48 protein-coding genes (1 of these 48 only partly in view) are annotated in these 57,671 nt (G+C 61.1%); 32 read left to right on the top strand and 16 right to left on the bottom strand.

Going from position 1 to position 57,671, the window contains the following annotated elements; genetic code table 11:
* The 12 genes from rlmB to AC19YS_RS04115 all read left to right on the top strand — a co-directional run.
* A protein-coding gene (gene rlmB, locus AC19YS_RS04170; protein ID WP_010213600.1) for a 23S rRNA (guanosine(2251)-2'-O)-methyltransferase RlmB crosses the window boundary here: on the top strand, positions 1 to 460 show its 3' portion. The gene continues 296 nt to the left of window position 1, outside the view; 460 of the gene's 756 nt are visible here — the last part of the coding sequence; its start codon lies beyond the left edge, outside the window; it ends in the stop codon at positions 458 to 460.
* Between the two features lie 314 nt (positions 461 to 774).
* Complete coding sequence (gene rpsF, locus AC19YS_RS04165; protein ID WP_003217491.1) at positions 775 to 1,197, top strand: 30S ribosomal protein S6; 423 nt, start codon at positions 775 to 777, stop codon at positions 1,195 to 1,197.
* Positions 1,198 to 1,225: 28 nt separating this feature from the next.
* Complete coding sequence (gene rpsR / locus AC19YS_RS04160; protein ID WP_002551829.1) at positions 1,226 to 1,456, top strand: 30S ribosomal protein S18; 231 nt, start codon at positions 1,226 to 1,228, stop codon at positions 1,454 to 1,456.
* 36 nt (positions 1,457 to 1,492) lie between these two features.
* A complete protein-coding gene (locus AC19YS_RS04155; RefSeq protein ID WP_500601006.1) occupies positions 1,493 to 2,386 on the top strand; it encodes a hypothetical protein in 894 nt (297 codons plus the stop codon).
* 18 nt (positions 2,387 to 2,404) lie between these two features.
* The gene (gene rplI, locus AC19YS_RS04150; protein ID WP_003171376.1) at positions 2,405 to 2,851 is read left to right on the top strand and encodes a 50S ribosomal protein L9; all 447 of its coding nucleotides are present in this window, start codon (positions 2,405 to 2,407) and stop codon (positions 2,849 to 2,851) included.
* A 110-nt stretch (positions 2,852 to 2,961) separates the two neighbouring features.
* Positions 2,962 to 4,359, top strand: a complete 1,398-nt coding sequence (gene dnaB / locus AC19YS_RS04145) for a replicative DNA helicase (protein ID WP_017526410.1) — start codon at positions 2,962 to 2,964, stop codon at positions 4,357 to 4,359.
* A 191-nt stretch (positions 4,360 to 4,550) separates the two neighbouring features.
* Positions 4,551 to 6,854 carry a YgiQ family radical SAM protein gene (locus AC19YS_RS04140; protein ID WP_367242294.1) on the top strand — a complete coding sequence of 768 codons (2,304 nt, stop codon included), beginning with the start codon at positions 4,551 to 4,553 and terminating at the stop codon, positions 6,852 to 6,854.
* A gap of 223 nt (positions 6,855 to 7,077) precedes the next feature.
* Positions 7,078 to 8,004: an Ssp4 family T6SS effector gene (gene ssp4, locus AC19YS_RS04135; protein ID WP_106577635.1), complete on the top strand. Its 927-nt coding sequence runs from the start codon at positions 7,078 to 7,080 to the stop codon at positions 8,002 to 8,004.
* Complete coding sequence (locus tag AC19YS_RS04130; protein ID WP_200624036.1) at positions 8,004 to 8,441, top strand: hypothetical protein; 438 nt, start codon at positions 8,004 to 8,006, stop codon at positions 8,439 to 8,441. Before ssp4 ends, AC19YS_RS04130 begins: the two co-directional genes overlap by 1 nt.
* Before the next feature lie 188 nt (positions 8,442 to 8,629).
* Positions 8,630 to 11,920 carry a transglutaminase family protein gene (locus tag AC19YS_RS04125; protein ID WP_500601004.1) on the top strand — a complete coding sequence of 1,097 codons (3,291 nt, stop codon included), beginning with the start codon at positions 8,630 to 8,632 and terminating at the stop codon, positions 11,918 to 11,920.
* A 157-nt stretch (positions 11,921 to 12,077) separates the two neighbouring features.
* Complete coding sequence (locus AC19YS_RS04120) at positions 12,078 to 14,564, top strand: circularly permuted type 2 ATP-grasp protein (protein ID WP_500601003.1); 2,487 nt, start codon at positions 12,078 to 12,080, stop codon at positions 14,562 to 14,564.
* Entirely contained in the window at positions 14,564 to 15,454 is an 891-nt protein-coding gene (locus AC19YS_RS04115; RefSeq protein WP_119737897.1) for a transglutaminase family protein, read from the top strand. The genes AC19YS_RS04120 and AC19YS_RS04115 overlap by 1 nt, the downstream gene beginning before the upstream one ends.
* A 46-nt stretch (positions 15,455 to 15,500) precedes the next feature.
* Here the strand turns inward: AC19YS_RS04115 and AC19YS_RS04110 are convergent, their stop codons facing one another.
* On the bottom strand, positions 15,501 to 15,683 hold the full coding sequence (locus AC19YS_RS04110; protein ID WP_106577640.1) for a hypothetical protein: 183 nt from the start codon (positions 15,681 to 15,683) through the stop codon (positions 15,501 to 15,503).
* 331 nt (positions 15,684 to 16,014) lie between these two features.
* Here AC19YS_RS04110 and azu point away from each other — a divergent pair, with 331 nt between their 5' ends.
* On the top strand, positions 16,015 to 16,461 hold the full coding sequence (azu, locus tag AC19YS_RS04105) for an azurin (protein WP_119737895.1): 447 nt from the start codon (positions 16,015 to 16,017) through the stop codon (positions 16,459 to 16,461).
* A 194-nt stretch (positions 16,462 to 16,655) separates the two neighbouring features.
* Here the strand turns inward: azu and nadE are convergent, their stop codons facing one another.
* The 3 genes from nadE to AC19YS_RS04090 form a co-directional block, all read right to left on the bottom strand.
* Positions 16,656 to 17,483: an NAD(+) synthase gene (nadE, locus tag AC19YS_RS04100; RefSeq protein WP_106577642.1), complete on the bottom strand. Its 828-nt coding sequence runs from the start codon at positions 17,481 to 17,483 to the stop codon at positions 16,656 to 16,658.
* Between the two features lie 3 nt (positions 17,484 to 17,486).
* Entirely contained in the window at positions 17,487 to 18,701 is a 1,215-nt protein-coding gene (gene pncB, locus AC19YS_RS04095) for a nicotinate phosphoribosyltransferase (protein WP_065900159.1), read from the bottom strand.
* Between the two features lie 226 nt (positions 18,702 to 18,927).
* Positions 18,928 to 19,824, bottom strand: a complete 897-nt coding sequence (locus tag AC19YS_RS04090; protein WP_106577643.1) for a LysR family transcriptional regulator — start codon at positions 19,822 to 19,824, stop codon at positions 18,928 to 18,930.
* A gap of 153 nt (positions 19,825 to 19,977) precedes the next feature.
* Between AC19YS_RS04090 and amaB the strand changes: the two genes are divergently transcribed.
* The 9 genes from amaB to AC19YS_RS04045 all read left to right on the top strand — a co-directional run bounded on the left by amaB (position 19,978) and on the right by AC19YS_RS04045 (position 31,148).
* Positions 19,978 to 21,468 carry an L-piperidine-6-carboxylate dehydrogenase gene (gene amaB, locus AC19YS_RS04085; RefSeq protein ID WP_500601000.1) on the top strand — a complete coding sequence of 497 codons (1,491 nt, stop codon included), beginning with the start codon at positions 19,978 to 19,980 and terminating at the stop codon, positions 21,466 to 21,468.
* 171 nt (positions 21,469 to 21,639) lie between these two features.
* Entirely contained in the window at positions 21,640 to 22,923 is a 1,284-nt protein-coding gene (gene amaA / locus AC19YS_RS04080; protein WP_500600998.1) for an L-pipecolate oxidase, read from the top strand.
* A gap of 386 nt (positions 22,924 to 23,309) precedes the next feature.
* Positions 23,310 to 24,446: a branched-chain amino acid ABC transporter substrate-binding protein gene (locus AC19YS_RS04075; RefSeq protein WP_106577646.1), complete on the top strand. Its 1,137-nt coding sequence runs from the start codon at positions 23,310 to 23,312 to the stop codon at positions 24,444 to 24,446.
* 232 nt (positions 24,447 to 24,678) lie between these two features.
* Complete coding sequence (locus tag AC19YS_RS04070) at positions 24,679 to 25,593, top strand: ABC transporter permease subunit (protein ID WP_053254074.1); 915 nt, start codon at positions 24,679 to 24,681, stop codon at positions 25,591 to 25,593.
* 2 nt (positions 25,594 to 25,595) lie between these two features.
* Positions 25,596 to 26,873 carry a high-affinity branched-chain amino acid ABC transporter permease LivM gene (gene livM / locus AC19YS_RS04065; RefSeq protein WP_106577647.1) on the top strand — a complete coding sequence of 426 codons (1,278 nt, stop codon included), beginning with the start codon at positions 25,596 to 25,598 and terminating at the stop codon, positions 26,871 to 26,873.
* Positions 26,870 to 27,745, top strand: coding sequence for an ABC transporter ATP-binding protein (locus AC19YS_RS04060; RefSeq protein WP_119737880.1), 876 nt, complete (start codon positions 26,870 to 26,872; stop codon positions 27,743 to 27,745). The genes livM and AC19YS_RS04060 overlap by 4 nt, the downstream gene beginning before the upstream one ends.
* On the top strand, positions 27,742 to 28,458 hold the full coding sequence (locus tag AC19YS_RS04055) for an ABC transporter ATP-binding protein (RefSeq protein ID WP_069786861.1): 717 nt from the start codon (positions 27,742 to 27,744) through the stop codon (positions 28,456 to 28,458). The genes AC19YS_RS04060 and AC19YS_RS04055 overlap by 4 nt, the downstream gene beginning before the upstream one ends.
* An 822-nt stretch (positions 28,459 to 29,280) precedes the next feature.
* A complete protein-coding gene (locus tag AC19YS_RS04050; protein ID WP_200624039.1) occupies positions 29,281 to 30,045 on the top strand; it encodes an SDR family oxidoreductase in 765 nt (254 codons plus the stop codon).
* A 197-nt stretch (positions 30,046 to 30,242) separates the two neighbouring features.
* Positions 30,243 to 31,148, top strand: coding sequence for a cation diffusion facilitator family transporter (locus AC19YS_RS04045; protein ID WP_106577649.1), 906 nt, complete (start codon positions 30,243 to 30,245; stop codon positions 31,146 to 31,148).
* Between the two features lie 120 nt (positions 31,149 to 31,268).
* Here AC19YS_RS04045 and AC19YS_RS04040 read toward each other — a convergent pair whose 3' ends face one another.
* The 5 genes from AC19YS_RS04040 to ureE form a co-directional block, all read right to left on the bottom strand.
* The gene (locus AC19YS_RS04040) at positions 31,269 to 32,390 is read right to left on the bottom strand and encodes an AGE family epimerase/isomerase (RefSeq protein WP_500600997.1); all 1,122 of its coding nucleotides are present in this window, start codon (positions 32,388 to 32,390) and stop codon (positions 31,269 to 31,271) included.
* 181 nt (positions 32,391 to 32,571) lie between these two features.
* Positions 32,572 to 33,144, bottom strand: a complete 573-nt coding sequence (locus AC19YS_RS04035; RefSeq protein WP_119737876.1) for a HupE/UreJ family protein — start codon at positions 33,142 to 33,144, stop codon at positions 32,572 to 32,574.
* Between the two features lie 24 nt (positions 33,145 to 33,168).
* Complete coding sequence (ureG, locus tag AC19YS_RS04030) at positions 33,169 to 33,783, bottom strand: urease accessory protein UreG (RefSeq protein WP_017849719.1); 615 nt, start codon at positions 33,781 to 33,783, stop codon at positions 33,169 to 33,171.
* 26 nt (positions 33,784 to 33,809) lie between these two features.
* Positions 33,810 to 34,484 (bottom strand): urease accessory protein UreF, encoded by a 675-nt coding sequence (locus AC19YS_RS04025; protein ID WP_200624041.1) that lies wholly within the window; start codon positions 34,482 to 34,484, stop codon positions 33,810 to 33,812.
* Positions 34,481 to 34,981 carry an urease accessory protein UreE gene (gene ureE, locus AC19YS_RS04020; protein WP_119737872.1) on the bottom strand — a complete coding sequence of 167 codons (501 nt, stop codon included), beginning with the start codon at positions 34,979 to 34,981 and terminating at the stop codon, positions 34,481 to 34,483. The genes AC19YS_RS04025 and ureE overlap by 4 nt, the downstream gene beginning before the upstream one ends.
* A 339-nt stretch (positions 34,982 to 35,320) precedes the next feature.
* On the opposite strand from ureE, the gene AC19YS_RS04015 reads away from it, so the two are divergent.
* Positions 35,321 to 35,791 carry a C40 family peptidase gene (locus tag AC19YS_RS04015; protein ID WP_200624042.1) on the top strand — a complete coding sequence of 157 codons (471 nt, stop codon included), beginning with the start codon at positions 35,321 to 35,323 and terminating at the stop codon, positions 35,789 to 35,791.
* Between the two features lie 5 nt (positions 35,792 to 35,796).
* Here AC19YS_RS04015 and AC19YS_RS04010 read toward each other — a convergent pair whose 3' ends face one another.
* Positions 35,797 to 36,429, bottom strand: a complete 633-nt coding sequence (locus AC19YS_RS04010) for a TetR family transcriptional regulator (RefSeq protein WP_053254084.1) — start codon at positions 36,427 to 36,429, stop codon at positions 35,797 to 35,799.
* 151 nt (positions 36,430 to 36,580) lie between these two features.
* On the bottom strand, positions 36,581 to 36,952 hold the full coding sequence (locus tag AC19YS_RS04005; protein WP_106577655.1) for a hypothetical protein: 372 nt from the start codon (positions 36,950 to 36,952) through the stop codon (positions 36,581 to 36,583).
* A 368-nt stretch (positions 36,953 to 37,320) separates the two neighbouring features.
* Here AC19YS_RS04005 and AC19YS_RS04000 point away from each other — a divergent pair, with 368 nt between their 5' ends.
* On the top strand, positions 37,321 to 39,387 hold the full coding sequence (locus tag AC19YS_RS04000; RefSeq protein WP_200624043.1) for an AsmA family protein: 2,067 nt from the start codon (positions 37,321 to 37,323) through the stop codon (positions 39,385 to 39,387).
* A gap of 1,258 nt (positions 39,388 to 40,645) precedes the next feature.
* On the opposite strand, the gene AC19YS_RS03995 is transcribed toward AC19YS_RS04000, so the two are convergent.
* On the bottom strand, positions 40,646 to 41,176 hold the full coding sequence (locus tag AC19YS_RS03995) for a ferritin-like domain-containing protein (RefSeq protein WP_106577657.1): 531 nt from the start codon (positions 41,174 to 41,176) through the stop codon (positions 40,646 to 40,648).
* Between the two features lie 98 nt (positions 41,177 to 41,274).
* Complete coding sequence (locus AC19YS_RS03990) at positions 41,275 to 42,186, bottom strand: LysR substrate-binding domain-containing protein (RefSeq protein ID WP_200624044.1); 912 nt, start codon at positions 42,184 to 42,186, stop codon at positions 41,275 to 41,277.
* Positions 42,187 to 42,312: 126 nt separating this feature from the next.
* Here AC19YS_RS03990 and AC19YS_RS03985 point away from each other — a divergent pair, with 126 nt between their 5' ends.
* Both AC19YS_RS03985 and AC19YS_RS03980 read left to right on the top strand, forming a co-directional pair.
* Positions 42,313 to 42,954, top strand: coding sequence for an FMN-dependent NADH-azoreductase (locus tag AC19YS_RS03985; RefSeq protein ID WP_200624045.1), 642 nt, complete (start codon positions 42,313 to 42,315; stop codon positions 42,952 to 42,954).
* 78 nt (positions 42,955 to 43,032) lie between these two features.
* Positions 43,033 to 43,923 (top strand): esterase/lipase family protein, encoded by an 891-nt coding sequence (locus tag AC19YS_RS03980; protein ID WP_500600995.1) that lies wholly within the window; start codon positions 43,033 to 43,035, stop codon positions 43,921 to 43,923.
* A gap of 114 nt (positions 43,924 to 44,037) precedes the next feature.
* On the opposite strand, the gene AC19YS_RS03975 is transcribed toward AC19YS_RS03980, so the two are convergent.
* Positions 44,038 to 44,925, bottom strand: coding sequence for a DMT family transporter (locus AC19YS_RS03975; RefSeq protein WP_214248080.1), 888 nt, complete (start codon positions 44,923 to 44,925; stop codon positions 44,038 to 44,040).
* Between the two features lie 97 nt (positions 44,926 to 45,022).
* On the opposite strand from AC19YS_RS03975, the gene AC19YS_RS03970 reads away from it, so the two are divergent.
* From AC19YS_RS03970 to AC19YS_RS03955, 4 genes are all read left to right on the top strand, one after another.
* Positions 45,023 to 45,811, top strand: coding sequence for an AraC family transcriptional regulator (locus AC19YS_RS03970; RefSeq protein ID WP_119737859.1), 789 nt, complete (start codon positions 45,023 to 45,025; stop codon positions 45,809 to 45,811).
* 72 nt (positions 45,812 to 45,883) lie between these two features.
* Positions 45,884 to 46,195, top strand: coding sequence for a PsiF family protein (locus AC19YS_RS03965; protein ID WP_106577661.1), 312 nt, complete (start codon positions 45,884 to 45,886; stop codon positions 46,193 to 46,195).
* A 206-nt stretch (positions 46,196 to 46,401) separates the two neighbouring features.
* Positions 46,402 to 47,415 (top strand): AI-2E family transporter, encoded by a 1,014-nt coding sequence (locus tag AC19YS_RS03960; protein WP_106577662.1) that lies wholly within the window; start codon positions 46,402 to 46,404, stop codon positions 47,413 to 47,415.
* Between the two features lie 43 nt (positions 47,416 to 47,458).
* Positions 47,459 to 48,037 (top strand): hypothetical protein, encoded by a 579-nt coding sequence (locus tag AC19YS_RS03955; protein WP_500600994.1) that lies wholly within the window; start codon positions 47,459 to 47,461, stop codon positions 48,035 to 48,037.
* Between the two features lie 147 nt (positions 48,038 to 48,184).
* Here AC19YS_RS03955 and AC19YS_RS03950 read toward each other — a convergent pair whose 3' ends face one another.
* Positions 48,185 to 49,453, bottom strand: a complete 1,269-nt coding sequence (locus tag AC19YS_RS03950) for an Hsp70 family protein (RefSeq protein ID WP_012721959.1) — start codon at positions 49,451 to 49,453, stop codon at positions 48,185 to 48,187.
* Between the two features lie 237 nt (positions 49,454 to 49,690).
* Here AC19YS_RS03950 and AC19YS_RS03945 point away from each other — a divergent pair, with 237 nt between their 5' ends.
* Both AC19YS_RS03945 and AC19YS_RS03940 read left to right on the top strand, forming a co-directional pair.
* Positions 49,691 to 50,635 (top strand): DnaJ C-terminal domain-containing protein, encoded by a 945-nt coding sequence (locus AC19YS_RS03945; RefSeq protein WP_200624048.1) that lies wholly within the window; start codon positions 49,691 to 49,693, stop codon positions 50,633 to 50,635.
* A gap of 119 nt (positions 50,636 to 50,754) precedes the next feature.
* Positions 50,755 to 55,917, top strand: a complete 5,163-nt coding sequence (locus AC19YS_RS03940) for a dermonecrotic toxin domain-containing protein (protein ID WP_500600992.1) — start codon at positions 50,755 to 50,757, stop codon at positions 55,915 to 55,917.
* A 16-nt stretch (positions 55,918 to 55,933) separates the two neighbouring features.
* On the opposite strand, the gene ureC is transcribed toward AC19YS_RS03940, so the two are convergent.
* Positions 55,934 to 57,634, bottom strand: a complete 1,701-nt coding sequence (gene ureC, locus AC19YS_RS03935; RefSeq protein WP_106577666.1) for an urease subunit alpha — start codon at positions 57,632 to 57,634, stop codon at positions 55,934 to 55,936.
* Positions 57,635 to 57,671: the final 37 nt, after the last annotated feature.

The following is a 57,671-nucleotide window of genomic DNA, read 5'->3' as shown; positions in this document are numbered from 1 at the left end:
GGTGCTGGACGGCGTGACCGACCCGCACAACCTCGGCGCCTGCCTGCGTTCGGCGGATGCTGCCGGCGCGTTGGCGGTGATCGTGCCCAAAGACAAGTCGGCCACCCTGACGCCGGTCGTGCGTAAAGTGGCCTGCGGCGCGGCGGAAGTGATTCCGCTGGTGGCCGTGACCAACCTGGCGCGCACACTGGAGAAACTCCAGCAGCGCGGCTTGTGGGTCGTGGGCACGGCAGGCGAGGCTGAGGTCAGCATTTACGACCAGGACCTTACCGGCCCGACCATCCTGATCATGGGCGCCGAAGGCAAAGGCATGCGTCGCCTGACCCGTGAGCATTGCGACTACCTGGTGCACCTGCCGATGGCCGGTAGCGTCAGCAGCCTCAACGTTTCAGTCGCAACGGGCGTCTGCCTGTTCGAAGCCCAGCGCCAGCGTGGCGCCAAGGCTAAAGCCAAGAAATAAGGCTTGAGAGCGACGCAAGACCCTGTGGGAGCCGGGCTTGCCCGCGATGACGGTGTGTCAGTCAGCACAGATGCTGCCTGAGCCATTGTCATCGCAGGCAAGCCAGCTCCCACAGTTGCTTTGGGTTTGCCTGGATTGCGTGTTGTTCAAATAATCACCAATCACCTTGCGCCGTTTCTCCCCCTTCTCTACAATTGCGCCCCTTGCCTTCCTGGCAGGCATCTATGTGCCTCCCTGCGGCAAGATCCATAAGTGTCATTCACTCCTTGTCTGACCGTTTTTGAGCGGCAGGCTACAACCCGTAAGGAGCATTCATGCGTCATTACGAAATCATCTTTTTGGTCCACCCGGATCAAAGCGAGCAAGTCGGCGGCATGGTTGAGCGTTACACCAAGCTGATCGAAGAAGACGGCGGCAAAATCCACCGTCTGGAAGATTGGGGCCGTCGTCAACTGGCCTACGCAATCAACAATGTTCACAAGGCTCACTACGTGATGCTGAACGTTGAGTGCACTGGCAAGGCCCTGGCCGAGCTGGAAGACAACTTCCGCTACAACGATGCAGTGATCCGTAACCTGGTCATCCGTCGCGAAGAAGCCGTTACCGGCCAATCCGAGATGCTCAAGGCTGAAGAAAACCGCAGTGAGCGCCGTGAGCGTCGCGACCGTCCTGAGCACGAAGGCGCCGAAAGCGCTGATAGTGATGACAGCGACAACAGCGATAACGCTGACGAGTAATCCACGGACCTTTTAAGGAGCCTATCAAATGGCACGTTTCTTCCGTCGTCGTAAATTCTGCCGCTTCACCGCTGAAGACGTGAAAGAGATCGATTACAAAGATCTCAACACTCTGAAAGCTTACGTATCCGAGACCGGCAAAATCGTTCCAAGCCGTATCACCGGTACCAAAGCACGTTATCAGCGTCAGCTGGCCACCGCTATCAAGCGCGCCCGCTTCCTGGCCCTGCTGGCCTACACCGACAGCCACGGCCGCTGAGACCGGGCAGTCGACAAGTAGTAAGGGATTGAATGCATGCGCGCCTTAGCTGAGTTCATCATGCGCGGTCGCGTGCAGGCCACTCTGGTAGTGGCTGGATGTGCGGCATTGCCGCTGCTTTATTGGTTGGGTGCTGCCGCCGGTTGCCTTGTGCTGCTGCGGCGCGGTTTGAAGGACGCCCTTGGCGTTTTTGCCCTGGGTTTGTTGCCGGCCTTGATCTGGTGGCTGCAAATGGGTGATCCACGGGTACTTCTGGTACTGCTGGGGTCATCGAGCCTTGCGTTGGTTTTACGCGCAAGTGAGTCCTGGGTCCGTACGCTGCTGGTCAGCGTGGCATTGGGGTTGGTTTACTCAGTGATGCTTGGCGCGGCTTTCCGCCCGCAAATCGAGGCGCTGTCGCAGGAAATCGTCAAGATCCTGCCGTTGGCCCTCGGGGATCTCTACCAGCATTTGTCGGTAGATGAGCGAGCGCGGTTTGTGTCACTGATTGCTCCGGTCCTGACCGGCCTGATTGCGGCATTGTTGCAGGTCGTCAGCGTGCTGAGCCTGATTCTTGGGCGTTATTGGCAGGCGTTGTTGTACAACCCGGGTGGTTTTGGTCGCGAGTTTCGCAGTATCAGAATTCCCGCGGGACCGGCGATGTTGTTGCTGGCGTGCATGGTTGTCGGGCCGAACTTCGGTCCACAGATAGCCTTGCTGGCGCCGATTTGCAGCGTACCGCTGGTGTTTGCCGGGCTGGCCCTGATTCATGGGTTGGTTGCGCGAAAGCGCCTGGCCAAGTTTTGGCTGGTGGGGTTGTACGTGACGCTGTTGCTGTTCATGCAGCTGATCTATCCGTTACTCGTGGTTTTGGCCATTGTCGACGGCCTGATTGATTTTCGCGGTCGTCTGGCGTCGAAAGATGCTGATAACGCGAACGGTGAAGGTTAAAAGTTAGAGGATTTTCACATGCAACTGATCCTTCTGGAAAAAGTCGCCAACCTGGGCAACCTGGGCGACAAAGTGAACGTTAAGGCCGGCTACGGTCGTAACTACCTGCTGCCATACGGCAAAGCCACCGCTGCAACCGCTGCCAACCTGGCTGCGTTTGAAGAGCGTCGTGCTGAGCTGGAAAAAGCAGCAGCAGACAAAAAAGCTTCGGCCGAAACTCGCGCTGCCCAACTGGCTGAGCTGGAAGTGACTATCACTGCCACCGCCGGTGACGAAGGCAAGCTGTTCGGTTCGATCGGCACCCACGACATCGCTGATGCACTGACCGCCTCCGGCGTTGAAGTGCAGAAGAGCGAAGTTCGTCTGCCGAACGGCACCATCCGCAACGTAGGCGAATTCGACGTAGCCGTGCACCTGCACGCCGAAGTTGAAGCCACCGTACGCGTTGTCGTGGTAGCAGCTTAAGCAGCACCTAACTGACTGGCACCTAGCGTGTCAGCCAGTTAACATCGGGCACGATCCTGTTTACAGGTCGTGCCTTTTGTTTTTCTACAATCCCCTAATTCCAAGTGGCCATGAACGATATTTCAGCTCCTGAGCAATACGATCTGCAAACCGCTGCCCTGAAGGTGCCGCCGCATTCCATCGAGGCCGAACAGGCCGTGCTCGGTGGCTTGATGCTGGACAACAACGCCTGGGAACGCGTGTTGGATCAAGTCTCGGACGGTGATTTCTATCGCCATGACCACCGGCTGATCTTCCGCGCCATCGCCAAGCTGGCCGACCAGAACTCACCGATCGACGTGGTGACCCTGGCCGAACAGCTGGACAAGGAAGGCCAGACCTCCCAGGTCGGCGGCCTGGGTTACCTGGGCGAACTGGCGAAAAACACGCCGTCCGTCGCCAACATCAAGGCGTACGCCCAGATCGTTCGCGAGCGCGCCACCCTGCGCCAGTTGATCGGCATCAGCACCGAAATCGCCGACAGCGCCTTCAACCCCGAAGGCCGCACTGCCGCCGAGATCCTCGACGAAGCCGAGCGCCAGATCTTCCAGATCGCCGAGGCGCGGCCTAAAACCGGCGGCCCGGTCAGCGTCAACGACCTGTTGACCAAGGCCATCGACCGTATCGACACGCTGTTCAATACCGACAACGCCATCACCGGTATTTCCACCGGTTACACCGACCTCGACGAGAAGACCAGCGGCCTGCAGCCGTCCGACTTGATCATCGTCGCCGGCCGTCCATCCATGGGTAAAACCACCTTTGCGATGAACCTGGTGGAAAACGCCGTGTTGCGCAGCGACAAGACCGTGCTGGTGTACTCCCTCGAGATGCCAGGCGAATCGCTGATCATGCGTATGCTTTCATCGCTCGGGCGGATCGACCAGACCAAAGTACGTGCCGGTCGCCTGGAAGACGACGATTGGCCGCGCCTGACCTCGGCGGTCAACCTGCTCAATGACCGCAAGCTGTTCATCGATGACACTGCGGGTATCAGCCCCTCGGAGATGCGTGCGCGTACTCGCCGCCTGGTGCGTGAGCACGGCGACATCGCCCTGATCATGATCGACTACCTGCAGCTCATGCAGATCCCGGGTTCCAGTGGCGACAACCGGACCAACGAAATTTCCGAAATCTCCCGGTCCCTCAAAGCCCTGGCCAAGGAATTCAACTGCCCGGTGGTGGCGCTGTCGCAGCTCAACCGTTCCCTGGAACAACGTCCCAACAAGCGCCCGGTGAACTCCGACTTGCGCGAATCCGGAGCGATCGAGCAGGATGCTGACGTGATCATGTTTGTGTACCGGGACGAGGTGTACCACCCCGAAACGGAGCATAAAGGCATTGCCGAGATCATCATCGGCAAGCAGCGGAACGGGCCGATCGGCTTTATCCGCCTGGCGTTCATCGGTAAGTACACGCGCTTCGAGAACCTCGCGCCGGGCAGTTACAACTTCGACGACGACGAATAATTCTCCCGCGCCTGTAGAGGCCTCATCACGGGCAAGCCCGCTCCCACACTTGAACGGTGAACACCTTCAAATGTAGGAGTGGGCTTGCCCGCGATAGCGTCACCACAATTCCGACCATTACCGTCGGAATTGGTCAAAATTTGTGCTATATTCCGCGCCCGCGATTTTTCATCTCAACACCGGTCACCGTCATGCAAACAGCCAAGCCGTTATTTGACTATCCCAAGTACTGGGCCGAATGTTTCGGTCCTGCGCCATTCCTGCCGATGAGCAGGGAGGAGATGGATCAGCTTGGCTGGGATTCCTGCGACATCATCATCGTCACCGGTGATGCGTACGTGGATCACCCGTCGTTCGGCATGGCCATCATCGGCCGGCTGCTGGAGTCTCAGGGCTTCCGCGTCGGGATCATTGCCCAGCCGAACTGGCAGTCCAAAGACGACTTCATGAAGCTCGGCGAGCCGAACCTGTTCTTCGGCGTCGCGGCCGGCAACATGGACTCGATGATCAACCGCTACACCGCCGACAAGAAAATCCGCTCCGACGACGCCTACACCCCAGGCGGCATGGCCGGCAAACGCCCGGACCGCGCGAGCCTGGTGTACAGCCAGCGTTGCAAGGAAGCCTACAAGAACGTGCCGATCGTACTCGGCGGCATCGAAGCCTCCCTGCGCCGCATCGCCCACTACGATTACTGGCAGGACCGCGTGCGCAACTCGATCCTGATCGACGCCGCCGCCGACATCCTGCTGTACGGCAACGCCGAGCGCGCGATTGTCGAGGTTGCCCAGCGCCTGTCGTGGGGCCACAAGATCGAAGACATCACCGACGTGCGCGGCACCGCGTTCATTCGCCGTGACACGCCGGAAGGCTGGTACGAAGTGGACTCCACGCGTATCGACCGTCCGGGCAAGGTCGACAAGATCATCAACCCGTACGTGAACACCCAGGACACCCAGGCCTGCGCCATCGAGCAGGAAAAAGGCCCGGTTGAAGACCCGGAAGAAGCCAAGGTCGTACAGATCCTGGCCAGCCCGCGCATGACCCGCGACAAGACCGTGATCCGCCTGCCATCGGTAGAAAAAGTCCGTGGCGACGCGGTGCTCTATGCCCACGCCAACCGCGTGTTGCACTTGGAAACCAACCCAGGCAACGCCCGCGCCCTGGTGCAGAAGCATGGAGAAGTGGACGTGTGGTTCAACCCGCCGCCCATTCCGATGACCACCGAAGAAATGGACTACGTGTTCGGCATGCCTTACGCACGTGTTCCGCACCCGGTGTACGGCAAGGAAAAGATCCCGGCCTACGACATGATTCGCTTCTCGGTGAACATCATGCGTGGCTGCTTCGGTGGCTGCACCTTCTGCTCGATCACCGAGCACGAAGGCCGCATCATCCAGAACCGTTCCGAAGAGTCGATCATTCGCGAGATCGAAGAGATCCGCGACAAAGTGCCAGGCTTCACCGGGGTGATCTCCGACCTCGGCGGCCCGACCGCGAACATGTACCGCATCGCCTGCAAGAGCCCGGAAATTGAATCCGCGTGCCGTAAGCCATCGTGTGTGTTCCCTGGCATCTGCCCGAACCTGAACACCGACCACTCCTCGTTGATCCAGCTGTACCGCAGCGCCCGTGCGTTGCCGGGTGTGAAGAAGATTCTGATTGCTTCCGGCCTGCGCTACGACCTCGCGGTCGAGTCGCCGGAATACGTCAAAGAGCTGGTCACCCACCACGTCGGTGGCTACCTCAAGATCGCCCCGGAACACACCGAGGAAGGTCCGCTCAACCAGATGATGAAGCCGGGCATTGGCAGCTATGACAAGTTCAAGCGCATGTTCGAGAAGTACACCAAGGAAGCGGGCAAGGAGCAGTACCTGATTCCTTACTTCATCGCGGCCCACCCGGGCACCACCGATGAAGACATGATGAACCTGGCCCTGTGGCTCAAGGGCAACGGCTTCCGCGCCGACCAGGTGCAGGCGTTCTACCCCTCGCCAATGGCCACCGCCACCGCGATGTACCACTCGGGCAAGAACCCGCTGCGCAAGGTCACCTATAAGAGTGACGCGGTGACCATCGTCAAGAGCGAGGAGCAGCGCCGTCTGCACAAGGCCTTCTTGCGCTATCACGATCCGAAGGGCTGGCCAATGCTGCGTGAAGCGCTGACCCGCATGGGCCGTGCCGACCTGATCGGGCCGGGCAAGGACCAGTTGATCCCGCTGCACCAGCCGGCCACCGACAGCTACCAGAGCGCGCGTCGCAAGAACTCGACGCCGGCCGGCAGCCACAAGGTCGCCAAGGAAACCACCACCAGGATCCTCACCCAGCACACCGGCCTGCCGCCACGTGGCAGCGACGGCAGCAACCCGTGGGACAAGCGCGAACAAGCCAAGGCGGCGGCCATGGCGCGCAACAAGCAGGCGGCCAAGGAACGCGCCGACGCGGCCAAGGGCAAAGGCGGCAAGCCTGCGCGCAAGCCGGTCGTGCCGCGTTGATCGCAGCCTGAATATGCAAAACGCCAGCCTCGTGCTGGCGTTTTGCTTTCTAGTCGGTGGGTAGTCTGTTTGTTAAGGTGGCGCCCATTGAATCGCCTTCGCGAGCAAGCCCGCTCCCACATTCGAGCGCATTCTCATGCTGGAACTCGGTCAACTGTGGGAGCGGGCTTGCTCGCGAAGGTGTCAGTTCAGTCATCACCCATTTCAAGGAAGATCACCCCCCATGGGCAACCCCCTGGCCGGTATCGGCATGGACTCCAACCGCTCGCAATTCATGGCGCGCCAGCGCATCGAAAGCGAACTCAACCTGCCGCGGATATTTGCTGCCATCGACGCCGACCCCAACATCGTTGGTGCAGGCGTGGTGTATATCGACGCCGACTTCAATGTCGTCACCCTGCGTGAGTTCAAGCCCATCTGCAGCATTCAGCCCAAGCGCATCATTGTGCGTGAGGCGCAGAAATACGTCGCGCCAGCGCAGTTTGCTGACCAAGTGATGAATAACGCGCGCGAGTCGCGGTTGATCAGCGAAGCCTTCAACACCACCTTGTCCTGCGGCGGCGCGGTGCTGGGTTGGCTGGTGATGTTAAGCGGCACCATCGCGGTGCCGTTCAGCGGTGGTGCCAGCTCGGTCATCACCGTCATTGGCTACACCAGCGCCACCGCCAGTACGGCGTCCTGCTTGATGGGGGCTTTTCGCACCCGCAATGAGATCGTCAACCCTGGCATGAATGACTATCTGGATAGCGAGGAGTGGTACCAGACCGCTACCAAGATCATGGATGGCGCTGCCTTGGTGGGCGTGGGTGCGTCTGCGCTGACCACGGTCAAATTGGTCAATGTGGCCCGTGCATCCACCGGCAAAACCCTGCGCCAAGTGCTCAAAGGCCTGAACGGTCAGGAGCGGGAAAAGCTGACAAAAGAGCTGCTGAAAATCGCCGACCCACAGATGTCGACCAAAATGCGCAAGCTGCTGCAATTGCGCGGCGATTTGCCCAAGCGCTTTACCCACACTCAGCTCAAGCACGCCACCATCGTCCAGCTCGGCGATGCTTTCAGTGCAGGGCTGAGCGTCTGGGGGCTGGCGCGCTCGGACAACCCCAAACAGCTCAAAACCTTGGCGATAGGGTTGTACGAGGAGCTTGAATAATGAATGGCGTCCCGTCATTGAAACCCTTTTTGCTGGAACATTTTCCCTCGTTCATCGGCGTGATTCTCGCCGGTTGCCTGGGCGGTTCCGGCGCAATTTCCCTGGCGGCCGCCACCTATTTTGCCGACGTGCCCATGGCCACCAATGCCACCGTCTCGTGGTTCGTGGTGATCTTCGCGGCCTTGTTCGTGGTCAACAGCAACTTCCTGGTCGTGCGCGGGCACGCCTGGGCGGTGTGGGGCATGGTCGGCTTTTTTGTGGTGTGCTTGCTGGTGGTGCTTCCGACGCTGCAGTTTCACCCGCACTGGTTTATCTACAGTGAAAGCCTGTTCTGGCCATTGCTCGGGTTGTTGCTGATCAACAGCAAGGGCTATCGGGCGATGGTCAGGAAATTGGTTGAGGTACGGCGCCTGCGCAACGCGTCCAAGGCTGCTTGACTGGGTAGATTCACCACCCCAACCGCGCGCGCACGCCACAAAGATGTGCAGCGTATGCACCATCGCACTGACGACGGCGCTGTTTTGGTGCTGTACTGCAGCGGGTCTTACGATAAAGCGCAATGACGGCCGCTCTGGCATAAGTCTTGCGCGCTTTGTGTCCATGCCCTGGCTCGCAGGAGGCCGCCGTGTCGATTCATGTCGCGTTGCACCACGTTACGCATTACCGCTACGACCGCGCTGTCGAACTCGGCCCACAGATCGTGCGTTTGCGCCCGGCTGCCCATAGCCGCACGCGGATTTTGTCCTACGCACTCAAAGTGCTGCCCGAGCAGCACTTCATCAATTGGCAGCAGGACCCGCAGGGTAATTACCTGGCGCGCCTGGTGTTCCCGGAAAAGACTGACCAGCTGCGCATTGAAGTCGACCTTGTCGCTGAGATGGCGGTATTCAATCCGTTCGACTTTTTCCTTGAGCCCTACGCCGAAAAGATCCCTTTCAGCTACGCCGCCGATGAGCAGCGCGAGCTGGCGCCGTACCTGGAAACCCTGCCGCTGACGCCGAAGTTTGCCGCCTACCTGGCCGGCATCGACCGCACGCCCTTGCCGGCCGTGGACTTTCTGGTCGGCCTCAACCAGCGCCTGGCGGCTGATATCGGCTACCTGATCCGCATGGAGCCGGGTGTGCAAACCCCGGAGTTCACCCTGCAAAACGCTTCTGGCTCCTGCCGCGATTCGGCCTGGCTGTTGGTGCAGTTGCTGCGCAATCTGGGGTTGGCGGCGCGTTTTGTGTCGGGCTACCTGATCCAACTGACCGCCGATGTCAAAGCCCTCGACGGTCCTTCCGGCACCGACGTCGACTTCACCGACCTGCACGCCTGGTGCGAAGTGTATTTGCCCGGCGCCGGCTGGATCGGCCTGGATGCGACCTCCGGGTTGTTCGCCGGTGAAGGTCATATCCCGTTGGCCTGTAGTCCCGATCCGTCGTCCGCTGCGCCGATCAGCGGGCTGGTGGAGCCTTGCGAGTGCGAATTTACCCACGAGATGTCGGTTGAACGCATCTGGGAAGCGCCTCGGGTTACCAAGCCCTACACCGAAGAGCAGTGGCTGGCGATCCAGGCGCTGGGCCGGCAGATCGACGGCGACCTGCTCAAGGACGATGTACGCCTGACCATGGGCGGCGAGCCGACCTTTGTTTCCATCGACGACCCCGATGGCGCCGAGTGGAACACCGCTGCGCTGGGGCCGGACAAGCGTCGCCTGTCTGCCGAGTTGTTCCAGCGCATGCGCAAACACTACGCGCCCACGGGGCTGGTGCACTTCGGCCAGGGCAAGTGGTACCCCGGCGAGCAACTGCCGCGCTGGTCGCTCAATTGTTACTGGCGCCGCGACGGCGTGCCAATCTGGCACAACAGCGCGCTGATCGCCGATGAACAGCAGGATTACGGCGCCGACGGCGTGATGGCCGGGCGCTTCCTGGCCAGCGTCGCCGAGCGCCTGAAGTTGCCGGCGCGCTTCGTGTTTCCGGCCTTCGAAGACAATTTCTATTACCTGTGGCGCGAAGGCGCGCTGCCGCAGAATGTCACCGCCCAAGACCCACGGCTGAGCGACGACCTGGAGCGCGAACGCCTGCGCAAAGTCTTCAGCCAGGGCCTGGATAAAGTCATCGGCCTAGTGTTGCCGCTGGCGCGCACGGCCGCCAATGACCGCTGGCAGAGTGGGCGCTGGTACCTGCGCGACAACCACTGCCGCCTGGTGCCGGGCGATTCGCCGCTGGGCTATCGCCTGCCGTTGGCCTCGCAGCCTTGGGTGACGGCGGCGGAGTACCCGTTTGTGCACCCGACCGACCCGAACCAGGATCAGCCGGCGCTGCCGAGCGCTTCACACTTGCAAAGCCACGGCGAACCCGCGCCCAGCGATGAGCGCGTGCCGAAGGTGGACGAGTCCGCCGATTGGCTGACCCGCACTGCCTTGTGCGCTGAAGCGCGCGAAGGGCGGCTGTATCTGTTTATGCCGCCGCTGGAACGCGTCGAGGACTACCTCGAACTGGTGGCCGCCATCGAAGCCACCGCCGAGGAGCTGCATTGCCCGGTGTTGCTGGAAGGTTACGAGCCGCCGTTCGACACACGCCTGAGCAACTTCCGGGTCACGCCGGACCCGGGTGTGATCGAGGTCAACGTGCAGCCGTCCGCCACGTGGGACGAGTTGGTCGAGCGCACCGAATTTCTCTACGAAGAGGCGCGGCAAACCCGCCTCACCACAGAGAAATTCATGATCGACGGTCGCCACACCGGCACCGGCGGTGGTAACCACTTTGTGCTCGGCGGCGCCACGCCCAAGGATTCGCCGTTCCTGCGCCGCCCGGACTTGCTGCGCAGTTTGATCAGCTACTGGCATAACCACCCGTCGCTGTCGTACCTGTTTTCCGGGCTGTTTATCGGCCCGACCTCCCAGGCACCCCGAGTGGATGAGGCGCGAAACGACGCGCTGTACGAGCTGGAAATTGCCTTCGCGCAGATGCCCGAGCCCGGCGAAGAATGCCCGCCGTGGTTGGTCGACCGCCTGCTGCGCAACCTGCTGATCGACGTGACGGGCAACACCCACCGCGCCGAGTTCTGCATCGATAAGCTTTACTCACCGGACGGCGCCACCGGGCGCCTGGGTTTGCTGGAGCTGCGCGCGTTTGAAATGCCGCCGCATGCGCGCATGAGCCTGACCCAGCAATTGCTGCTGCGCGCTTTGGTCGCGCGTTTCTGGCGTGAGCCGTACGCGCCGCCAAAACTGGCGCGTTGGGGCACCGAGCTGCATGACCGCTTCTTGTTGCCGCACTTCATCGAGCAGGATTTCGCCGACGTGATCGTCGAACTGAACGCCGCCGGTTACCCGCTGCGAGCCGAATGGTTTGCCGCGCACCTGGAGTTTCGTTTCCCCAAGGTCGGCGACTACGCCGTCAGCGGCATCGAACTGGAACTGCGCCAGGCTCTGGAGCCTTGGCACGTACTGGGCGAGGAGGGCGCGGTGGGCGGCACGGTGCGCTATGTGGATTCGTCGCTTGAGCGCTTGCAGGTGAAGTTGAGCGGGCTGCCGCCACAACGCTATTTGCTGACGTGCAATGGCATTCCGGTGCCCCTGCAGCCGACCGGGCGCGTGGGTGAGTTTGTCGCCGGCGTGCGCTACCGCGCCTGGCAACCGGCCAACTGCCTGCAGCCGACCATCGCGGTGCACGCGCCGCTGGTGTTCGACCTGCTCGACACCTGGATGCAACGCTCGCTGGGCGGCTGCCAGTATCATGTCGCCCATCCTGGCGGGCGCAATTACGACAGCTTGCCGGTGAACGCCAATGAGGCAGAGAGCCGGCGTATGGCGCGGTTTTTCCGCTTGGGGCATAGCCCTGGCAAGTTGCCTGTGCCTCCTTTGGTTATCAATGACGAACTACCGATGACCCTGGATTTGCGGCGTTTCCCCAATAAAAATGACTGAATGCGATTTAAATGTGGGAGCAGGCTTGCCTGCGATAGCGATATATCAACCAGCCAATAAGGTGGCTGGAAATCGCAATCGCAGGCAAGCCAGCTCCCACAATAGATTGCAGTGAATGTGAGTTAACCTGACTTCCCTTGCCTCTGCCGAGCGTTCCATGTCCGACTTGCTCGACCGTTACCCGCTGACCGCGGGCACTTACCACGAACTGCTGGACGACAGTGGCGCGGTGCGTGCCCATTGGCAGCGCTTGCTTGATCACCTGCAACGCAGCACGCCCGCGCAACTGGCCCAGCGCCAGGCGCTGCTGACCCGGCAGATCCAGGAAAACGGCGTGACCTACAACGTCTACGCCGACCCCAAGGGCGCCGATCGCCCGTGGGAGCTGGACCTGCTCCCGCATGTACTGGCCGCCGATGAATGGCGGCACTTGTCGGCCGGTATCGCCCAGCGTGCGCGCCTGCTCAATGCCGTGTTGGCCGACCTGTATGGCCCGCAGCGCCTGATCAAAGAAGGCCTGCTGCCGGCTGAGCTGGTGTTCGGGCATAACAACTTCCTCTGGCCGTGCCAGGGCATCCAGCCGCCGGACGGTACCTTTCTGCACCTGTACGCCGTGGACCTGGCGCGCACCCCGGATGGCCGCTGGTGGGTCACCGCCGACCGTACCCAGGCGCCTTCGGGCGCGGGTTATGCGTTGGAAAACCGCACCATCGTGTCCCGCGCCTTTCCGGATTTGTACCGTGACCTGCAGGTTCAGCACCTCACCGGTTTTTTCCGCACGCTGCAGGAAACCCTGGCCCGCCAGGCTTCCTGCGACGACCAATCACCGCTGATCGTGCTGCTCACGCCGGGGCGTTTCAACGAGAGCTATTTCGAACACCTGTACCTGGCGCGACAGCTCGGTTACCCGTTGGTGGAAGGCGGCGACCTCACCGTGCGTGACAGCACCGTGTTCCTGAAAACCCTCAGCGGCCTGCGCCGGGTGCACGCGATCATGCGCCGTCTGGACGACGACTTCTGCGACCCGCTGGAGCTGCGCACCGACTCTGCCCTGGGCGTGCCCGGCCTGCTGGATGCCGTGCGCCAAGGCAATGTGTTGGTGGCCAATGCCCTGGGCAGCGGCGTGCTGGAGTCGCCGGGCTTGCTCGGCTTTTTGCCGAAGATCAACCAGTTCCTGTTTGGCGAAGAATTGATCCTGCCGTCCATCGCCACCTGGTGGTGCGGTGAGGCGCCGGTGCTCGCTGAGGCCTTGGAGAAACTGCCCGAGCTGCTGATCAAACCGGCGTTTCCATCGCAAAGTTTCGCCCCGGTATTTGGCCGCGACTTGAACGACGAACAACGCCAGGCGCTGGCCGAACGCATGCGTGCGCGACCTTATGCGTATGTCGCCCAGGAATTGGCGCAACTGTCCCAGGCGCCGGTGTGGCATACCGTGGATGACCATTTGCAGCACCGCGCCATCGGCATGCGCGTGTACGCGGTGGCCAGCGACGAAGGTTATCGCGTGCTGCCCGGCGGCCTCACCCGTGTGGCGGCCGAGGCCGACGCCGAGGTGGTATCGATGCAACGCGGCGGCGCGAGCAAAGACACGTGGGTGCTGGGCGAACGCGCTGCCGGTAGTGAGCAGTGGCGCGCGCAGCGGCCAATTGGCGCCCACGATCTGGTGCGCCGCGACCCCTACCTGCCGTCACGCGTGGTGGAAAACCTGTTTTGGTTCGGCCGTTACTGCGAGCGCTGTGATGACAGTGCGCGCTGGTTGCGGATTGTGCTGGCGCGGTATGTGGACGGTGACGATCCGCTGGCCTTGCAGGCGGCGGTCGAGCTGGGCGAGACCCTGCGCATGCTGCCCGAAGAAGGGGAATTGCCCGAGCGGCTGCTTGCCGCCTTGCTTGGCGATGACTGGCCATCGAGCCTGCGCGCCAACCTGCAGCGTCTGCAGTGGGCGGCGTCGCAGGTGCGCGGCAAGCTGTCCCGGGAGAACTGGCAGGCCCTGGTCGAACTGCAGCGCGAAGCCCTGGAGCTGGAAAGCCAGACCCCGGACTTCGGCGAGCTGCTGGATTTCCTCAACCGTCTGGTGATGTCCCTGGCGGCGCTGTCCGGCTTTGCCCTGGATGACATGACCCGTGATGAAGGCTGGCGCTTCTTGATGATGGGCCGGCGTATCGAGCGCCTGCAGTTCCTGAGCAGCAGCCTGGCGGCGTTCCTGCGTGGCGTGGCGGTGTTTGATCAGGCCGGGCTTGAGTGGCTGCTGGAGTTGGGTAACAGCAGCATCACCTATCGCTCGCGCTACCTGGCGGTGCCGCAGTTGATCCCGGTACTCGACCTGTTGTTGCTGGATGAGCAGAACCCGCATGCGGTGCTGTTCCAGCTGAAACTGGTCAGCCGCACGTTACGTCGTCTTAACGATGACTTCGGTGTGCCTCGGGAAACCGGGCTGGCGCCGCTGGTGGAGCGCCTGGCACGTTTTGACCTGGGTTGCCTGGAGAACCCGCTGTTCGGCGAGTCCAGCGTGCGTGCCGCGTTGGGTGGCCTGGCTGACCTGCTGCAAGCGGTGGCCGATGAGAGTGGGCAAGTGTCGGATCGCCTGGCGTTGCGCCATTTTGCCCATGTGGATGATGTCAGCCAGCAGACGGTGTCGGTGTGATGAGTGCGCGCTACCAGATTTTTCACGATACCCACTACCACTACGACAGCCCGGTGTCGCTGGCGCAACAGCTGGCGCACTTGTGGCCACGGCCGTGCGCGTGGCAGCGTTGCAGTTCGCAGCAACTGGACATCAGCCCGGAGCCGACGGCGCGGCGCGATGAGCTGGACGTGTTCGGCAATCCGATCACTCGGCTGGCGTTCGAACGGCCCCATGATGAGCTGCTGGTGAATGCAGGGCTGACCGTCGAAGTGCTGGCGCGACCTGCGCTGGATTTTCAGCAGTCGCCGGCCTGGGATCAAACCCGCGACAGCCTGACTTACAGCAGCCAGCCGCTGTCAGCCGAACTGATCGAAGCCTGCCGCTATCGCTTCGAGTCGCCCTACGTGCACCTGAAAAAAACCTTCGTCGAGTTTTCCGAAAGCTGTTTTCCGCCCGGCGAGCCGTTGCTGCTCGGCGTGCAGGCGTTGATGGAGAAGATTTTCAGCGAGTTCACCTTCGATGCCGAAGCCACTCAGGTCGCCACGCCGCTGGTGGAAGTGCTGGAGCGCCGACGCGGCGTGTGCCAGGACTTCGCCCACCTGATGCTAGCGTGCCTGCGCTCGCGTGGCCTGGCAGCGCGGTACATCAGTGGCTATCTGCTTACGCAGCCACCGCCCGGCCAGCCACGGCTGATCGGCGCCGATGCGTCGCACGCGTGGGTTTCGGTGTTTTGCCCGGTGTCGGGCTGGGTAGATTTTGATCCGACTAACAATGTGCAGCCGGCACTGGAGCACATCACCTTGGCCTGGGGCCGGGATTTCTCGGATGTGTCGCCGTTGCGGGGGGTGATTCTGGGAGGAGGGAACCACGACCCGGAGGTGCGGGTGACGGTGATGCCGCTGCAATAACAGTGGATTGAGGCGAGCAGGGAAGGCCTGCTCACCTCAACAGAATTTATTCAGCCGGGTCTTTCGGTGTCTCGGTTTCGTCGGTTGCCACTTCACCTTCGGCATCCGGGTTCAGTGCACTTGCTTCTTCATCTGCAGCGGCTTTCTTGCGTTGCAGCTTTTCCTCTTTCTTCTGCTCCTTGGCCAAGTCTCTCTGACGTTTGGCGAAGGAGTAATTAGGTTTGGCCATGGGCGATCCTCTAGGGTCGAAGGTGAGGGTGGCGGCGCGCAGCTGCCTTGGGTCGCTATGGTAGCAGCTTAGCGGCGCGGTTGGCCTTCACTTACCGCAGGCGTACGCGGCCAGCAGACCGTTGAACAGTTGATTCAGATGCATGGCGCGGGCTCCAAGGGGGATGAGCCGATCATAGGCAGGTGGTCGAACTTTGGCTGGTAGATTGTGTTGATCAGTCTGATAGCCTAAAGTTGTATACAATCTGTTGATGCAGATCATAAGAATTCAAGCCTGCTTGAGGCACCCTTGTCGCAATACGCGTTTTTTAAACCCTGCCATGGAGATTCACATGTTTGCCAAAATCGTTGCTGTTTCCCTGCTGACACTGGCGAGCGGCCAGTTGCTTGCTGCAGAGTGCGCGGTCACTGTTGATTCCACCGACCAGATGTCCTTCAACACCAAAGAAATCACCATCGACAAGAGCTGCAAGACGTTCACCGTAAACCTGGAACACTCCGGCAGCTTGCCGAAGAACGTCATGGGCCATAACTGGGTGCTGAGCTCCGCCGCCGACATGCCTGGCATCGCCAGCGACGGCATGGCCGCCGGCATTGAAAAGAATTACCTCAAAGACGGCGACACGCGCATCATCGCCCACACCAAGATCATTGGTGCTGGCGAGAAAGACGCCGTGACCTTCGATGTGTCGAAACTGGCCGCCGGTACGGATTACGCGTTCTTCTGCTCGTTCCCAGGCCACATCTCGATGATGAAAGGCACTGTGACCGTCAAGTAAGCCGATTCCGGTCGAAAAAAAGCGCCTTGCGGGGCGCTTTTTTGTGGGCGGTCTGTAGTACCGCGTTATCGTTCTTCGCGAGCAAGCCCGCTCCCACACTTGACCGAGTTCCAGCATGAGGATGCGTTCAAATGTGGGAGCGGGCTTGCTCGCGAAGGCGATCTAACAATCAGTACAAAACTATCTGGCTCACCTCACGGCGCGAATGGCATGACCCGCTTGTGCTCGGTCTTGCGATACGTGTCGCAAATGATCTTGAACGCCTCTTCACGCACTGGCTCGCCGTGCAGGAAGGCATCAATCTCGGCGTACGTCACGCCGTGGGATGCTTCGTCCGGCTTGCCTGGCGACAAGTCTTCGAGGTCGGCCGTCGGGATCTTCTCCACCAGCGATTCCGGCGCACCAAAGTGCCGAGCAATCGCACGTACCTGGTTTTTCACCAGCCCGCTCAATGGCGCCAGGTCGCAGGCACCATCACCAAACTTGGTGAAAAAGCCCATGACCGCTTCCGCCGCATGGTCGGTGCCGATCACCAGGCCACCGGCCGCGCCAGCGATGGTGTACTGCGCCACCATGCGCATGCGCGCCTTGGTGTTGCCCAATACAAAATCACGCGACACCGCCGCCTTGCCTTCAAAGGCCGCCACTTCATTGGCCAGGGATTTGACCGCCGGGCCGATGTTCACAGTGTGGCGCTCGTCCGGTTCGATGAAGTCCACCGAAGCCTGAGCGTCGATTTCGTCGAACTGGGTTTCGTAAGGCAGGCGCACGGCGATGAAACGGTAGGCCTCGTCGCCGCTGCTGGCCCGCAGTTCGTGCATCGCACGTTGGGCCAGCAGGCCGGCGGTCAGGGAGTCGACGCCACCGCTGATGCCCAGCACCAAGGTCTTGAGCCCGGAATTGCGCAGGCAATCCTGGATAAAGGTCACGCGGCGGGCAACTTCGGCCTCCAGGGCGGCCTGGTCCTTGAACGGGGCTTGGACCTTGAGCTGCTGCGCAATCTCACGCTGTACGGCTTGCATGATTCACTCCTTGCTGGAAAGGGCAGGTACTTTGAAAACGTGACGCAAATAGGCGACGAAATTCGGATCGGTGCAGTGGGTCTTGCCCGCTTCATCGGAGATTTTCGCGACGGGCTGGCCATTGCAGGCCGTCATTTTAAGCACGATGCTCATCGGCTCAACCCCTGGAATGTCACAGGTCAGGTTGGTGCCGATGCCGAAGCTGACATTAATGCGACCGCGCAACGCGCGGAAAATCTCCAGGGCCTTGGGCAGCGACAGGCTGTCAGAGAACACCAGCGTCTTGCTCATCGGCTCGATGCCGAGCTTGTGGTAGTGGGCGATGGCCTTTTCTGCCCACTGCACCGGGTCACCGGAATCGTGGCGCAGGCCGTCGAACAGCTTGGCGAAGTACAAGTCGAAGTCGCCGAGGAAAGCATCGGTGGTGATGCAGTCGGTCAGCGCGATGCCCAGCAGGCCTCGGTATTCGCGGACCCAGCAGTCGAGCGCGGCGATCTGGCTGTCGATCAGGCGCGGCCCGAGTTGCTGGTGGGCCATGATCCATTCGTGGGCCATGGTGCCGAGCGGCTTCATGTCGAATTCGCGGGCCAGGTGCACGTTGCTGGTGCCGACGAAGCGGCCTGGGAAGTCGTGCTTGAGCACGCTGACCACTTCTTCCTGCACCCGGTACGAGAAGCGCCGGCGCGTGCCGAAGTCGGCTACTTGCAGTTCCGACAGCTCGTCGCTGCTGGCGTTGGCGGTCAGCCAGTCGAATTTGCGGTACAGCTGCTCGCGGGCCTGTTCGAGGATCACGGTCTGATAGCGGTAGCGGTTACGCACTTCGCTGACGATGGCCAGCATCGGTACTTCAAACAGGATCACATGCAGCCACGGCCCGCGCAGGCGGATAAACAGCTCGCCGTTCTCGATGCCGGTTTGCACATAGCGCAGGTTGAAGCGGAACAGCCCCAGAAAGCGCAAAAAGTCCGGCTTCATGAAGCTGATGCGCTCCAGAAAGCCCAATTGATCCGGGCTCAGGCTCAGCTCGGCGAGGCGCTCGATCTGGTAGCGGATTTCCGCCAGGTACGGGCGCAGGTCTTCGCTGTTGCGGCAACGGAACTCCCATTCAACTTCCACATTCGGGTAGTTGTGCAGCACCGCCTGCATCATGGTCAGCTTGTAGAAGTCGGTGTCGAGCAAGTTCTGCACGATGCGATCGGCAAACACACTCTCGCTCATAACGGGAATCTCCAGACGGGTCGACGATGGGCGCCGACCTTTACGCACTATTAAGGAATGGCGCTAGTGGCGCATAGACCCGTGGGGTTTTGCCAGTGTTTTTTCAGCTTGGCACTGTTGTTGTGGCCATTGGCGCCTTCGCGAGCGAGCCCGCTCCCACAGTTGGAATGCATTTCAAGTGTGAGAGCGGGCTTGCTCGCGAAGGCGGTATTGCAGGCGACGCACCTCAAACAGGCTTTACCTGTTCCATCATCCACTTCACAAAATCGCGCACCTTGGGCACCTCCGCCGAATGCTCCGGATACGCCAGGTAATACGCATCCTGGCTGGGCAACGCGTGCTGCCAGGGAATCACCAGCTTGCCCTCGGCCAATTCTTCTTCCACCAGAAAGCGCGGCAGCAAGGCCACGCCGCAGCCCACTTGCGCCGCGCGAATGCACATATAGAAGGTGTCGAAGCGAGGCCCGTGGTAGCTGTGCTCGGTGTGGAAACCCTGGCTGGCGAACCAGTCATGCCAGCCTTGGGGCCGCGAGGCGTTCTGCAGCAGTACCAGGTCGCTGAGTTGCGTGGGGTCGGTGAACGGCTGCGCAGGGAGGCTTTCCGGCGCACACACCGCCACCAATGCTTCGCTGAACAGTTTCAGGCTCTCGGTGCCGGGCCGTGAGCCCTGGCCGAAGTAAAAAGCCATGTCGGCCTTGCCTTGCAGCAGTTCGTCCGGCTCCTGCTCGTTGCACAGGTCCAAATGGATGTGCGGATGGCGCAAACGCCAGCCTTTGAGGCGCGGCACCAGCCAGCGCGCGCCGAAGGTGTAGGGCGTGGACACCCGCAGCACTTCGGTCTCGCCGCCGTAGGAGCGCAGGTAATGGGTGGACATCTCCACCTGCGTGAGGATTTTTCGCACCTCCACCAAGTACAAATCACCCGCCGGGGTCATCTGCAAGCGGCGGCGCACCCGGCGAAACAGCAGGTGTTGCAGCAACTCTTCCAACTGCGCGACCTGTTTGCTTACCGCGCTTTGCGTGAGGTTCAGTTCCTCGGCGGCCCGGGTAAAGCTCAGGTGGCGGGTGGCGGCTTCGAAACACTGCAGGGCGGTGATCGAGGGCAAATGTCTTTTGTTCAGCACGGCACGCCTCTTTTTATTCTTTGCATGAATAAACGGAATGATATCTCGCCTAATCGTCGTTTGTTGGCAAGTCTTGGGCCAGCTACAAATAAGGCCAGGATCGCCGTGTCTGTGGCGGCGCGAATTTTCTGTTTGAAATTGAAGGAGTGACCCATGGTTGCCGCATTGCTTGATCGTCTCGGGGTGAACCCGGCGCTGTACCAGTCGGGAAAACAACCCGTGCATTCGCCGATCGACGGCAGCCGTATCGGCAGTGTGCACTGGGAAGGCGCCGCCGAGGTGGAGCAACAGGTCAGTCGCGCCGAGCATGCATTCGAGGCTTGGCGCAAGGTGCCGGCACCGCGCCGTGGCGAGCTGGTGCGCCAGTTCGGCGACGTATTGCGCGAATACAAGGCAGACCTGGGCGAGCTGGTGTCCTTGGAAGCCGGCAAGATCACTCAGGAAGGCCTGGGTGAAGTGCAGGAAATGATCGACATCTGCGACTTCGCCGTCGGCCTGTCGCGCCAGTTGTACGGCTTGACCATCGCCTCTGAGCGCCCGGGCCACCATATGCGTGAAACCTGGCACCCGCTGGGCGTGGTCGGCGTGATCAGCGCCTTTAACTTCCCGGTGGCCGTATGGGCGTGGAACACCACGCTGGCGCTGGTGTGCGGTAACGCCGTGATCTGGAAACCGTCGGAAAAGACCCCGCTCACCGCGCTGGCTTGCCAGGCGCTGTTCGAGCGTGTGCTGAAAACATTCACCGATGCGCCCGAGTACCTGAGCCAAGTGATCATCGGTGGCCGCGACGCCGGCGCCGCGCTGGTGGATGACCCGCGCGTGGCACTGATCAGCGCCACCGGCAGTACCCGCATGGGCCGCGAAGTGGCGCCCAAAGTCGCCGCCCGCTTCGCCCGCAGCATTCTCGAGCTGGGCGGCAACAACGCAATGATCCTCGGCCCAAGCGCCGACCTGGACATGGCCGTACGCGCCATCCTGTTCAGCGCCGTCGGCACCGCCGGCCAGCGTTGCACCAGCCTGCGCCGCCTGATCGCGCATGAGTCGGTCAAAGAAGAAATCGTCACCCGCCTCAAGGCGGCGTATTCCAAGGTGCGCATCGGCCACCCGCTGGAAGGCAACCTGATCGGTCCGCTGATCGACAAACACGGCTTCGAAAACATGCAGGACGCCCTGGAGCAGGCCTTGAGCGAAGGCGGCAAGGTGTTCGGCGGCAAGCGTCAGCTGGAAGATAAATTCCCGAATGCCTACTACGTGTCGCCGGCGATTGTGGAAATGCCCGAGCAAAGCGACGTGGTGTGCACCGAAACCTTCGCGCCGATTCTGTATGTGATCGGCTACAGCGACTTTGCCGAAGCCCTGCGTTTGAATAACGCCGTGCCGCAGGGCCTGTCGTCGTGCATCTTCACTACCGATGTGCGTGAAGCCGAGCAGTTCATGTCGGCGGTAGGCAGTGATTGCGGGATCGCCAACGTCAACATCGGCCCGAGCGGTGCGGAAATCGGTGGCGCGTTTGGCGGTGAGAAAGAGACTGGCGGCGGGCGCGAGTCGGGTTCGGATGCATGGCGCGGCTACATGCGTCGCCAGACCAATACCGTTAACTACTCGCTGGAATTGCCGCTGGCGCAGGGTATTACCTTCGACTAAATCCCTGTCGAAACGCGGTTGAAAATGTGGGAGCGGGCTTGCTCGCGAATGCGGTGGATCAGCTGTATATCTGTTGACTGACACACCGCTTTCGCGAGCAAGCCCGCTCCCACATTTGACTTCATTTGCAGTTCGGAAAAGTGGTTTGTTGGGTCTCATCGGAGTCTGGCAATGGCATTACGCGAAGCATGTTTGTGGGAGCACTTGACCCCTGGCCGCCCGGACCGGGCCGCGCTCAAGGGCGAGGTCAAGGTGGATGTGTGCGTGATCGGCGCCGGGATCACCGGGTTGTCGGCAGCCGTTCATTTGCTGGAGCAAGGTAAAAGCGTCGCCGTGCTGGAGGCCCATCGCACCGGCCACGGCGGTTCGGGGCGTAACGTCGGGCTAGTCAACGCCGGCATGTGGATTCCACCGGACGAGATCGAAGCCGGTTTTGGCGAGGCGGTGGGCAGCCAGCTCAACCGCATGTTGGGCGCAGCGCCATCGTTGGTGTTCAGCTTGATCGACAAGTACGGCATCGACTGCCAACTGCGCCGCGAGGGCACTTTGCACATGGCGCACAATGCACGTGGCGAGGCGGATTTACGCAGTCGTGAAGCACAATGGAAGCGCCGTGGCGCGCCGGTTGAGTTGCTGACCGGGCAAGCCTGCGAACACGCAACCGGCACTAAAAAGATCGCCGCCGCGCTGCTGGATCGACGCGCGGGCACTTTGAACCCGATGGCCTACACCAGTGGTTTGGCGAATGCGGCGGTTGGCCTGGGTGGGCAGCTTTTCGACCATTCCCCGGTCACCCAACTGGAGCGCCAGGGCGCAAACTGGTCGGTGCAAACCGCGCAGGGGTCGGTGCAGGCTGCACAAGTGGTGATTGCTTCCAATGCCTACACCGAAGGCGAATGGACCGAGCTGCGGCGCAACTTCTTCCCAGGCTATTACTACCAGGTCGCCTCGGCGCCGCTGACGGACGAGGCTGCCAAACAGATCCTGCCTGGCGGGCAGGGTTCGTGGGACACGCGCCAAGTGTTGAGCAGCATCCGCCGCGATGCGGACGGCCGCCTGTTGCTCGGCAGCCTGGGCAACGGTCATCAGAAACCTGCGTGGTTCCTCAAGGCGTGGGCCGATCGGGTGCAGCAGCATTACTTCCCGTACCTCAAATCGGTGCAATGGGAATACACCTGGACCGGCTGCATCGCCTTCACCCCGGACCACCTGATGCGTCTGTTCGAACCCGCGCCGGGCCTGGTGGCGGTGACCGGCTATAACGGGCGGGGCGTGACCACCGGCAGCGTGGTGGGCAAGGCATTTGCCGACTATTTGTGTCACCAGAATTTCCAAGCCTTGCCAATTCCTTTCGCACCGATGCAACCGCTGGCCGGGGTGGGTCTGCGCAGCTGCCTGTATGAAGCCGGATTTTCGCTGTACCACGCGGGCCAATGCCTGCGGATCGTGATCTGATCAGCGAAATACCTGTCAGAAGCCTGCATTTTCTTAGCAGGCTACTAATCTGTATTGGTGCAAGTCGTAGCAATCACGCACTGTAAATGTGCAGTTCCGTTACGCACATTGTTACAGGCGTAGGAACTGTCGTTTATCCGTCTGGTTGCAGGTGCGACCTGCAAGGGTTGTACTTTTTCGCGCCATCGGTTGCACCTCTCGATGCTAGACGGTTGCACGTCCTGGCAAAAGGAGTCGAAACGCCTGTAATAACAATGACACCGTGTCTTTTTGAAGAATAAAAACGTAATGGCACGCGGCTTGCTCTGGGCTTTCCCTGAAAGTTTCAGTTGAAGGTTCGCAGTGAAATCGTAGTGCCAATAAACAAAAACCTCGGAGCACCACTCATGTCCCAGACGTTTTACAAGAAAGGTTTTCTGGCCCTCGCCGTTGCAGCGGCGCTGGGTGTTTCTGCGTTTGTTCAAGCTGATGTGAAGATTGGCGTAGCGGGGCCGATGACGGGCGCCAACGCAGCTTTCGGTGAGCAGTACATGAAGGGTGCCCAAGCGGCAGCCGATGTGATCAACAAGGCCGGCGGGATCAACGGCGAGCAACTCAAGCTGGTGGCCGGCGATGACGCCTGTGAGCCGAAGCAGGCCGTGGCCGTAGCCAACCGCCTGGCGGACCAGGACAAAGTGATCGGCGTGGTCGGGCACTTCTGCTCCTCCAACACCATCCCGGCCTCCGAGGTGTACGACGAAGCCGGCATCATCATGATCACCCCGGGCTCCACCAACCCACAGGTGACCGAACGTGGCCTGGGCGCGGTGTTCCGTATGTGCGGGCGTGATGACCAGCAAGGCATCGTCGCCGGCGACTACATCGTCGACGTGCTCAAGGGCAAGAAAGTCGCGGTCATCAACGACAAAGACACCTACGGCAAAGGCCTGGCCGACGCCACCGCTCAGCAGTTGACCAAGCGTGGCGTCAAGCCGGTGCTGGAAGAAGGCCTGACCCGTGGCGAGAAAGACTTCAGCGCCCTGGTCACCAAAATCCGCTCCACCGGTGCCGATGTGGTGTACTTCGGCGGCCTGCACCCTGAAGCCGGTCCACTGGTGCGCCAGATCCGTGAAGCGGGCCTCAAGGACGTCAAGTTCATGTCCGATGACGGCGTCGTCACCGACGAACTGGTCGCCACCGCAGGCGGCGCGCAATACGTCGACGGCGTTTACATGACCTTCGGCGCCGACCCGCGCCTGCTGCCAGACAGCAAGACCGTCGTGGAAGAGTTCCGCAAAAACGGCACCGAGCCTGAAGGCTACACCCTGTACGCCTATGCCTCGATCCAGGCCCTGGCCGCTGGCTTCAACGGCGCCAAGTCCAATAAAGGCGAAGACGCCGCCAAGTGGCTGAAATCGCACCCGGTCAAAACCGTGATGGGCGAGAAAAACTGGGACGCCAAGGGCGACCTGAAAATCTCCGACTACGTGGTTTACCAGTGGGATAAAGACGGCAAATACCACCAGCTGGAAAAGCAGAAGTAAGAACAAACACGATCGTTTAAGCGCCTCGATCCCCTGTGGGAGCTGGCTTGCCTGCGATAGCGGTTTCACCTTCAACACAGGTGTTGGTTGTCAGTCCGTCATCGCGGGCAAGCCCGGCTCCCACAGGGAGCGCGGTTGCTCGCACCATCGTGTCAGGCGACAAGTCTGTCTTTTCCTCCAGAAGCGCCGCACACCCACCGGTGTGCAGGTGCTCACCGCGTGAGATTGCGTTATGGATGGTATTTTCCTGCAGCAACTGGTCAACGGCCTGACCCTCGGGTCGGTCTATGGCCTGATCGCCATCGGCTACACAATGGTCTACGGCATCATTGGCATGATCAACTTCGCCCATGGCGAGGTTTATATGATTTCCGCTTACCTCGCGGCGATCAGTCTGGCACTGCTGGCTTACTTCGGCATCGAATCCTTCCCGCTGCTCATTCTCGGCACCCTGATATTCACCGTGGTCGTCACCGGCGTTTACGGTTGGGTCATCGAGCGTGTCGCCTACAAACCGCTGCGCAACTCCACCCGACTGGCACCGCTGATCAGCGCCATCGGCATCTCCCTGATCCTGCAAAACTATGCGCAGATCGCTCAGGGCGCGAAACAACAAGGCATTCCTACCCTGCTGGCCGGCGCCTGGCGCGTCGATATCGGCAGTGGGTTCGTGCAGTTGACCTACACCAAGGTGTTCATCCTGGTGGCCGCGTTTCTGGGCATGGGGCTGCTGACCTACATCATCAAGTACACCAAGCTGGGCCGCATGTGCCGCGCGACCCAGCAAGACCGCAAGATGGCGTCGATCCTCGGCATCAACACCGACCGGGTGATCTCTTATGTGTTCGTGATTGGTGCAGCGATGGCGGCCCTGGCTGGCGTGCTGATTACCCTCAACTACGGCACGTTCGACTTCTACGCCGGCTTCATCATCGGCATCAAGGCGTTTACCGCAGCGGTACTCGGCGGCATCGGTTCCCTGCCTGGGGCCATGCTCGGCGGGATCATCCTGGGTATCTCCGAGTCGCTGTTCTCGGGGTTGATCAACTCTGACTACAAAGACGTGTTCAGTTTCTCCCTGCTGGTGGTGATTCTGATTTTCCGTCCTCAGGGCCTGCTTGGTCGTCCGCTCGTGGCGAAGGTGTAAACATGTCTGCTGCCAAATCTATCGATATCAAGAAAAGTGTGGTCGATACGGTCCTCGCCGGGCTGATTTCGTTGATCGTCTTCGGTCCGATTGTCGGCGTGGTGCTCGACGGCTACAGCTTCAACCTGGAACCGGCGCGCGTGGCGATCCTGGTCGCCATTGTGATGGCTGGCCGTTTTGCCCTCAGCCTGTTCCTGCAAACCCCCAAGGGCCTGAAGATTCTGCAGGGTTTCGAGAGCAGTGGCTCCGGCGTGCACGTGTTGCCGCCCGACTACAAATCACGCCTGCGCTGGATCATCCCGGCGCTGATCGTGATCGCCATCGTGTTCCCGATCTTCGCCAACAAGTACCTGCTGACCGTGGTCATTCTCGGGCTGATCTACGTGTTGCTCGGCCTGGGCCTGAACATCGTGGTGGGCCTGGCCGGCCTGCTCGACCTGGGTTACGTGGCGTTCTACGCCATCGGTGCCTACGGCCTGGCGCTGGGTTATCAATACCTGGGCCTGGGCTTTTGGAGCGTGCTGCCACTGGCGGCCATTGCCGCCGCGTTAGCGGGCTGCATACTCGGCTTCCCGGTACTGCGAATGCACGGTGACTATCTGGCCATCGTGACCTTGGGCTTCGGTGAAATCATCCGCCTGGTGCTGAACAACTGGCTGTCGTTTACCGGCGGCCCGAACGGCATGCCGGTGCCTTCGCCGACCTTCCTGGGCCTTGAGTTCGGGCGCAAGGCGAAGGACGGTGGAATACCGTTCCATGAGTTCTTCGGCATCGATTACAACCCCAATATCAAGTTCATGTTCATCTACATCGTGCTGTTCCTGGTGGTGCTGGCTGTTCTGTACATCAAGCACCGCCTGACCCGCATGCCGGTCGGCCGCGCCTGGGAAGCCTTGCGCGAAGATGAAATCGCCTGCCGTTCCATGGGCCTGAACCACGTGTTGGTCAAGCTCTCGGCGTTCACCATCGGCGCATCGACTGCTGGTTTGGCCGGGGTGTTTTTTGCCAGCTATCAAGGCTTCGTCAACCCGTCGTCGTTCACCTTCTTCGAATCGGCTCTGATCCTGGCCATCGTGGTGTTGGGCGGCATGGGCTCGACGGTCGGCGTGGTGATTGCGGCGTTTGTATTGACCGTCGCGCCGGAGTTGCTGCGCAGCTTCTCGGAGTACCGAGTGCTGCTGTTTGGCGTGTTGATGGTGGTGATGATGATCTGGCGGCCACGCGGCCTGATTCGCATCAGCCGTACCGGTGTGACCCCACGTAAAGGAGTGGCGCCATGAGCAAGGAAGTCGTCCTGTCCGTGGAACATTTGATGATGCACTTCGGTGGCATCAAGGCCTTGAGCGATGTGAGCCTCAAGGTCGAACGCAACTCGATCTTCGCCCTGATCGGCCCCAACGGCGCCGGCAAGACCACGGTGTTCAACTGCCTGACCGGTTTCTACAAGGCCAGTGGCGGCAAGATCCAACTCAACATCCGCGGCAAGCAGACCAACGTGATCCAGTTGTTGGGCGAGCGCTTCAAGGTCACCGACTTTGTGTCGCCGAAAAGCTTCTTCAGCCGCGTTTACTACAAGATGTTTGGCGGCACTCACCTGGTCAACCGTGCCGGGCTGGCGCGCACCTTCCAGAACATTCGCCTGTTCAAGGAAATGTCGGTGCTGGAGAACCTGCTGGTGGCCCAGCACATGTGGGTCAACCGCAACATGCTCGCCGGCATCCTCAACACCAAGGGCTACCGCAAGGCCGAGAGCGATGCGCTCGACCACGCCTTCTACTGGCTGGAGGTGGTCGACCTGGTGGACTGCGCCAACCGCCTGGCCGGCGAGCTTTCCTACGGCCAGCAGCGCCGCCTGGAAATCGCCCGTGCCATGTGCACCCGGCCGCAGATCATCTGCCTGGACGAACCGGCAGCCGGCCTTAACCCGCAGGAAACCGAAGCGCTCAGCGCGATGATTCGCCTGCTGCGCGACGAACACGACCTCACGGTGGTGCTGATCGAACACGACATGGGCATGGTGATGAGTATTTCCGACCACATTGTGGTGCTCGACCACGGCAACGTGATCGCCGAGGGCGGCCCCGAAGCGATCCGCAACGACCCGAAAGTGATTGCCGCCTACCTGGGCGCCGACGAAGAGGAGCTGGTATGAGTGCACCTATCCTCGAAATGAAGGACCTGGACGTGTTTTACGGCCCGATCCAGGCCCTGAAAAAAGTCTCGCTGCACATCAACGAAGGCGAAACCGTCAGCCTGATCGGCTCCAACGGCGCGGGTAAATCCACGCTGCTGATGTCGATTTTCGGCCAACCGCGCGCCGAGTCCGGGCAGATCCTCTACAACGGCGTCGACATTACCCATAAGTCGTCCCACTACATCGCCTCCAACGGCATTGCGCAGTCGCCCGAAGGGCGGCGGGTGTTCCCCGACATGACCGTCGAGGAAAACCTGCTGATGGGCACCATCCCGATCGGCGACAAGTACGCGCAGGAAGACATGCAGCGCATGTTCGAGTTGTTCCCGCGGCTCAAGGAGCGGCGCACCCAGCGCGCCATGACCATGTCCGGTGGCGAGCAGCAAATGCTCGCCATCGCCCGCGCGCTGATGAGCCGGCCCAAGCTGTTGCTGCTCGACGAGCCGAGCCTGGGCCTGGCGCCGATTGTGGTGAAGCAGATCTTTGCGACCTTGCGTGAACTGGCGGCGACCGGGATGACTATCTTCCTGGTGGAGCAGAACGCCAACCATGCGTTGCGCTTGTCGGACCGGGCGTATGTGATGGTCAACGGTGAGATTCGCCTGACCGGCACTGGGAAGGAGCTGCTGGTGAACGAGGAAGTGCGTAATGCCTACTTGGGCGGGCACTGATCTGAAGGCTTGATGCAATAACCCCTGTGGGAACCAGCTTTATGTGGGAGCTGGCTTGCCTGCGATGCGAACACTTCGGTCTGTCAGGCAAACCGAGGTGATGCTATCGCGGGCAAGCCCGACTCCCACATAAGGCCGGTTCCCACATTTGTTTTTGGGGTGTTCACAGGCTCCCCGCCAAATTGTGGAAAACAAATCCAGCCACCCTCCAAAGCGCGACATATAGCCGCCGCAAATCCCTGTTTTGTCACAGTTTTGACTTGTCCCCATCCGCTGTGGAACCGGCTGTGGGTAACGTGGGAGTAGCTGGCTGGACGCCTTTAAAACCGTGGCTTGCAGGGCGGTGGTTGTTTATTGATCAGCGGTTTTTTCGGGACCTGTCGAGCGCTTTGTCAACCTGTTTAAAGACACAGGTATATGACCGATTTATGTCGTCTTGGCCTGTGGATAAGTCTGTGACTAAACTCTGGAAAGACGGCCGCAGAGGCCGGAATGACTGGCCTGGAGCCATCGTTCGAGTTTGCCTTTGTTAACCGGGCCTACATACGGCCCGTCCAAGGTCAAGCAAAAAACTTTCTAAAACTGCCTGCAGGCCTTGTACACAGCGGCTTTTGGCTTTTTGCACTTGCCCCCAAAGACTGTGGGCGCAGTTGTGGATAACCTGCGCGCATATGGCTGCAGGCCACGGTCTATAAGGCCTCGCTCGCGATGGTTAAAAATTGACCAGCATGGCATGAAGGTGTGTGCACAGCGGTTGCCGCAATCGCGGCGTAAGGGCATTCTGCTGGCAACTTTTTCCCAGATGCCCGCAAGGAGAACACCATGTCCGACACGCTGTTTATTACTGGCGCAACCTCAGGTTTCGGCGAAGCCTGCGCCCGCCGCTTTGCCGACGCCGGTTGGAAACTGGTGCTCACCGGCCGTCGTGCCGACCGTTTGAATGCACTGGTCGAAGAGCTTTCCAAGCAAACCGAAGTGCACGGGCTGGTCGTGGACGTTCGTGACCGCAAGGGCATGGAAGACGCCATCGCCAACCTGCCGCCATCGTTCGCCACGCTGCGCGGGCTGATCAACAACGCCGGCCTGGCCGTGGGCACTGACCCTGCGCCCAAATGCAGCCTCGACGATTGGGAAACCATGGTCGACACCAACATCAAAGGCCTGCTGACCACCACCAGCTTGCTGCTGCCACGCCTGATCGCTCACGGCCGTGGCGCCGGGATCATCAACCTGGGCTCCATCGCCGGCAGCTACCCGTACCCGGGCAGCCACGTGTATGGCGGGTCCAAGGCATTCGTGAAGCAGTTCTCGCTTAACCTGCGTTGCGACCTGCAAGGCACCGGGGTGCGCGTGACCAACATCGAACCAGGCCTGTGCGAGAGTGAATTCTCGCTGGTGCGCTTCGGCGGCGACCAGGCGCGTTACGACGCGACCTACGCCGGTGCTGAGCCGATCCAGCCGCAGGACATTGCCGACACCATCTTCTGGGTGCTGAACACGCCGGCGCACGTGAATATCAACCGGTTGGAGTTGATGCCGGTTAGCCAGACTTGGGCTGGGTTTGCGATTGAGCGTGGGGCCAAGTAAGGCTTAAGACCGAGTCGCTGCCATCGGGGGCAAGCCCCCTCCCACACTCAACCGGGTTTCAACTTTGAAATGCGGTCAAATGTGGGAGGGGGCTTGCCCCCGATGGCGTCAAATCGGCCAAAACACGACATAAGGTACACTCCACCCCTGAAAACCCCTCCGCACTGTGCGGTTTAAAGGTTTTGACGGGAGGAAATGTGAGTAACCGAGGTGAGCAGGCACTGCTCAAACAATCGACGATTCTGATGTTCGCGGTAGCGATCGCCGGGATTGTCACGGGTGTGATATCTGGCGCCCAATCCATTCTGTTCGACGGCTTTTTCTCGCTGATCGCCACCGCCATCAAGGTGTTGATGCTGATCACGGCCAAGCTGATCGCCAAAAAAAGCAACGAGCGTTTCCAGTTTGGCTATTGGCACCTGGAGCCGATGGTATTGCTGATTGAAGGCAGCTTTTTGCTGCTGATCGCCATCTACGCGTTTCTCAACGGCGTGTTCGGCATTATCAATGGCGGGCGCGAGATCGAGTTGGGCCTGGTGATTGTCTATGCGGCGGTGTTTACCGTCGTCGAATTCGCCTACTTCTTCTACGTGCGCTACCGCAATCGCAAGCTGAAATCTTCGCTGATCCAGTTCGACAACATCAGTTGGCTGGTGGACGCGATGCTTTCGGTGGGCTTGCTGATCAGCTTTCTCGCCGCGCTGTTGCTCAAGTCTCAGGGGTATGACGAGTGGGCGGTGTATGTCGACCCGCTGATCTTGATCCTGTTGGCCCTGAGCATGCTGGCGCCGGCGTTCAAGATCTTGCGCCCGGCCTTGCGCGAAGTGCTGGGGATTGCCCCGGATCACTTGGACGACAAGGTGCGCGAAGTGATGGATGCGGCGCTAGCCAAGCATGGTTTCGATGACTACGAGTCCTACGTGCAAAAACACGGGCGGGCGCGGTTTATCGAGATTCATGTGGTGCTGCCAGCGGATTACCCGGTGGACAACGTCGCGACCCTCGACGCGCTGCGCGAAGAGATATCCACAGCGCTGGGCACGCCGGATGCGGCGCGCTGGTTGACGATCAGCTTTACCGGGGATCGCAAGTGGATTGCCTAACAGGCAGATAGACCGAGGTGAGGCATTCGCGAGCAAGCCCGCTCCCACACCTGACCGCGGCCAACCCTTGGAATGCGGCCGAATGTGGGAGCGGGCTTGCTCGCGAAGAGGCCCTGAAAGTCAGCCCAGATACTGGATCAAACCCTGATAGCAGGTCGCCAAGTGATACGGCGTGGTCGACGGCATGTCCCGTCGGCTCACGGCGCCCTTGGCATCCAGGCATTCATGCCAGCCTGTGTCATGCAAAAAGTGCTGTTGCAGCGCCAGCAATTGGCGTTGCAGCACCGCCTCGCTGGCAGGCCGCAAGGTCAGCGCGCGCAGGTATTCAGCCTGGGCCCAGATCCGTTGAGTGCCATCGCGCACCGTGCCGTCCAGGGCGAGCATGCCGCTGACCGCGCCGCTCGATTTATCCACACCCTTGAGCTCGGCGTAGGCAAACGCCCGCGTCAACGAGGCATGCAGCGCGGTGCCGCGAAGCACGTCTGAAGACGCCAGCAAAAAGAACCATTCGAACTGGTGGCCCGGCTCAAACCAGTTATCCACAGCGCCCAGTGGTTTTTCCATCATCACGCCGTGCTGGCGGTCGATGAAGCGCTTCTGCATAGCCGTGGCAAGGTCCAGCAGTGCATCTTGGGTGACGGCGTCTTCACGCACGGCCAGGGTGGCGAGAAAGCCTTCGGCCAAGTGCATCAGCGGGTTTTGCAGCGGGCCGGACTTGAGGGATGACCAGTTGCGTTCCAATACCGCTTCGTACAGGCCGTCGCCTGTGGCGAAACGGTCGGCGACCACGGCCAGCGCCGCATCGAGCACCGATTCCACCAACGGTTCACGCACTTTGGCCCAGTAGTGGGCACAGGCGAAGATGATAAAGGCGTGGGTGTAGAGGTCTTTGCGCTTATCCAGCGGTTTGCCGTGCGCGTCGATGCTGTAGAACCAGCCGCCGTGCTCGGCGTCGTGAAAGTGCCGTTGCAGGGAGCGAAACAGCGCCGCCGCGCGCGCTTCGGCAAACGCCGCCTGCGGCTCGCCGATCAGGCTGGCGAACAGGTACAGCTGCCGCGCGCAGGCCATGGCCCGGTAGCGTTGCGGGGGCAAAGGCTGGTGATGGGCGTCCAGCGCCTCATAGGGCAACGCCAGCTCGGCATTCCAGCCCGGGCCCTGCCACAGCGGCACGATCAGGTCATGGAAGTGCGTGAGCACGGCATTCAACGAAGGCTGGGAGGCGGAACTTGGAGCGGTGGGCATCGGCTGGCGTCGTCACGGCAGGGGTGTAGGCGCGCATGGTAGCAGGCTTGGGATGGCTGGTGGTTTTGAGACCGCGTTCGCGAGCAAGCCCGCTCCCACATTCGACCGCTTTCCAACGCTAGGACGCGGTTAAATGTGGGAGCGGGCTTGCTCGCGAAGAGGCCTTCAGCAGCGCCGCACATCAGCCCGCCAGCAACCAAACCCCCGTCGCCGCCGAAGCCGCCCCGGCCACCCGCACCAACGGCGCAGCCGCCGCCGGCAGAAAACGCACCACCGCATACCCGGCCGCGTGCAACACCGCCGTCGCGCCGACGAAACCGGCCGCATACGCCCAAGGGCTGGACATGTCCGGCAGCTCCAAGCCGTGCGCCACGCCATGGAACAGTGCAAACAACGCCGTGGCAGCCACCGCGACGAACAGTGGCGGCCGCACCGCCAGCGCCACGGCCAGGCCCAGCGCCAGCACCGAGGCCGCGATCCCGCTTTCCAGTGCCGGCAGTTCCAGGCCTTCAAAGCCCAGCAGGCCGCCAATCAGCATGGTGCCGACAAAGGCGCAAGGCAGCGCCCAGCGTGCGTTGCCTTTTTGCTGCGCCGCCCAGAGGCCGACGGCGACCATGGCCAGTAAGTGATCGATGCCGCCCAGTGGGTGGCTGATGCCGGCTACCAGCCCGTTATCGCCATGCCCGGGGTGAGCGAAGGCGAGGGCCGGGGTGAGCAGCAAGGCTGCGGTCGCGAGAAGTTTGTTGAGACCCATGAACAGGCTCCTTTTAGGGTGATGTCAGGCTGCGGTCAGCAAGCCCTGACGTTCGATAAAGGCGACGATTTCATCCAGGCCGACGCCGGTTTTCTGGTTGCTGAACACGAAGGGCTTGCCGTTGCGCATCCGCTGAGTGTCGCTGTTCATCAATTCCAGCGAGGCGCCCACCAGCGGCGCCAGGTCGATCTTGTTGATGACCAGCAGATCGGATTTGCAAATACCGGGCCCGCCCTTGCGCGGCAGCTTGTCGCCGGCCGACACATCGATCACGTAGATAGTCAGGTCTGACAGTTCAGGGCTGAAGGTGGCCGACAAGTTGTCGCCGCCGGACTCCACCAGAATCAGGTCCAGGCCGGGGAAGCGGCGGTTGAGCTGGTCCACTGCTTCGAGGTTGATCGAGGCGTCTTCACGAATCGCGGTGTGCGGGCAGCCGCCGGTTTCCACGCCGATGATGCGCTCCGGCGCCAAAGCCTGGTTGCGCACCAGGAAGTCGGCGTCTTCGCGGGTGTAGATGTCGTTGGTCACCACGGCCAGGTTGTAGCGATCGCGCAGCGCAAGGCAGAGCGCAAGGGTCAGGGCCGTCTTACCGGAGCCCACCGGGCCGCCGATGCCGACACGCAAGGGTTGTGTGTTCATGTGCTTCTCCACAGAAGTAAAAGGGCTTAGGAACGGAACAGGCGGCTGTACTGGCGCTCGTGGGCCATGCACGCCAGGGACAGGCCGAAGGCGGCGCTGCCAAAAGAGTCGGGGCCCAGGCGGCCGGCGTCGTGTTGGGCTTGCTGCAGCAACGGCAGTAGCTCACTGGTCAGGCGCTGGGCGGCTTGCTGGCCCAACGGCAACGTTTTCATCAGCACGGCAAGCTGGTTTTCCAGCCAGCTCCATAGCCAGGCGGCGAGGGCGTCATCAGGGCTGATCTGCCACGCGCGGGCCGCCAGCGCCCAGCCCAGGGCCAGGTGCGGTTCGGCGCAGCTGTCCACAAATGCGCGCGCGGCGGTGTCCAGTTCCGGCAAACCACTGAGCAGTTGCTGCAGGGAGTAGCCCATTTGCCGGCTCTCCTGGTACAGCTCGCGGGTTTCGCGGCTGGCGCGGTGTTCTTCGCATAACTGTGTCAGGCGCGGCCAGTCCTGGTCCGCCGCCGCGCGGCAATGGGCGAGTAGCAAGGGCGCTTCGAAGCGCGCCAGGTTGAGCAGCAACTGGTCGCTGATCCAGCGACGGGCGCTGGCGGCATCATTGACGCGGCCATTTTCCACGGCCATTTCCAGGCCTTGGGAATAGCTGTAGCCACCAATCGGCAATTGCGGACTGGCCAGACGCAACAGCGCCCAGGCTGGGTTCATGGACGTACGCCGAACTGGTGCAGCTTGGGCGGGTAGTTGAAGTCTTCGTCGCCATGGCGCGAATGATGATGGCCGCCGCCGTAGGCGCCGTGTTCCGGTTGGAACGGCGCTTCGAGGGTTTCGGTCTGCGCCCCGAGCTGTTCGAGCATGGCCTTGAGCACGTAGTCATCCAGCAGGCGTAGCCAGCCATCGCCCACTTGCAGGGCGACGTGGCGGTTGCCGAGGTGGTAGGCGGCGCGGGTCAGTTCAAACGCACTGCTGCAGGTGACGTGCAGCAGTTGTTCAGGGCGCGCGACGACGCGTACGACGCGTCCGTCTTCAGCCTGTAGGAACTCGCCATCATGCAACGGCGGCTGACCGCGCTCCAGAAACAGGCCGACGTCTTCGCCGTCGGCACTGAAACAGCGCAGCCGGCTTTTGCTGCGTGCTTCGAAATTCAGCAGCAGCTCAGCGGCCCAGAGGGTTTGAGGCGCGATTCGGCGGTGGATCACCAGCATCAGGAGGCTTCCAGCTATGAGCGATAAGAGTGCTAGAGCAAGGGGCTTGCCAATCACGCACGCGCGTGGGAAATCCTTGTAGGCAAGCACCGGCGTGCCACCGAATAGGGCGTCAGTCGATTCTGACAGTGCTTCTAATTGGTGCGTGACAGGATTTATAGCACCGGATGTGGGCGTTTTGCGTTGAGATCCGTAGCGCGCTGCATGAAATTTCTTTCATCTGATTCGTGCTGGAATTTTCCAGGAATTGACCTACACGAACGCCGGATAGGGCGTTCAAGAACTTACGGGCTGTTTCATTAGGATATTCGCCGTCCTTAATTCACCGCGGCGTCGATCATGTTCAAAGGTTTTACGTGTCTGGTCATTTTCAGTCTGTGGTGTGCCGCGGGGTCGGTTGCGGCCAATGCGCTGCCTGGCGCGCCGATCACGCGTGTTGTCGACCGCGCCCATGCGTTGCTCGGCACACCTTATAACGGCAGCGGCAACAGCGTCGGCCAAGGGTTCGATTGCAGCGGCCTGCTGGTCTATCTGTTCAAGACCGAAGCCAATATCCGCCTGCCGCGCACTACATCGCAAATGCATCGATCAAGCGCCGCGACGGTTCAGAGAGCCGCGCTCAAGCCGGGCGATGCGGTGTTTTTCAAGGGCAATGGCAGTGGGCAGATCAGCCATGTCGGCCTGTATGTGGGCAAAGGCAAATTTATCCACTCGCCCAGCACCGGCAAGCGCGTGCGCATCGATTCGTTGAGCAGCCGTTATTGGAAAAAGCACTACACCACTGCCAAACGCTTTCACGCGGCGGGCTGATCGGCTTACTCGGTGCTGCCCAGGCCTTGCCAATGCTTGAGGCCGATGAAGATAAAGCGCAATTGCTGGGTGATTTTCGCCTGGGGCGTGAGGTGGGCAGGCAGGGCCTGGGCCGGCGGGTCGATAATGTCGGGCAGGGTGGCGAATACACTTTTGACGATCAGGTCGGCCATCACGTGCAGGCCTTCGGCATCCAGGTGCTGGAGCTTGGGCATCAGCGTGAGGTCAGCCGCCAGGTCACTGGTGATGTCTTCGCGCAAGGCGCCGATGGCTTGGCGCACGGCCAGGCAGCCGCCGTATTGCTCGCGGGCCAGGAACAGAAATTGCGATCGGTTGGCCGACACCACATCCAGAAAAATCCGCACGGACGCATCAATGATGCCGCCCATCACGAACTCGTTGTGGCGTACCAGGCGAATTGTGGCGCGGAAGGTTTGGCCGACTTCACTTACCAGCACCAGGCCCAGCTGATCCATGTCGTCAAAATGGCGATAGAAGCCGGTCGGCACAATGCCAGCGGTCTTGGCCACTTCGCGCAGGCTCAGGCTGCCGAACCCGCGGCCACACTCCATCAGATGGCGGGCTGCGTCCATCAAAGCGAGGCGGGTCTGTTGCTTCTGTTCAGCGCGGGGCAGCATCGGCGGGCGGACTTTGTCGGCAAGTACAGCGACGCACTCTAGCAAAACAGCTTCGTCGGCGTCGAACTTGGCGGGAGTGAGGCGGGAGGCGGTCTGTCAAAAAGCAAAAGCCCGATCGGCTGATCGGGCTTTTTTCTCGGCCACCACGGGCTTAGCTCTGTGCTTGATGCAGTTCTTGCAGACGATCAGCACCGCCTTCGGCAACGCCATCGGTGTAGGCGCGTTTGTTGGCTTGTTCAGCACCGCCTTCTACCAGACCTTTCTGTTCCAGGCGATCACGGCCACCTTCAGCAACACCTTCGGTGTAAGCACGTTTGTTGGCGTGTTCCGAACCATTTTCTGCAACGGCGCCTTTGGCGTAGTCACGGTTTTCGTCTTCTTGCGAACCGCTGCGAGCCAGGGTTTGGCTGGATTGAACGGCTTGAGCTTTGTTCTGTGGGGTGGCTTGTTCAGTGGCTGGCAGGGCAAAGGCGCTGGAAGCCAGGACAGACAGCAGAACAGTAGCGAGTATTTGGCGTTTCATGAGGGTTGCTCCTTAGGAGGGCGATAAAGTGGGTACAGGGCTAATGCTACTCTCGATAAGTCGATATAAAAGTTCATAAACACAATGGTAATAATCAACAGAATTGATTGTTCCCATCAGAGGCTCTAGAACGCGCCTCTCAAGCCCGCGGTTTTGCACCATGGTGGGTATTTTCGACCCGTTCATGGGTAACACCGGTGCATTGTTGATGGTTTGGTCGATTCGAGCTGTAGGAGGAATCGCTTTTTTTGCTCGGAATTCGTACTTGGGCTAAACCCCCACGCCATTTGTCAGTCGTAGCCTTATAAGCTGTAGTCAAAAGGTGCGTGGCAACGCGCACCCTCAGTCGTAACCAGGAGTCCTGTGCAATGACGCGCACTCGTAAAATCGTCGCTTGGAGCTGCGCCAGCTTCGTTCTGTTAATCGCCGTGGTGGTCTTGGTGCTGGTGTTCTTTGACTGGAACCGCATAAAACCGCCGATCAATGCCAAGGTCTCCGAAGAGCTGCATCGCCCCTTTGCCATCAATGGCAACCTGGCGGTGGTGTGGGCGCGTGAGCCTGACGAAGGCGGCTGGCGTGCCTGGGTGCCGTGGCCGCACGTGATTGCCGAAGACCTGACGCTGGGTAACCCGGACTGGTCGAAAAAACCGCAGATGGTCACGCTCAAACGCGTGGAACTGCGCATTTCACCGCTGGCGCTGCTGGCGCAGCGTGTGGTGATTCCACGTATCGACCTCACCGAGCCGAGTGCCGACCTGCAGCGCCTGGCCGACGGTCGCGCCAACTGGACCTTCAAGTTCGATCCCAAAGACCCCAACGCCGAGCCGTCCAGCTGGGTGGTGGACATCGGTGCCATCGGCTTCGACAAGGGCCACGTGACCCTGGACGACCAGACGCTCAAGAGTCAGTTGGACGTCATCATTGACCCGCTGGGTAAACCGATTCCCTTCGGCGAGATCGTCGGCGACGCCGATGCCAAGAAGGCCCTGGAAAAAGGTTCGGCGCCTCAGGATTACGCGTTTGGCCTCAAGGTCAAAGGCCAGTACCACGGCCAGAAACTCGAGGGCACGGGCAAGATCGGCGGCCTGCTCGCCTTGCAGGACGCGGCCAAGCCGTTCCCGCTGCAAGCCCAGGTGAAAATCGCCGACACCAGCATCGCGCTGGCCGGCACCCTGACCGACCCGCTGAACCTTGGCGCCCTGGACCTGCGCCTGAAACTCGCCGGCAGCAGCCTGGGCAATCTGTACCCACTGACCGGCGTGACGCTGCCAGATTCGCCGGCCTATTCCACTGACGGCCACCTGATCGCCAAACTGCATGAAACCAGCGGCGCGTCATTCCGCTACGAGAACTTCAACGGCAAGATCGGCGACAGCGACATCCATGGCAACCTGGCTTACGTCGCCAGCCAGCCACGGCCCAAACTCAGTGGCGCGTTGGTTTCCAACCAACTGCTGATGGCGGACCTCGCGCCCTTGATCGGCGCCGACTCCAACGCCAAGCAAAAAGCCCGCGGTGGTGAAAGCAAGCAACCGGCGACCAAAGTGCTGCCGGTGGAAGAGTTCCGCACCGAGCGCTGGCGCGAGATGGACGCCGACGTAGAGTTCACCGGCAAGCGCATCGTGCACAGCGCTGAATTGCCGTTCACCGACCTCTACACCCACTTGGTGCTCAATGACGGCGAACTCAGCCTGGAACCCCTGCGTTTCGGCGTCGCCGGCGGCAAGCTGGATGCGCAGATTCGCTTGAACGGTCGCACCGTGCCGATGGAAGGTCGCGCCAAACTCACCGCGCGTAACTTCAAGCTCAAACAGCTGTTTCCAACCTTCGAGCCAATGAAAACCAGCTTCGGTGAACTCAACGGCGACGCGGACATTTCGGGGCGCGGCAATTCCGTGGCGGCGCTGCTGGGCACGTCCAACGGCGACCTGAAAATGCTCATCAACGATGGCGCGATCAGCCGTGGGCTGATGGAAATTGCCGGGCTCAACGTAGGCAACTACGTGGTGGGCCGCTTGTTTGGCGACAAGGAAGTGAAGATCAACTGCGCGGCGGCAGACTTCGGTATCAAGACCGGCCTGGCGACGACGCGTTTGTTTGTGTTCGATACCGAGAACGCGATCATCTACATCGACGGCACGGCGAACATGGCGACCGAACAACTGGACCTCACCATCACGCCGGAGTCCAAGGGCTTTCGGCTGTTCTCCCTGCGTTCGCCGCTGTACGTCAACGGTCCGTTTATCAAGCCTAATGCGGGCGTGAAAGCCATTCCTCTGGCCCTGCGCGGCGCCGGCATGGTCGCGCTGGGCGTCATCGCCGGCCCAGCCGCCGGGTTGCTGGCATTGGTAGCACCGAGCGGCGATGAGCCGAACCAGTGCGCACCGTTGTTGCAGCAGATGAAGGAAGGCAAAGCGCCGAAAACCGTGAGGTAACTGACAAATCGAAAACCAAAAGTGGGAGCTGGCTTGCCTGCGATAGCGGTGGATCAGTCGATACTTTCATCAACTGACACTGCGCTTTCGCGAGCAAGCCCGCTCCCACAGGGGGCAGCGGTGTGGCGGATGGCAGGACTGACAAAATATCTGCCCTGTCAGGCGCGAAAACGGTGAATGAGTAACTGACGAAACCCAAAACCAAATGTGGGAGCTGGCTTGCCTGCGACAGCGGTGGCTGAGTCAATATCTTCATTGACTGACCCACCGCTTTCGCGAGCAAGCCCGCTCCCACAGGGATTCAGCGGTGTGGCGGGTGGCAGGGTTGACAAAATATCTGCCCTTTCAGCCGCCGGACACGGTGAAAAAGTAACTGACGAAACCCAAAACCAAATGTGGGAGCTGGCTTGCCTGCGAAGGCGATGGCTGAGTCGATATCTTCATTGGCTGGGCCACCGCTTTCGCGGGCAAGCCCGCTCCCACAGGGTTCAGCACTGTGGCGGGTTACTGGGCTAACAAAATATCCACCCTGATCAGCCGCCGGACACGGCGAAGGAGTAACTGACGCAACCCAAAACCAAATGTGGGAGCTGGCTTGCCTGCGATAGCGGTGGTTGAGTCGATATCTTCATTGGCTGGCCCACCGCTTTCGCGGGCAAGCCCGCTCCCACAGGGGTTCAGCGGTGTGGCGGGTGGCAGGGCTGGCAAAGTATCCGCCCTGATCAGCCGCCGGACACGGTGAAAAAGTAACTGACGCAAGCCAAAACCAAATGTGGGAGCTGGCTTGCCTGCGAAGGCGATGGCTGAGTCGATATCTTCATTGGCTGGGCCACCGCTTTCGCGGGCAAGCCCGCTCCCACAGGGTTCAGCACTGTGGCGGGTTACTGGGCTAACAAAATATCCACCCTGATCAGCCGCCGGACACGGCGAAGGAGTAACTGACGCAACCCAAAACCAAATGTGGGAGCTGGCTTGCCTGCGATAGCGGTGGTTGAGTCGATATCTTCATTGGCTGGCCCACCGCTTTCGCGGGCAAGCCCGCTCCCACAGGGGTTCAGCGGTGTGGCGGGATACAGGGCTCTCAAAGTATCCGCCCTGTCAGGCGCCGAAAACAGTGAAAGAGTAACTGACGCAACCCAAAACCAAATGTGGGAGCTGGCTTGCCTGCGATAGCGGTGGTTCAGTCGACACTTTCATCAACTGACACTGCGCTTTCGCAAGCAAGCCCGCTCCCACATGGGTTCAGCGGTATGGCGGGTTACAGGTCCTGCAGAATATCCGCCATGTCGTCGGCGTGTTCTTCTTCCTGGGCCAGGATTTCTTCAAAGATGCGACGCGTGGTCGGGTCTTTGTCGCCGATGTACTGGATGATTTCGCGGTAGCTGTCCACGGCAATGCGCTCGGCTACCAGGTCTTCGTAGACCATTTCCTTCAGGTTGTTGCCCGCCACGTATTGAGCGTGGGAGTTTTTCGACAGCAAGTCGGGGTTGAATTCCGGCTCGCCGCCCAGTTGCACGATGCGCTCGGCCAGTTTGTCGGCGTGCTCGGCTTCCTGGGTGGCGTGCTCCAGGAACTCATCGGCCGCGACGCTGGCTTTCAGGCCGGTGGCCATGAAGTAGTGGCGTTTGTAGCGCAGCACGCACACCAGCTCGGTAGCCAGTGACGCGTTGAGCAGGCGAATGATTTCTTCGCGGTCAGCGTCGTAGCCTTCGGTGACGGCGCCGTTTTCGACGTTCTGGCGGGCGCGTGAGCGCAGGGTCGCAACGTCAGTCAAATGTGCTTCAGTCATCTCAATCTCCTGGTGCTAATCCGGTTTTACGCCACGCTCTGCCGGCGTGATCGCTCCAAGTTGTGAGTGCTGCGCGACGCAAAAAGTTTTATCGGATTTTAAAGTGTCTGGCCGGACAGCTTCGCTTGCGCCTGTACCCACTGGAAAAACGCGCGCACCGGCGGATGCCGTTCACGGCCCGGCACGCAAAGCGCACTGTAACCGGCCCCTTGCACGCTGATCTGCGGCCGGTAGGGCACCAGTAAGCCGGTGGCAACGCTTTCCGACACCAGAATATTGCTTGCCAGCACCAGGCCCTGGCCGGCGATCGCCGCTTGCAGCGCGTAATGCTCTTCGTCGTATTCGCGCAACGGCAGTGCGTGGTTCAGCCAAGTCTCGCCGGCCTTTTCGCACCAGGCTTGCCAGCCGAGGGCATAGAGCCGGGAATTGTGCCAGCGCACGCTGATCAGCGTCGGCACTTGCGCGCTGGCCCGCGCGACCACGTCAGGCGCGCCATACACCGCAAAGCACTCATCGAACAGGCACTGGCCGTAGAGATTCGGGTAATCGCCGATGCTGTAGCGAATCACCAGATCGATGCTGGCGTCCTGCTGCAGGTCGACCACCTCGCACTGGGTGTCCAGGCGCAAGTTGATATCCGGGTGGGCGGTGTAGAAGCGCCCCAGTCGAGGCACCAGCCACAGGGCTGCAAACGCCGGCGTAGTGGACACCGTGAGATGGCCGGCGCTGCGCTGCGGGCGCAGGCTGTCGACGCTTTGCGCCACGTCCAGCAGGGCGCCGTGCACGCTGTGAAACAAGCGCTCGCCGCCTTCGGTCAGGCGCACCTGCCGCGGCAGGCGTTCGAACAATCGCACGCCCAGCCAGGTTTCCAGCGCGCGGATCTGGTGGGACACCGCCGTGGGTGTGACTGACAGTTCCTGGGCAGCAGCCTTGAAGCTCAACAGGCGCGAGGCTGATTCAAAGGTGCGCAGGGCAGTAAGGGGCAGCGAGGCAAACATCAGGGGCTCCATGAATGAGATGAATTCATCTGGAATAACTATTGCTCATTTGTCGGTCAGCGCGCCCGGCTCTAGATTTGCGAGCAAGCGCGGCAGTTATACCGATTGCCCGAGTCTACCCTGTGAAGGTTTTAACAGATGAAAAAAATGCTAGTGGTCCACGCCAGCCCGCGTGGCGAACGTTCTCACTCCCGGCGTTTGGCCGAATCGTTTCTCGATGCCTGGCAGGCGGCCAACCCTGATGCGCAGATCACCCGGCGCGAAGTCGGTCGGGCTTTTATTCCGCATGTCAGCGAGGCGTTCGTCGCGGCAAATTTTTACCCCGAGCCGCAGTCCCTGCCGAAGGTGATGAAGGCCGACCTGCAACTGAGTGACGAGCTGGTCGGCGAGCTGATTGAACATGAGCGGCTGGTGATTTCCATGCCGCTGTACAACTTCGGTGTACCCAGCGGCCTCAAGGCCTGGATCGATCAAATCGTGCGCATGGGGCTGACCTTCGACATCAGTCACGACAGCCAGGGCATCGCGCACTACCAGCCGTTGCTCAAGGGCAAGCGCGCACTGATCATCACCAGCCGTGGCGGCAACGGGTTTGGCCCCGGTGGCGAAAACGAGGCGATGAACCACGCCGACCCGCACCTGCGCACAGCGCTGGGTTACATCGGCATCGATGACATTCGGGTGATCGCTGCCGAAGGTGAAGAGTCGGACAAAAGCGTGTTCCTGCGTGCCTGTGTGGAAGCCGAGCGCCAGCTGCACGACCTGGCGGGGCATTTCTAAAGCGCTGGCGGTCACGGGGCGGTCATCTCGCGTGGTCTAGGATGACCGTATCGTCTTCCCGATCAGGATATCCGCTGCATGGACGAATCCCTCGCCACGCGTTACCCGCTTGTGTTGGTGCCCGGCATGCTGGGTTTTGTGCGCCTGGGGCTGTTCCCCTACTGGTACGGCATTGTCCCGGCGTTGCGGGCGGGCGGCGCGCAGGTGTTCCCGGTGCAGGTGGCGCCGCTGAACGCCAGTGAGGTGCGCGGCGAGCAGTTGCTGGCCCAGATCGAGCGCATTCGCCGGCAAACAGGTACCGAAAAGGTCAACCTGATCGGGCACAGCCAGGGCTCGCTGACGGCACGTTACGCGGCGGCCATGCGTCCAGAATGGGTGGCGTCGGTGACATCGGTGGCCGGGCCTAACCATGGCTCGGAATTGGCAGACCACTTCCAGGTTCATTACCCCGCAGACCATTGGAAGGGCCGGCTCGTAAGCGCGGTGCTGCATTTGGCTGCCTGGGTGATGGGCGTGCTTGAGACCGGCTATCGCGGGCCGCGCTTCAAGGCGGATGTGCAGGCCTCGCACCAGTCCCTGACCTGCGAAGGCGTGGCGCTGTTCAACCGTCAGTTCCCTCAGGGTTTGCCGTCAACATGGGGCGGGCAGGGCGCCGAGGTGGTCAACGGCGTGCGTTATTACTCGTGGTCCGGCACCTTGCAGCCGGGCAAGACCGATCGCGGGCGTAACCTGCTGGACGGCACACACCGCAGTTGTCGGTTGTTTGCGCGTAGCTTTGTGCGCGAAAAAGGCCAGTGCGACGGCATGGTCGGGCGCTACAGCTCACACTTGGGGCTGGTGATTGGCGATGACTACCCGCTGGACCACTTTGATATCGTCAACCAGTCGATGGGGCTGGTGGGCAAGGGGGCGGAGCCGATTCGGTTGTTTGTTGAACATGCGCAGCGGTTGAAGGCTGCCGGGGTTTAGCAGGTGGGCCGCGTCATCGTTCATCGCAGGCAAGCCAGCTCCCACATTCGCCCCCATTCCAAGGTTGGAACACGGTCAGCTGTGGGAGCCGGGCTTGCCCGCGATAGCGGTCTATCAGGCGACGCTGACCTCTTGGCGCACCGGCGTGGTCCAGCGCTCCGACAAAATCACCCCGCCCAATGTCAGCAATCCACCCACCAAGTGGTACATCGCCAGCTCTTCCTTGAGCACCACCGCCGCAATCAGCGCGGTAATCAACGGCAGCAGGTTGAAAAACAGCGTGGTGCGGCTTGGCCCCAAGGTCTTCACCGAATGCATCCACGCCAACGGCGCGAGCATCGAGGCGAGCAGGCAGGCATACAGCACCAGCGGAATATTCGCCCAGCCCAGGCCAGCCTTGTTCGAGAACAGGAACAATGGAAACAGCACCACCACCGCCACCAGCACCTGCAAATACAGCAACACCAGGGGCGGCAGGCGCAACTGCCATTTTTTCAGCAGCGTGCTGTAAACCGCATAGGCCAGGGTGGCGATCAGCATCATGGCGTCGCCCAGGTTGAGCCCGTGTTGCAGCAACGCGCCCAGACTGCCGGCCGACACCACCACCACCACGCCGGCAAACGACAGTACCGCACCGGTCAGCGCGCCGAAGGTCAGGCGCTGGCCGAGGCTGATAATGGCGGCGGTCAATGCCATCAACGGCATCAGCGAAAGGATGATGCCCATGTTGGTCGCCGAGGTCAGGGCCGCGGCGTAGTAGGCCAGGCTTTGATACACCGCCATACCCAATACGCCGAGGATGAAGATCTTGCCTAGGTTCGGGCGAATCAGCGGCCAGTTGGCGATCACCGGCTTGAGCATGAACGGGGTAAACAGCAGCGCCGCCAGCAACCAGCGGTAAAAGCCGATTTCTGCCGGGAAGAGGGTGCCCACGGCCAGTTTGTTGACCACGGTATTACCGGCCCAGATGAAGATGGCCAGCAGGGGATACGCGTATTGCATTGAAAGGAACCAGGTGTGTTGATGAGGCGGGATTATCCCTTGTCTGGATCGAAGCCTATACTGCGATCCAGACAACCGACCTTTGTATCCAGACAATATGGCCAGACACACCGTACGCCTCGCGGATTTCCACAGCCTGCCGAGCCCGGTCTACTTTCGTTACTCCGATTTCGCTCCCGACACCGAGTGCACCCCGCACCGGCATTTCTGGGGTTCGCTGGACTATTCGGCCAACGGCGTGATGCGCATGGAAGTGGCCGGCAGCCGCTTTATGTCGCCGCCGCAGTACGCGGTGTGGATCCCGCCGAACACCGAGCACAGCTCCTACAACGCCCAGGCGATTGTCTATCGTTCGGTAGGCCTGGCCCCGGAACTCTGCGAGCAATTGCCACAGGCGCCGTGCACCCTGGCGATCAGCGAGATTCTCAAAGCCATCCTCAGCGACTTTGCCCAGCGTGACGTCAATATCCCGCAGACCGAAGCCGATATCCGTTTGGCCCAGGTGCTGGTGGACCAACTCAAACAAGCGCCGATTCACGATTGCTTCCTGCCCTACGCGCGTCACCCCGGCCTGCTCGGTGTGCTTGAAGGCATGCAGGCCGCGCCCGGGGACAACCGCCCGTTGGCGCACTGGGCCGAGCAGGTGCATGTGAGCGAACGCACCCTGGCGCGGCAATTTGTGCGGGAATTGGGCATGAGCTTTGGCGAATGGCGCCAGCGCCTGCGCTACCTTGCGGCCATCGAGGCTCTCGACAGCGAGCGCAGCGTGCAACACGTGGCATTTGACCTGGGTTACAGCACCGCCTCGGCGTTCATCGCGATGTTCCAGCGCCACGCCGGCTGCACACCGGAGCAGTATCGTCGAACTAATATTCGCGGTCGGTGAAGATGTAACGGGCTTTGACTACACTCCTGCGTAGGCCGTGCCCCCCCGGCACGGTAACAGGGAGAAAACTCCATGAAGATGCTGCGTATTCCGCTGTTGATGATGGGCCTGCTGCTGTGTTCCCAAGGGTTTGCCGCCACCGCCGCACAGACCGCCCAGCAACAAAAAATGACCACCTGCAACGCCGAAGCCAAAGGCAAGACGGGCGACGAGCGCAAAACATTCATGAGCACGTGCCTCAAGGCCGCTCCGGCAGCCAACGACGCCAAGACCCTGACGCCCCAGCAGCAGAAGATGAAAGACTGCAATGCCACGGCGAAAACCAAGGCGTTGACCGGCGATGCACGCAAGACCTTTATGAGCACTTGCCTCAAGGGTAGCTGATCACGCTTTCGCGCACGCTGGCGTTCAGGTGTGGGAGCCGGGCTTGCCCGCGATGCAGACACCTCGGTGTATCAGGCAAACCGAGGTGATGCTATCGCGGGCAAGCCAGCTCCCACAGTTGATCGCATTCACACCCTGGCCTCTCGCTTGATTCCCTCAAGGCTGGCAGACTGCCCATCCTTTAACGCCGTTCGTTTTGAGGCTGTATGCCAACGTTTTCTCAGCGTCACGTGTTGTTGCTGGTCAGTTGCATCATCATTTTCGGTGGGTTATTGCTGGTCCTGCCGCTCAAGCTGCTGCCCAGCCTGCTGGCCGGCCTGTTGGTTTATGAACTGGTCAACATGCTCACCCCGCAATTGCAGCGGCTGATCGAAGGTCGGCGCGCGCGCTGGCTCGCTGTGGCGTTGCTCGGCACCTTGATCGTCAGCGTGCTGGCCCTGATCTTTGCCGGCGCCATCAGTTTCCTGCTCCACGAAGCGGAAAATCCCGGGGCTTCCCTCGACAAATTCATGGGTGTGGTCGATCGCGCGCGCGGCCAGCTGCCGCCGTTTTTCGACGCCTACCTGCCCGCCAGCGCCGCCGAGTTTCGCGTGGCCATCGGCGACTGGCTGAGCAAGCACCTGAGCGAACTGCAACTGGTCGGCAAAGACGCTGCCCACATGTTCGTCACCCTGCTCATCGGCATGGTGCTGGGCGCGATCATTGCCCTGCAGCGCGTGCCCGACCTGACCAAGCGCAAACCGCTGGCCGCCGCCTTGTTCGACCGCCTGCACCTGCTGGTCCAGGCGTTTCGCAACATCGTCTTCGCCCAAATCAAGATCGCCGCGCTCAACACCCTGTTCACTGCGATCTTCCTCGGGATCGTGCTGCCGCTGTGCGGGATTCACCTGCCGCTGACCAAGACCCTGATCGTGCTGACCTTCCTGGTCGGCCTGCTGCCGGTGATCGGCAACCTGATCTCCAATACGCTGATCACCATCGTCGCGTTGTCGCTGTCGATTTGGGTCGCAGTGGCGGCGCTGGGGTATTTGATCGTGATCCACAAGGTCGAGTACTTCCTCAACGCGCGCATCGTTGGCGGGCAGATCAGCGCCAAGTCGTGGGAATTGTTGCTGGCGATGCTGGTGTTCGAAGCCGCATTCGGCCTGCCGGGCGTGGTGGCGGGGCCGATTTACTATGCGTACTTGAAGAGTGAGCTGAAGCTCGCCGGAATGGTTTAACGCACTCGCTTGAACTTTAAAGGGAATTAAGGGGAAGCAAGCAGTGAGCGACAATATCTACGCTCCGCCAGCGGCGGAGCTGACCGAGACGGTAAAGACGTCTTCAGAGTTTTACGTCATTTCCAAAACCAAGCTGCTGGTGTTGAGCGTTCTGAGCTTTGGGCTGTACACCTACATCTGGTCGTATAAAAACTGGAGTTTGTACAAAAAGGCCAATCAGGTGGACATCTCGCCGTTGGCGCGCGCCATTTTTTTTATTTTCTTTATCCACCAGCTCTATCGCCGGGCCGCTGATCGCGTGGCCCGCAGCGGCCGAAAGTTCGATTTTGACTTTGAGCAATGGGCGACGGTGTTCGTGGTGGTGACGGTCGGCGCCCGGGTTTTCGAAATAGCCGCTGACCGTTTCCAGCCCTGGTTTGCCTATAAGCCGCTGATGCTCCTGGCCGTTCCGCTGTGTGCCTACATCCTTCAACACGCCCAGGGCCTGGTCAATTTCGCGGCAGGTGACCCAGAAGGGCAGAGCAACGCTCGCTTTAACCTGTGGAACTACCTGGTGATCGTGCCGGGCGCGGTGGTGTGGGGCCTGATACTGATTGGGGTGTGGACGGTTTATCACCACTAGGCGGTCTTCACCGTTCAAAAAAATGTGGGAGCGGGCTTGCTCGCGAAAGCGGTGTGTCAGTCAGCACATCTGGTACTGAAGCACCGCCTTCGCGAGCAAACCCGCTCCCACATTTTGGATTTGCTGTGTGAGTGAAATCGGGGCCGGTCAGCTGCCGTAACGCTTGCTGGCCTCAATCGCCAAACCACTGCCGATACTGCCGAAGATATTGCCTTCCACGTGCCGCGCATTCGGCAACATCGCCGAAATGCTGTGGCGCAGTGCCGGAATGCCGCTGGAGCCCCCGGTAAAGAACACCGTGTCCACTTGCGCCACACTGACCGACGCATCGGTCAGCAGCTGCGTGACACTGTTGCGCACGCGCTCGAGCAAGCCATCGATGGCGGACTCGAACAGCGCGCGGCTCAGCTCCACGCTCAACCCCGGCTCAACCCGGTCGAGCAACACGTGGCGGCTGTCCTCGTGGGTCAGCTGGATCTTGGTTTCTTCCACTTCCATGGCCAGCCAGTGCCCGGCGCGCTGTTCGATCAGCTTGAACAGGCGGTCGATGCCGCCGGTGTCTTCGATGTCGTAGCGCATGCTGCCCAGTGCCAGCTGCGATTTTTGCGAGTACACCGAGTTGATGGTGTGCCAGGTGGCCAGGTTCATGTGGTGGCTGGTGGGCATGTAGGCGCCGCTTTTCATGCGGCTGCCGTAGCCGAACAGCGGCATCATGCCTTGCAGGCTGAGCTGTTTGTCGAAGTCGGTACCGCCGATGTGCACGCCGCCGGTGGCAAGGATGTCGTCGTGACGGTTGTCATTGTGACGGCGATCCGGTGACAGGCGCACCAGCGAGAAGTCGGACGTACCACCGCCGATGTCGACGATCAGTACCAACTCTTCCTTCTCAATGGTGGACTCGTAGTCGAACGCCGCTGCAATCGGTTCGTACTGGAAGGAAATGTCCTTGAAACCGATTTTGCGGGCGACATCGACCAGGGTGTTTTCCGCTTCCTGGTCGGCCATCGGGTCGTCATCGACGAAAAACACCGGGCGACCCAGTACCACTTCTTCGAATTCACGGCCGGCGTTGGCTTCGGCGCGACTCTTGAGCTGGCCGATAAACAGCGCCAGCAGGTCGGTGAACGGCATTGCCGTGCCGAGTACGCTGGTGTCGTGCTTGATCAGCTTGGAGCCCAGCAGGCTCTTGAGCGAGCGCATCAGCCGGCCTTCGTAGTTTTCCAGGTACTCGTGCAGGGCCAGGCGACCGTACACCGGGCGGCGCTCCTCGAAGTTGAAGAACACCACCGACGGCAACGTGATCTTGTCGTCCTCCAGCGCAATAAGCGTTTCCATGCCGGGGCGGATCCAGCCGACGGTGGAGTTGGACGTGCCGAAGTCGATACCGCAGGCACGGGCTGGGGATGGGTTTTTCATGTCTATCGGGTTCCGGTTGAAAAACGGCCGCGCAGTGTATGCCAGTCGGGCACGGATGCGTAGGCCGACCATCCGTTAAATCGTGCTTGAAAGTGCGGGATTTGCCCCCACATCTATTGCATACGGCTAGCGCCGATAACACTTTGACGCACCCCCAGGCCACATCACTCAACAGGTGCATGCAGCGCACGTTGTGCCCCGGGCTGTGCGATCTCGATTAAGGATGGTGAACCGCCGATGGATTTCAAAGACTACTACAAGATTCTGGGTGTCGAGCCGAGCGCCGATGACAAGGAAATCAAGGCCGCCTATCGCAAGCTCGCACGCAAATATCACCCGGACGTGAGCAAGGAAAAAGACGCCGAAGAGAAATTCAAGGACGCGTCCGAAGCCTATGAAGCGCTTAAAAGCGCCGATAAGCGCGCGGAATACGACGAACTGCGCAAATATGGCCAACATGGCCAGCCGTTCCAGGGGCCTCCGGGCTGGCAGAGCCGTGGCGACTTTGGCGGCGGCCAGGACGCGGGCGACTTTTCGGACTTCTTCAGTTCGATCTTCGGCTCGCGCGGCGACGCGTTTGGCGGCGGTCAGCGCCGTCAAACCGGGCGCAAGGGCCAGGACGTGGAAATGCAGCTGTCGGTATTCCTTGAAGAGACGCTGTCCACCGAGTCCAAGCAGATCAGCTTCCAGGTGCCGCAATACGACGCCTCGGGTCGTCACGTCAGCAACACCATCAAAAGCCTGAACGTGAAAATCCCCGCCGGCGTGGCCGACGGCGAGCGCATCCGCCTCAAGGGCCAGGGTGCGCCGGGTATTGGCGGTGGCGCCAATGGCGATCTGTACCTGATCATCAAGTTTGCGCCGCACCCACGGTTTGAAGTGGACGGCGAAAACCTGATCATCAACCTGCCCCTGGCGCCATGGGAATTGGCCTTGGGCGCAGAAGTGGCCGTGCCGACCCTCACCGGCAAGATCAACCTCAAGGTGCCGGCCGGCAGCCAGAACGGCCAACGCATGCGCGCCAAAGGTCATGGCCTGCTGAACAAGGCCGGGCAGCGCGGTTACCTGTTCGTGCAGCTCAAGGCCGTGATGCCGAAGACCAGCGACGATGAGGTCAAGGCGTTGTGGCAGGAGCTGGCAAAAAAAGCCGCGTTCGATCCGCGAGAAAACTGGAACAGCTGACGCCAGGACGCTCGCGTCCAGGCACCGAGCACTGCAGGGCAGCACTGCATAGATAGGCCCAGCCAATGGTGGGTGGTGAATAAGCTCCAGCGCTTTATCACCTCCCAAGGGAACCCGCCATGGACCTTCACATCACCCTTCCCCCGGCGCTCGCGCTGCCGGGGGACCAAGGGCAGCATTACGCGTTTCTGTCCTCTGTCATCCCGCCGTATCTGGTGCAGGCGTCTACGCAAAACCGTTCTGGCTTGCGCGGCGTCAAACCCCTTGTAGCGCCCTGGTATGCGCAAGCGACACCGGCGCAAAAAGACACCCTCAAAACCGTGCTGGACGCCACCTGGCAGTCAACCAACGCCTGGGAAAAGCTCCAGGGCAAGGTCCAGACGCTCGTTGCGTTTGCCCGGCCGCTGCTGGAAACCGCGTTGAAATACGCGGGGCATGAACTGGACGTAGAGCAGACCTTTGTGCGCCTCTATAGCCCGGCTCAGGATACGTTCGGCAGAGCGACCGGGGGTTTCGTGCCCAAGACCTTCTCCCTGCTGCAGGCGGCCCTGAACAATTTCGAGGCGCCTGAAACAGCAATCGGTCATTTCAACAGCGCGTCCGGCTTTATCACTCAACCCGATGAGCGCGGCCATTTCGAGCGGCACCCCACGCGCATGACGCTTGAGGCGTTTGCCCGACTGTGTCGCGACCTCGATCTGGGCGGCCAGTACCAGGCCTACCTGCAGTCGCATTTGCGTTCTGATGACGTGGTGTCCCAGGCCGTCTTGCGCCAGCGCTATCTCACCGCCCAAAAAGATGCGTTCAGTGCCGCAGCCCATCTGGCGCTGCTGCAGGGCGACATTGGCGACGGCGATTTCGCCTTGCTGATGCGCGTGGCCAGCGGCGAGAAAAACATCCGGGTCGGCGACAAACAGCTCTGGTATCGCACGCCAACCGTGATGAACCTGCGTTTGCAGGGCTGCGTGTTGATCGAGCCGTGCGTCAAATACCGCTACAGCACCTGGTTTATCGCCTGGTTCCCCAACGACCCGCAGCACCCGATCAAACGCTACGAAACGTCTTCGGCGTTTGTGCAGGCCATGACCGACCGATTGACTCAGGGGGCGACCCGGGCCGACCGTTCGCAGCCATGGTCGCCCACCGACTTCCAACTGTTTTTCAGCCGCTTCGTGGCGCAAAAAGATCGACCTTATTATTTTCATCGGCTGACCGAACTGGTCGTCGACGCGCCGCTGCAGTCGCAGGCTGCCCAGTGGCTGCGCTCCGAGCAAGGGCGCTTCTGGTCGGGTGTGCTGGCGCCTGAGACGCGCTGGGCGAGCTCAAGCCTGGGCGACCCGGCGCATACCTCGCGGGTGCCGGTCAGCGGGCCGAACCTGCATATCAATGGCGTAGCGTTCAAACAGATCTGGGAAGAGGTCGATCTGTGGGAGGAGCTGTATGAAGGCATGCTGGTGCGCCTGTTCGACGATGCTAAAACACAGGCCATCCCGACGGCCGAAGCGGATGCGCGCGACCGCTCCAGGCGCCTGTCGCACTACCTGAACCTGGGGCTGTTGGTGGTCAATGTGGTCTCCATGGCAGTACCGCCGCTGGGTTACGCCATGCTCGCGGTGACGGCCGGGCAGTTGCTGTACGAGACCTTCGAAGGTGTTGTCGACATGGCGCAAGGGGACCGTGAAGCTGGCTGGTCACACCTCAACGATGTGGTGGAAAACCTGGCGATGCTGGCCGCCGGTGGCGTGGCGTTTCACTTCACGGTGTCGCCGTTTATCGAACAGCTTAAAAGCGTGCGGCTGCCCGGCGGGAAAACCCGTTTATGGAAGCCCGACATCCAGCCCTATGTGGCGGACATTGCCTTGGCGCCTGAGTCTGTCGCCTCTGAGGAGGGCATACATCGACGTGCCAATCAGCACGTGCTGAACCTGGAAGGCAGGACGTTTGTGCTCAAGCGCGAGCCGTATCCCGGTAAAAGTCGCCTCCAGCATCCTGGCCGGCTGGAGGCTTATCAGCCTGAGGTGCGCCATAACGGTGTCGGTGGCTGGGTGCATGAGGCGGAGTATCCGCTGGGCTGGGAGCAGCCGCGCCTGATGCGGCGCCTCGGGCCGTTTCTGGATGGCTTGAGCGACGCCCAGCTTGAGCAGATTCGGCGGGTCAGTGACGTTGACGAAAGCGTGTTGCGCCGCTTGCATGTCGAAAGTGAACCGGTGCCTGCGGTGTTGATCGACACCGCGCGGCAGTTTCGTGCCTACGCCGATGCGGTGAGTGTGAGTGAGCAGATCGACCGTGGGCGTTTATCGAGCCGTTTGGCCAGCTATGCGGCGGCGCTGATGGTGCACCTGCCAGGTTGGCCGCGTGCCTGGGCGATTGAGGGGTTCAGGAGCGAGGGTGGCGACGCGGTGCTTTACGGCGATGGGATTACCCCGGTTCAGAAGGTGATCCGGATCAGCCTTCCGGACCTGATGGCGGGCAAGCTCCCCGAGCGGGTGGCGCGTGCGCTCAGTGATGAGCATGCCCGCGAGCTGCTCGGGCAACACGCGCCCCACGACCCGTTGCAGCGTGCGATGTTGCTGCAGAACCGGCTGGCGCAGCACGCCCGGCAGTATCGATCCACGCTGTTCCAAAGCTTCTATGCCGACCAGCAACCGCCCACCGAAAAAGCTGTGCAGCTGTTGCAGCGCGACTTCAAAGGGGTGCCCGCGATCATGGCCCGCGAGCTGCTGGCGCGGGCGCGGCCCAGTCAGGTGAGCGCGCTTGAAACCCGCGGCAAAGTGCCTTTGGCGTTGGCCACGCAGGCGCATCAGTTGCAACGCCAGATGCGTTTGGTTCGCGCCTATGCAGGCCTTTACCTGGATGCCCTGGCCAACCCGGACACCGAGGCGCTGGTGCTCAACACCCTGGAAACCCTGCCGGGCTGGCAAGACGACTTGCGCCTGGAGGTGCGTGCCGAGGGGTTCAATGGCGCGTTGCGGGCCAGCTATGGGCCCGTCAATGCCTCCCACCGCAAAGTGATCGTGCAGGTAGCGGACGGGCAGTACCAGGCCTTCGACGAGGAGGCCAACGTCTTGCATGGCATCAACAGTTTCTACGACTCGTTGCAGCACGCGCTGACTGACGCGCACCGGACGTCGTTGGGCCTGCCTCATGTTGGGCAAGGGCTGGCGCTGAAAGCGTTGATTCAACGGTATGCGCTGCCCCGTCAGCAGTTGCTCAAGGTACTGGGGATGCAGCCCGACAGCCGGCCATTTTTTGTCCCGGCGCGGCGACTGCCGGACGGCCGTCGCGGGTATCCGCTGAGCGGCAGGGGGCAGGGCACCTGGGGGCAGATTATTGAAGAGCGTGTGCGTGCATTGTTCCCGGACATCAGCACCGAAGAACTGACGCAATTGCGCGCAGACAACGACCCCTTCAATGACCAGTGGCTCAAGAACCTGGAAGGTGAATACAAGACCCTGGATCACACCTTGCAAACCTGGCTGAGCGCGCCTATCGAAGGTGTCGGTGAATTCGGCAGTGCCGCTTACCGGCGGCAACTGCAGGTGCGCAGCAAAATTGTGCGCGCGCTCAAGGACGCCTGGCGTGGCATCGGGCCCCGGCATATCGATCACTTGGGCAACTACCTGGGCCAGCAGATCGACTTGAGTGGCGTGCGCATTCGCCGCCAACTCAACAGTTTGCCGGCGTTGACGGCCCGCTTTGGTCACGTCAGTGAATTGAACCTGTCCGAAAGCGATTTTGGCGATGATAACCACCGCTTCCTCACGTACTTCACCGGCGTGTCCAGCCTCAATCTGGAGAACTGCCGATTGACCCGCCTGCCCGCGCCGCTGTCGCGGATGCCGCGCCTGGGGGTGTTGAGCCTCTCGGAAAACCACATCGTGCTGGACGCGCACGGCGTGGCGCAGTTACGTGCACTGCGAAGCCTGTGGATGCTCGAACTCGAAGGCAACCCGCTGGGGCTGGCGCCGGATGTCAGCCAAATGCCCAACCTGCAGATGCTGTTGCTGAGCAATACCGGGCTGGACCGTTGGCCCACCGGCCTGTTCGGGCGGGTCAGGCCGCGTGGGTTCTATCTGAACATGACTGCCAATCGGTTGAGCCGTATACCCGATGTGGCACCCGGCTCTGACCGCGCGGCGCTGATTGCCCGCACGGTGGTAGACCGCAACCTGTTGAGCCCCGACGTGCTCGCCAGGCTCAAGCTGTATATCGAATCGATTGGTCTGGACCCCGAACGCCGCTTTCCGCCACGGGGCGCGCAAGACAGTATCCACTGGAAGGGCGAGCTGACGCCGACGCAGTGGGAAGCCAAGCAACCGCTGTGGGATGCACTGGAGGCGTCGCCGGGCGCCGAGGGTTTTTTTTACGAAATCAGAAAGCTCTCCGAGTCGTCCGACGCGGCCTCCCCGGCCTACAAGCATGAATTGGCGGCTAAAGTCTGGCGCATGCTGGAGGCCGCGTACGCCGATGCCTCTCTGCGCGACAAGCTGTTCCAGATGGCCAGTGCGCCCACCACCTGTGTCGATGCCGGTGCGCAACTGTTCAACGCCATGGGGGTTGAAGTGCTCCTGAGCGAAGCTTATTCGGTGCCCGATGGGCAGTTGGTCGGGCTTGAACTGCTGGACCTCGCCAAGGGCAAATCACGCCTGGACGAGCTTGGCCGGATTGCCCATGCCCGCGTAGGCGAATTGCTCAAGAGCGGCCGGCGCTTTGCCCAGTACAACGGCAATGGCGACCCGATTGTTCACCGCGATGCGCAGGGCAGGGTGTTGCGCCCGATTGACGAAGTCGAGATCCACCTGGCGTACGTCACCGGGCTCGCGCAACGCTTGGACCTGCCCTGGCAGTCGCGCAGCATGATGTTCCGCGAGCCGGACGTCACGGCGGCGATGCTGGATGCCGCGTTTGAGCGTGTCACGCGCCTGGAGCAAGGTGACCTGCTCAGGGAAAACCTGCTGGAACAGGATTTCTGGTGCACTTACCTGGAAGGTGCCAACCGCGCGCAGTTCGATGAGTTGAAAGCCAAGGCCGATGCCCTGGACGACTTGCTGGTGGCGCAGCAAACGTGGGCTGCCGACGGCGGTTTGGCCGCGCCGCACAAACTCGCGCTGCGCAAGACCATCGAAGAAGCCGGACGGCGCTTGGGGTTGCCTGCCAGCGAGCTGAGCCCGGGGCAGGTGATGTCGGATGAGGTGTACTTCGCGCAGTTGAGCGCAATGGGCGTGGCGCGCAAAAACCTGCTGCGTCAGCTCAGCGACCAGGCCTTGGGCAGAACCCCATGACCTGGCCGCCGAGGCGTCAGAACAGGAAGTAACGCTGCGCCATCGGCAGCACGTCGGCCGGCTCGCACCACAGCAGTACACCGTCGGCCTTGACCTGGTAGGTCTGTGGGTCCACTTCGATAGCCGGCAGGTAGTCGTTGTGGATCAGGTCGGTTTTCTGCACGTCGCGACACCCCTTGACCACCGCAATCTGCTTTTTCAGGCCCAGGGCTTCGGGCAATCCGGCTGCCTGCGCCGCCTGGCTGATAAAGGTCAGGCTGGTGGCATGCAACGAACTGCCGAAGCTGGCGAACATGGGGCGGTAGTGCACCGGCTGCGGCGTGGGAATCGACGCATTGGCATCGCCCATCAGGCTTGAGGCAATCGCGCCGCCTTTGAGAATCAGGGTCGGTTTGATGCCAAAAAAAGCGGGGCGCCACAGCACCAGGTCGGCCCACTTGCCGACTTCGATAGAGCCGACGATATGGCTGATGCCGTGGGTGATCGCCGGGTTGATGGTGTACTTGGCGATGTAGCGCTTGGCGCGGAAGTTATCGTTGCCTTCGCCGTCACCCGGCAACGGACCGCGCTGTTTTTTCATTTTGTCGGCCGTCTGCCAGGTGCGCGTGATGACTTCACCGACGCGGCCCATGGCCTGGCTGTCCGAGCTGATCATCGAGAACGCGCCGAGGTCGTGCAGGATGTCTTCGGCGGCGATGGTCTCGCGGCGGATGCGGCTTTCGGCGAAGGCCACGTCTTCGGCAATGCTGGGGTCCAGGTGATGGCAGACCATCAACATGTCCAGGTGCTCGTCGATGGTATTTCGGGTGAACGGCCGGGTCGGGTTGGTGGAGCTGGGCAGTACGTTCGGGAAGCCGCAGGCCTTGATGATGTCTGGCGCGTGGCCGCCTCCGGCGCCTTCGGTGTGGTAGGTGTGAATGGTGCGGCCCTTGAGCGCGGCGAGCGTGGTTTCGACGAAGCCGGATTCATTCAGCGTGTCGCTGTGGATGGCGACCTGCACGTCATATTCATCGGCGACGCTCAGGCAGTTATCAATGCTCGCAGGCGTGGTGCCCCAGTCTTCGTGCAGCTTCAAACCGATGGCGCCGGCCTTGACCTGCTCGATCAAGGGCTGCGGCAAACTGGCGTTGCCCTTACCGGTGAAGCCAATGTTCATCGGGAACGAATCGCTGGCCTGAAGCATGCGCGCCAGGTGCCACGGGCCTGACGTACAGGTGGTGGCGTTGGTGCCGGTGGCCGGGCCGGTGCCGCCGCCAATCATGGTGGTGACGCCGCTGGTCAGCGCTTCTTCGATCTGCTGCGGGCAGATGAAATGCACATGGGAGTCGATGCCGCCGGCGGTGAGGATCATGCCTTCACCGGCGATCACTTCGGTGCTGGCGCCGATGGCCATGGTTACGCCCGGCTGGATATCCGGGTTGCCGGCTTTGCCGATCGCGTGAATGCGGCCATTCTTCAGGCCGACGTCGGCCTTGACGATGCCCCAGTGGTCAATGATCAGCGCGTTGGTGATCAGCGTGTCCACGACCTCATGGGCGAGCAACTGGCTTTGGCCCTGGCCGTCGCGGATGACTTTTCCGCCGCCGAACTTCACTTCCTCGCCATACACGGTGAAGTCTTTTTCGACTTCGACGAACAGCTCGGTGTCCGCCAGGCGGACCTTGTCACCGACGGTGGGGCCGTACATGTCGGCGTAGGCTTGGCGGCTGATTTTCATGTGTGTGAACCCTGAAAAATTATGTTGAATGTGAGTC

This window comes from Pseudomonas sp. MF08831, assembly GCF_059862645.1.
This window is presented reverse-complemented; position numbering and strand designations above follow the sequence as displayed.

Coding starts and splice junctions, on each gene's coding strand:
- rpsF (WP_003217491.1), top strand. CDS start 775: ATGCGTCATTACGAAATCATCTTTTTGGTCCACCCGGATCAAAGCGAG.
- rpsR (WP_002551829.1), top strand. CDS start 1,226: ATGGCACGTTTCTTCCGTCGTCGTAAATTCTGCCGCTTCACCGCTGAA.
- AC19YS_RS04155 (WP_500601006.1), top strand. CDS start 1,493: ATGCGCGCCTTAGCTGAGTTCATCATGCGCGGTCGCGTGCAGGCCACT.
- rplI (WP_003171376.1), top strand. CDS start 2,405: ATGCAACTGATCCTTCTGGAAAAAGTCGCCAACCTGGGCAACCTGGGC.
- dnaB (WP_017526410.1), top strand. CDS start 2,962: ATGAACGATATTTCAGCTCCTGAGCAATACGATCTGCAAACCGCTGCC.
- AC19YS_RS04140 (WP_367242294.1), top strand. CDS start 4,551: ATGCAAACAGCCAAGCCGTTATTTGACTATCCCAAGTACTGGGCCGAA.
- ssp4 (WP_106577635.1), top strand. CDS start 7,078: ATGGGCAACCCCCTGGCCGGTATCGGCATGGACTCCAACCGCTCGCAA.
- AC19YS_RS04130 (WP_200624036.1), top strand. CDS start 8,004: ATGAATGGCGTCCCGTCATTGAAACCCTTTTTGCTGGAACATTTTCCC.
- AC19YS_RS04120 (WP_500601003.1), top strand. CDS start 12,078: ATGTCCGACTTGCTCGACCGTTACCCGCTGACCGCGGGCACTTACCAC.
- AC19YS_RS04115 (WP_119737897.1), top strand. CDS start 14,564: ATGAGTGCGCGCTACCAGATTTTTCACGATACCCACTACCACTACGAC.
- AC19YS_RS04110 (WP_106577640.1), bottom strand. CDS start 15,683: ATGGCCAAACCTAATTACTCCTTCGCCAAACGTCAGAGAGACTTGGCC.
- azu (WP_119737895.1), top strand. CDS start 16,015: ATGTTTGCCAAAATCGTTGCTGTTTCCCTGCTGACACTGGCGAGCGGC.
- nadE (WP_106577642.1), bottom strand. CDS start 17,483: ATGCAAGCCGTACAGCGTGAGATTGCGCAGCAGCTCAAGGTCCAAGCC.
- pncB (WP_065900159.1), bottom strand. CDS start 18,701: ATGAGCGAGAGTGTGTTTGCCGATCGCATCGTGCAGAACTTGCTCGAC.
- amaB (WP_500601000.1), top strand. CDS start 19,978: ATGGTTGCCGCATTGCTTGATCGTCTCGGGGTGAACCCGGCGCTGTAC.
- amaA (WP_500600998.1), top strand. CDS start 21,640: ATGGCATTACGCGAAGCATGTTTGTGGGAGCACTTGACCCCTGGCCGC.
- AC19YS_RS04075 (WP_106577646.1), top strand. CDS start 23,310: ATGTCCCAGACGTTTTACAAGAAAGGTTTTCTGGCCCTCGCCGTTGCA.
- AC19YS_RS04070 (WP_053254074.1), top strand. CDS start 24,679: ATGGATGGTATTTTCCTGCAGCAACTGGTCAACGGCCTGACCCTCGGG.
- livM (WP_106577647.1), top strand. CDS start 25,596: ATGTCTGCTGCCAAATCTATCGATATCAAGAAAAGTGTGGTCGATACG.
- AC19YS_RS04060 (WP_119737880.1), top strand. CDS start 26,870: ATGAGCAAGGAAGTCGTCCTGTCCGTGGAACATTTGATGATGCACTTC.
- AC19YS_RS04055 (WP_069786861.1), top strand. CDS start 27,742: ATGAGTGCACCTATCCTCGAAATGAAGGACCTGGACGTGTTTTACGGC.
- AC19YS_RS04050 (WP_200624039.1), top strand. CDS start 29,281: ATGTCCGACACGCTGTTTATTACTGGCGCAACCTCAGGTTTCGGCGAA.
- AC19YS_RS04040 (WP_500600997.1), bottom strand. CDS start 32,390: ATGCCCACCGCTCCAAGTTCCGCCTCCCAGCCTTCGTTGAATGCCGTG.
- AC19YS_RS04035 (WP_119737876.1), bottom strand. CDS start 33,144: ATGGGTCTCAACAAACTTCTCGCGACCGCAGCCTTGCTGCTCACCCCG.
- ureG (WP_017849719.1), bottom strand. CDS start 33,783: ATGAACACACAACCCTTGCGTGTCGGCATCGGCGGCCCGGTGGGCTCC.
- AC19YS_RS04025 (WP_200624041.1), bottom strand. CDS start 34,484: ATGAACCCAGCCTGGGCGCTGTTGCGTCTGGCCAGTCCGCAATTGCCG.
- ureE (WP_119737872.1), bottom strand. CDS start 34,981: ATGCTGGTGATCCACCGCCGAATCGCGCCTCAAACCCTCTGGGCCGCT.
- AC19YS_RS04015 (WP_200624042.1), top strand. CDS start 35,321: ATGTTCAAAGGTTTTACGTGTCTGGTCATTTTCAGTCTGTGGTGTGCC.
- AC19YS_RS04010 (WP_053254084.1), bottom strand. CDS start 36,429: ATGCTGCCCCGCGCTGAACAGAAGCAACAGACCCGCCTCGCTTTGATG.
- AC19YS_RS04005 (WP_106577655.1), bottom strand. CDS start 36,952: ATGAAACGCCAAATACTCGCTACTGTTCTGCTGTCTGTCCTGGCTTCC.
- AC19YS_RS04000 (WP_200624043.1), top strand. CDS start 37,321: ATGACGCGCACTCGTAAAATCGTCGCTTGGAGCTGCGCCAGCTTCGTT.
- AC19YS_RS03995 (WP_106577657.1), bottom strand. CDS start 41,176: ATGACTGAAGCACATTTGACTGACGTTGCGACCCTGCGCTCACGCGCC.
- AC19YS_RS03990 (WP_200624044.1), bottom strand. CDS start 42,186: ATGGAGCCCCTGATGTTTGCCTCGCTGCCCCTTACTGCCCTGCGCACC.
- AC19YS_RS03985 (WP_200624045.1), top strand. CDS start 42,313: ATGAAAAAAATGCTAGTGGTCCACGCCAGCCCGCGTGGCGAACGTTCT.
- AC19YS_RS03980 (WP_500600995.1), top strand. CDS start 43,033: ATGGACGAATCCCTCGCCACGCGTTACCCGCTTGTGTTGGTGCCCGGC.
- AC19YS_RS03975 (WP_214248080.1), bottom strand. CDS start 44,925: ATGCAATACGCGTATCCCCTGCTGGCCATCTTCATCTGGGCCGGTAAT.
- AC19YS_RS03970 (WP_119737859.1), top strand. CDS start 45,023: ATGGCCAGACACACCGTACGCCTCGCGGATTTCCACAGCCTGCCGAGC.
- AC19YS_RS03965 (WP_106577661.1), top strand. CDS start 45,884: ATGAAGATGCTGCGTATTCCGCTGTTGATGATGGGCCTGCTGCTGTGT.
- AC19YS_RS03960 (WP_106577662.1), top strand. CDS start 46,402: ATGCCAACGTTTTCTCAGCGTCACGTGTTGTTGCTGGTCAGTTGCATC.
- AC19YS_RS03950 (WP_012721959.1), bottom strand. CDS start 49,453: ATGAAAAACCCATCCCCAGCCCGTGCCTGCGGTATCGACTTCGGCACG.
- AC19YS_RS03945 (WP_200624048.1), top strand. CDS start 49,691: ATGGATTTCAAAGACTACTACAAGATTCTGGGTGTCGAGCCGAGCGCC.
- AC19YS_RS03940 (WP_500600992.1), top strand. CDS start 50,755: ATGGACCTTCACATCACCCTTCCCCCGGCGCTCGCGCTGCCGGGGGAC.
- ureC (WP_106577666.1), bottom strand. CDS start 57,634: ATGAAAATCAGCCGCCAAGCCTACGCCGACATGTACGGCCCCACCGTC.